Origin of the sequence: Campylobacter sp. CNRCH_2015_1657 (assembly GCF_025772685.1) — a bacterium.
Taxonomy (GTDB): domain Bacteria; phylum Campylobacterota; class Campylobacteria; order Campylobacterales; family Campylobacteraceae; genus Campylobacter_D; species Campylobacter_D lari_D.
This window is the reverse complement of sequence record NZ_JAKMSO010000004.1, coordinates 115343-157902: the sequence shown is the minus strand read 5'-3', so window position 1 is coordinate 157902 and position 42560 is coordinate 115343. Positions and strand designations below refer to the sequence as shown.

36 protein-coding genes (1 of these 36 cut by a window edge) are annotated in these 42560 nt (G+C 28.9%); 8 read left to right on the top strand and 28 right to left on the bottom strand.

Annotated features, from left to right (window positions below; genetic code table 11):
* From L8X27_RS04525 to L8X27_RS04475, 11 genes are all read right to left on the bottom strand, one after another.
* On the bottom strand, nucleotides 1–1593 hold a 1593-nt coding region (locus L8X27_RS04525), incomplete at its 3' end, for a ShlB/FhaC/HecB family hemolysin secretion/activation protein (protein WP_263681084.1).
* Between the two features lie 172 nt (nucleotides 1594–1765).
* The gene (locus tag L8X27_RS04520) at nucleotides 1766–4867 is read right to left on the bottom strand and encodes a filamentous hemagglutinin N-terminal domain-containing protein (protein ID WP_263671191.1); all 3102 of its coding nucleotides are present in this window, start codon (nucleotides 4865–4867) and stop codon (nucleotides 1766–1768) included.
* 24 nt (nucleotides 4868–4891) lie between these two features.
* Entirely contained in the window at nucleotides 4892–7216 is a 2325-nt protein-coding gene (locus L8X27_RS04515) for a hypothetical protein (protein WP_263671190.1), read from the bottom strand.
* A gap of 561 nt (nucleotides 7217–7777) precedes the next feature.
* Entirely contained in the window at nucleotides 7778–8275 is a 498-nt protein-coding gene (locus tag L8X27_RS04510; protein WP_263671189.1) for a TlpA family protein disulfide reductase, read from the bottom strand.
* Nucleotides 8236–8727 (bottom strand): TlpA family protein disulfide reductase, encoded by a 492-nt coding sequence (locus L8X27_RS04505; RefSeq protein WP_220566705.1) that lies wholly within the window; start codon nucleotides 8725–8727, stop codon nucleotides 8236–8238. The genes L8X27_RS04510 and L8X27_RS04505 overlap by 40 nt, the downstream gene beginning before the upstream one ends.
* Nucleotides 8717–9373, bottom strand: coding sequence for an ABC transporter ATP-binding protein (locus L8X27_RS04500; protein ID WP_012661870.1), 657 nt, complete (start codon nucleotides 9371–9373; stop codon nucleotides 8717–8719). The genes L8X27_RS04505 and L8X27_RS04500 overlap by 11 nt, the downstream gene beginning before the upstream one ends.
* Entirely contained in the window at nucleotides 9373–10488 is a 1116-nt protein-coding gene (locus tag L8X27_RS04495) for an ABC transporter permease (protein ID WP_263661191.1), read from the bottom strand. Before L8X27_RS04495 ends, L8X27_RS04500 begins: the two co-directional genes overlap by 1 nt.
* Nucleotides 10478–11770 (bottom strand): ABC transporter permease, encoded by a 1293-nt coding sequence (locus L8X27_RS04490; protein ID WP_133319910.1) that lies wholly within the window; start codon nucleotides 11768–11770, stop codon nucleotides 10478–10480. The genes L8X27_RS04495 and L8X27_RS04490 overlap by 11 nt, the downstream gene beginning before the upstream one ends.
* On the bottom strand, nucleotides 11760–13181 hold the full coding sequence (locus L8X27_RS04485) for a Fe-S-containing protein (RefSeq protein ID WP_263659663.1): 1422 nt from the start codon (nucleotides 13179–13181) through the stop codon (nucleotides 11760–11762). The genes L8X27_RS04490 and L8X27_RS04485 overlap by 11 nt, the downstream gene beginning before the upstream one ends.
* A gap of 77 nt (nucleotides 13182–13258) precedes the next feature.
* Nucleotides 13259–13780 carry a ferrirhodotorulic acid transporter, periplasmic binding protein gene (locus L8X27_RS04480; RefSeq protein ID WP_012661874.1) on the bottom strand — a complete coding sequence of 174 codons (522 nt, stop codon included), beginning with the start codon at nucleotides 13778–13780 and terminating at the stop codon, nucleotides 13259–13261.
* Entirely contained in the window at nucleotides 13777–15828 is a 2052-nt protein-coding gene (locus L8X27_RS04475; protein ID WP_263671187.1) for an FTR1 family iron permease, read from the bottom strand. Before L8X27_RS04475 ends, L8X27_RS04480 begins: the two co-directional genes overlap by 4 nt.
* Before the next feature lie 285 nt (nucleotides 15829–16113).
* Here L8X27_RS04475 and L8X27_RS04470 point away from each other — a divergent pair, with 285 nt between their 5' ends.
* On the top strand, nucleotides 16114–17490 hold the full coding sequence (locus tag L8X27_RS04470) for a cation:dicarboxylate symporter family transporter (protein WP_263671186.1): 1377 nt from the start codon (nucleotides 16114–16116) through the stop codon (nucleotides 17488–17490).
* On the opposite strand, the gene L8X27_RS04465 is transcribed toward L8X27_RS04470, so the two are convergent.
* Nucleotides 17487–18344, bottom strand: coding sequence for a D-amino acid aminotransferase (locus tag L8X27_RS04465; protein ID WP_263671185.1), 858 nt, complete (start codon nucleotides 18342–18344; stop codon nucleotides 17487–17489). The genes L8X27_RS04470 and L8X27_RS04465 overlap by 4 nt on opposite strands.
* 11 nt (nucleotides 18345–18355) lie before the next feature.
* Nucleotides 18356–19333: a glycosyl transferase family 90 gene (locus tag L8X27_RS04460; protein ID WP_263671184.1), complete on the bottom strand. Its 978-nt coding sequence runs from the start codon at nucleotides 19331–19333 to the stop codon at nucleotides 18356–18358.
* A gap of 132 nt (nucleotides 19334–19465) precedes the next feature.
* Between L8X27_RS04460 and L8X27_RS04455 the strand changes: the two genes are divergently transcribed.
* Nucleotides 19466–19957 carry a hypothetical protein gene (locus L8X27_RS04455; RefSeq protein WP_133319905.1) on the top strand — a complete coding sequence of 164 codons (492 nt, stop codon included), beginning with the start codon at nucleotides 19466–19468 and terminating at the stop codon, nucleotides 19955–19957.
* Here L8X27_RS04455 and L8X27_RS04450 read toward each other — a convergent pair.
* Nucleotides 19954–20877, bottom strand: a complete 924-nt coding sequence (locus L8X27_RS04450) for a hypothetical protein (protein ID WP_263671183.1) — start codon at nucleotides 20875–20877, stop codon at nucleotides 19954–19956. The genes L8X27_RS04455 and L8X27_RS04450 overlap by 4 nt on opposite strands.
* 3 nt (nucleotides 20878–20880) lie before the next feature.
* A complete protein-coding gene (gene rsmH, locus L8X27_RS04445) occupies nucleotides 20881–21798 on the bottom strand; it encodes a 16S rRNA (cytosine(1402)-N(4))-methyltransferase RsmH (protein WP_133319904.1) in 918 nt (305 codons plus the stop codon).
* Between the two features lie 60 nt (nucleotides 21799–21858).
* On the opposite strand from rsmH, the gene L8X27_RS04440 reads away from it, so the two are divergent.
* The 5 genes from L8X27_RS04440 to L8X27_RS04420 all read left to right on the top strand — a co-directional run bounded on the left by L8X27_RS04440 (nucleotide 21859) and on the right by L8X27_RS04420 (nucleotide 27877).
* Entirely contained in the window at nucleotides 21859–22437 is a 579-nt protein-coding gene (locus L8X27_RS04440) for a class II aldolase and adducin N-terminal domain-containing protein (RefSeq protein WP_263659740.1), read from the top strand.
* An 81-nt stretch (nucleotides 22438–22518) separates the two neighbouring features.
* On the top strand, nucleotides 22519–23997 hold the full coding sequence (locus tag L8X27_RS04435; RefSeq protein ID WP_263662650.1) for a peptidylprolyl isomerase: 1479 nt from the start codon (nucleotides 22519–22521) through the stop codon (nucleotides 23995–23997).
* Nucleotides 23994–25373 (top strand): cell division protein FtsA, encoded by a 1380-nt coding sequence (gene ftsA / locus L8X27_RS04430; RefSeq protein ID WP_220566695.1) that lies wholly within the window; start codon nucleotides 23994–23996, stop codon nucleotides 25371–25373. The genes L8X27_RS04435 and ftsA overlap by 4 nt, the downstream gene beginning before the upstream one ends.
* An 11-nt stretch (nucleotides 25374–25384) precedes the next feature.
* A complete protein-coding gene (gene ftsZ / locus L8X27_RS04425) occupies nucleotides 25385–26491 on the top strand; it encodes a cell division protein FtsZ (RefSeq protein WP_039626779.1) in 1107 nt (368 codons plus the stop codon).
* A gap of 21 nt (nucleotides 26492–26512) precedes the next feature.
* The gene (locus L8X27_RS04420; protein WP_263671182.1) at nucleotides 26513–27877 is read left to right on the top strand and encodes a nicotinate phosphoribosyltransferase; all 1365 of its coding nucleotides are present in this window, start codon (nucleotides 26513–26515) and stop codon (nucleotides 27875–27877) included.
* Here L8X27_RS04420 and ispG read toward each other — a convergent pair.
* The 6 genes from ispG to L8X27_RS04390 all read right to left on the bottom strand — a co-directional run bounded on the left by ispG (nucleotide 27874) and on the right by L8X27_RS04390 (nucleotide 33380).
* Entirely contained in the window at nucleotides 27874–28938 is a 1065-nt protein-coding gene (gene ispG / locus L8X27_RS04415; RefSeq protein ID WP_250322407.1) for a flavodoxin-dependent (E)-4-hydroxy-3-methylbut-2-enyl-diphosphate synthase, read from the bottom strand. The two genes, L8X27_RS04420 and ispG, sit on opposite strands and share 4 nt — an antisense overlap.
* 56 nt (nucleotides 28939–28994) lie before the next feature.
* Nucleotides 28995–30488, bottom strand: a complete 1494-nt coding sequence (locus L8X27_RS04410) for a C69 family dipeptidase (RefSeq protein WP_133319899.1) — start codon at nucleotides 30486–30488, stop codon at nucleotides 28995–28997.
* A gap of 120 nt (nucleotides 30489–30608) precedes the next feature.
* Nucleotides 30609–32453: a primosomal protein N' gene (locus tag L8X27_RS04405; RefSeq protein WP_263681083.1), complete on the bottom strand. Its 1845-nt coding sequence runs from the start codon at nucleotides 32451–32453 to the stop codon at nucleotides 30609–30611.
* Nucleotides 32450–32920, bottom strand: coding sequence for a type II secretion system protein (locus L8X27_RS04400; protein WP_133319897.1), 471 nt, complete (start codon nucleotides 32918–32920; stop codon nucleotides 32450–32452). The genes L8X27_RS04405 and L8X27_RS04400 overlap by 4 nt, the downstream gene beginning before the upstream one ends.
* Nucleotides 32921–33160: a hypothetical protein gene (locus tag L8X27_RS04395; RefSeq protein WP_133319896.1), complete on the bottom strand. Its 240-nt coding sequence runs from the start codon at nucleotides 33158–33160 to the stop codon at nucleotides 32921–32923.
* Nucleotides 33147–33380 carry a hypothetical protein gene (locus L8X27_RS04390; RefSeq protein WP_012661890.1) on the bottom strand — a complete coding sequence of 78 codons (234 nt, stop codon included), beginning with the start codon at nucleotides 33378–33380 and terminating at the stop codon, nucleotides 33147–33149. The genes L8X27_RS04395 and L8X27_RS04390 overlap by 14 nt, the downstream gene beginning before the upstream one ends.
* A 154-nt stretch (nucleotides 33381–33534) precedes the next feature.
* Here L8X27_RS04390 and uvrB point away from each other — a divergent pair, with 154 nt between their 5' ends.
* A complete protein-coding gene (gene uvrB, locus L8X27_RS04385) occupies nucleotides 33535–35508 on the top strand; it encodes an excinuclease ABC subunit UvrB (RefSeq protein ID WP_263681082.1) in 1974 nt (657 codons plus the stop codon).
* A gap of 16 nt (nucleotides 35509–35524) precedes the next feature.
* Here the strand turns inward: uvrB and efp are convergent, their stop codons facing one another.
* The 7 genes in view from efp to pheT are tightly spaced (at most 60 nt apart) and all read right to left on the bottom strand, a layout consistent with a single transcriptional unit that may run on beyond the window.
* Nucleotides 35525–36094, bottom strand: a complete 570-nt coding sequence (gene efp / locus L8X27_RS04380; RefSeq protein ID WP_039618934.1) for an elongation factor P — start codon at nucleotides 36092–36094, stop codon at nucleotides 35525–35527.
* Nucleotides 36095–36154: 60 nt separating this feature from the next.
* Nucleotides 36155–37735, bottom strand: a complete 1581-nt coding sequence (gene serA / locus L8X27_RS04375; protein WP_263681081.1) for a phosphoglycerate dehydrogenase — start codon at nucleotides 37733–37735, stop codon at nucleotides 36155–36157.
* Nucleotides 37732–38211, bottom strand: a complete 480-nt coding sequence (locus L8X27_RS04370) for a hypothetical protein (protein ID WP_133319893.1) — start codon at nucleotides 38209–38211, stop codon at nucleotides 37732–37734. Before L8X27_RS04370 ends, serA begins: the two co-directional genes overlap by 4 nt.
* A gap of 6 nt (nucleotides 38212–38217) precedes the next feature.
* The gene (locus L8X27_RS04365) at nucleotides 38218–39885 is read right to left on the bottom strand and encodes a 30S ribosomal protein S1 (protein ID WP_263671179.1); all 1668 of its coding nucleotides are present in this window, start codon (nucleotides 39883–39885) and stop codon (nucleotides 38218–38220) included.
* Between the two features lie 55 nt (nucleotides 39886–39940).
* Nucleotides 39941–40777, bottom strand: coding sequence for a 4-hydroxy-3-methylbut-2-enyl diphosphate reductase (locus tag L8X27_RS04360; protein WP_263671178.1), 837 nt, complete (start codon nucleotides 40775–40777; stop codon nucleotides 39941–39943).
* Nucleotides 40767–42053 (bottom strand): 3-phosphoshikimate 1-carboxyvinyltransferase, encoded by a 1287-nt coding sequence (gene aroA / locus L8X27_RS04355; RefSeq protein WP_263671177.1) that lies wholly within the window; start codon nucleotides 42051–42053, stop codon nucleotides 40767–40769. Before aroA ends, L8X27_RS04360 begins: the two co-directional genes overlap by 11 nt.
* Nucleotides 42050–42560, bottom strand: partial view of a phenylalanine--tRNA ligase subunit beta gene (gene pheT, locus L8X27_RS04350; RefSeq protein WP_263681080.1) — the end only. The gene runs 1820 nt beyond the window's last position; 511 of the gene's 2331 nt are visible here — the last part of the coding sequence; the start codon falls outside the window, past its right edge — the gene reads right to left on this strand; its stop codon occupies nucleotides 42050–42052. The genes aroA and pheT overlap by 4 nt, the downstream gene beginning before the upstream one ends.

The window sequence follows — 42560 nt, the reverse complement described above, 5'->3', positions numbered from 1 at the left end:
AAAGCCTTTGCCTCCACTTTTAGATGTACTTCCAAACATAGTAGTACCATCATCATTAACCTTACCTATGCTTATCTTAGCACTATAACTTAAGGTATTATTCTCAAAGCCTCTAAATAAACCCTCTAAACCCATACTACCTACATTAGAATGTTTATTAATACTATAATCTTCAAATATGTTTGAAAAAGGTTCATCTTTTAATATCTTATGATAAATACTAGAAGTAAAGTATAAAGATGAATTAGTATTAATCCATACAGGATAAGAAAAGTCTATACCGAAATTTCTAGAAGTACCGCTAAAGCCAACTTCTTTATAATCTCCACCTAAAGAATAAGATCCTTGAGATATGCTTGGAGTAATTTTTAAATTTCCTAAAAAGAAAGTATAACTAGCCCCATAGTTAATTTGTTTTTCATTGCTTGATTGTAAGTAAAAATTATAATAATCTCCCATATTAAGTATAGAATTAAATCCCATACTAATACCAGCTCTAATATCCCCTGCACTTTCAATACCATAATTATCAGCATATAATAATACATTAGCCTTAGTATCAGGAACTACTTCTATAACTACATCAGTTTCTCCTACATTCTCTCCTGCTTGTAAGCCTGCTAGGGTTTGAATGCCATACATTTCATTGACTTTATATACACTATCTTCTATTAATTTAGTAGAGATGATTTTACCTTTGATTCTTTCATTAAGCTTACTTTCAATAAAATGATCTTTTATAGTAGCTTTATTCTTTATTATATACTTACCTAATGTTCCTAAGGCTATGTTTATTTGCACACTATCTTCAAATTCTTGTTGGGGTACATAAGCTGTTGCAGCAGGATAGCCATTAACTTGGAAATAATAAGCAATAATATTAGATATATCTTGTAAATCTTGCAAACTAAATTTTCTAGTGCTAAACTCACTAATGAGTATTTGTAAATCTTCTTCTTTAATACCTAGCTTTTCAAAGCTAGTGTTTTCATTAGTGATGATGAATTTGTATTTGGTTATTACTTCTTTAGTAGTGGTAGTATTAGTTTGATTACTTGAGTTAGTAGAGTTATTATTAGAACTATTGTTTGTTTGATTATTTGGATTACTTGTATTATTGTTGGTATTGGTTTGATTGTTTAATTTGGTAGTGTTATTATTAAAACTATGATTGTTTGAAGCATTATTGGTATTAAAGCTATTATTAGTTGAATTAAAATTATTGTTTGTTTGATTATTTATACTAGAGTTAGTGTTAGCTTTGTTATTGTTTGTGTTAGTGTTAGTTTGGTTATTTGGGTTGGTAGTGTTATTATTAGTTTGATTGTTAGCTTCCTCATTAGTTTTATCTTCTTGATTTAGTTTTTCTTTTAATTCTTTCTTTTTTTCTTCAAAGTCTTTTTTAGCTTCTTGAGTTTTTTTATAATCATCTTTGGTTTTTAGATTTTCTTTGATAGCTTTGTTTTGAGGGAGATTTCTATCAGGAGATAATTCTATAACCTTTTCTATATCATTTTTAGCTATGATAATACTTCCATTATTAGCATAGACTAAAGAGCTAATTGCTATAGTGCTAAGTAAAAGTTTTTTCATACTTATTTTTTCCTTTTAATGACATATTTTAATTTTAAGTTTTTGTTTTTCAATATTTATATTGATTAGTTAAAATATTTTTAATATGAGTATATTCATTAATATACTCATTATATACACTAGGATAAATCCTAGTGTTTAGTGTTTAATTTTTATGTATCAAAGCTGTAGATTATAATCCCCCAACTATACAAGGATTCATGGTTTTATAATTATCACTGACTATGCAAGTTTTACTTTTTTGAATTAAAGAAGTTTCATCTATTTCTTCAGTTTCTTCTTCTTCATTTAAAGTTTCATTACCTATTAAGTTAAGCGAAGCTGTTTGTTTAAAGTCAGGTAAATTTCCACCTTGAGAATTGTCTATATCAGGAAGTTCAGGTTTAACCAAATCTATTTTAGTAATATCATCAAATTTAACAAAACTAAATTGTGTATAAGCTAAACCTTTATTTTCATCTGTAATATAATTAGCAATTTTTTCAACATTATTATTTAATTCACTGATATCATTTGACAAAGCATTATAGGCATTATAAGCATTAAGCCAGTTATCAAAAGCTTGAGTAAATTTAGGATCATTGTATTTTAATAAGCCTTTATTAACTAGATCTAATAATCTATTAAATTCGGCTTCTGCTTTAAAATAGTTTTGTTCTTTGTCTTTAAAGATTTGCTCTAATCTTTTGTATTCATTGTATTCAGCTATTAACTTGTCTTTATTCTCTTTTAAATAGCTAAATAATGCCTCATTGTTATCTAAAGTTATTTTGCTTTGAGCTTGTAAAAAATCAAATAAACTTTTAGCTTCGTTAGATATTTTATTTTTATTAAATGTTTCATTCTTAGTATAATAAGTCAGAAAATCTAAACTTTGCAAAATACCTCTAGCTTCATTCTCATCTTTTATATTAAAATATGTTTGAATAAAAGCTATTTTTTCACCTTCTGCGGTATTTTGATTAAACTTGCTATAAATTTCTAATAATTTTTCTAACATAGCAATATCTACCACATAACCTTTTTTGGTAATATCTTCTATGATTTGAGTAATTATTTCTTTATTAAGGTCATCTTGTTCTAAAGATACATCAGAATGATTAGGTTTTTTTATAGTGTTAGCTCTAGATAAAAAATCTTTATAAGCACTTTCTTGGGTAGAATTATTATAAGTGTGTATTTGAATTTTATCATCGGTATTACCCCAATAATCTTGATCAGCAGTTGCATTACCTAAATCATTTTCATGATGATAAATATGGATATTACTCAGATTAAAAAATGGTATAGACTCTTCTGGTGATCCAAATAAAATACCAACATTTCCACCTTTAATTTTTGTATTTTGGTTAAAAAACATATAAATATTTTTCAAGGAACTCATGTATAAGTGGCCAATACCTACAAAACCACCAGTATAAGAGCTTAAACTATCCATTTTATTATCAATATTGCAAATATTATTTAAAGCAATGTTCTCAAAATCAATATGACCATAAAAACCACCTACAAAACCACCTACAGAACTTGAACTTCCAATTGTAACATTATTTATGATATTATAAATATTGTTTAAGGCGATATTACTTAAGTAAGCATCTCCTAGAATTCCGCCCATAAAACCACCTACATGAGTATTGGTAATAATGCCTTCATTTGAAATATTTTCTATATTTTCTAGTTTAATATTGTTAAATTCAGCCTTTTTAGCATCAATTCCTGCAACAAACCCAACAAAACCTCCAGTATGGAAAGTAGCTTCTATATCAGATACCAATATGCTTTTAATAGATTTTATATTTCTTACAGTTACATTAGAAATATTTGCATATGCAATACTTCCAGCAAAACCACCTGTGGTGTTAAATCCTTCATACTTAGAATGAACATGCTCTATTGAGTTAATGTTTTCTAAAATAATATTATCTGCAGATCCAGCTTCTATTGCTCCTATAAATCCACCAACATGAGCTTCACCAGGGCTTTGTGTATCAACCTTTATTCCACCTCCCATGTAATCAATATGTATATTTTTAAAAGTTGCACCTCTACTATTACCAAATAATCCTGCATATACATGACTACCACCTGTAGCTAAAGTAAAATCCATATTAATATTTTTTAAAGAATGATTTTGTCCATCAAAAATTTTATTAAATCCGGTATAAGGGTCATCAAATGCTACAATCATATTAGTACATCCTAGTCTTTCTATACAATAGTTTGCATAATTTTGCCAATCTTTACCTTCTATTCCTTGCCCTTTGTTGCCATTAAAATCAATATTTCCTACCAATCTAAACTCATCTACGCTTCTTGTATCACCTAACCTTTCATTCCAGCCTTTTGCAAAGTGCCACCACTCTATAGCATTTTTCTTTTCATCTCCCATATTGCCCATAGTTAGAGCTTTTTTGAAATTAGAACTCCCTATATGAGTTTTGCCACTAGAATCTGTGTAGTTGATCACATTTATATTTGCATTGTTGCCAAAAATATATTTATCATTTGCAAAATTTATCATTTGTCTTTGAGTATAAATAGTATTAGCTGTTATATCTACTTTGCCACTTGCGATTTTAAAGTTTGCCATATCTTTATCTATATAAACTTCATTCCCCACCAAATGAATTTTATTGGCTGTATTACCACTTGGATTTTCTAAAGCATCACCACTAACATTATCATTATGTTTGCCATTGATATGGCCACCATCTATACTTACCTTATTCCCTATAAGCAATACATCATTAGCATTAATATTACCCATATTAACTACATTGCCTGCTTTTTGTGGTTTAAACACCGGTGAAAAAGTTAATCCATCATCAAATTTTTGCATCTTTGCAAACTTTTGTATATCCTCATCACTCATAGACGAAGTCGAAGCCACAAAGCGATTAGCATTAATAGTTCCTGTTTTAGTAATGATTACTCCATTAGGATTGATTAAAAAGACATTATTATTTCCAGCTTCTAATATACCAGCTATGGTAGATTTACTTGTCCCATGAGCAATGTTTAGGTAGTTTTTATTGCTTCCATTAAAATTTACACTTTCACCTTTGCCTATACTAAAGCCACCGCCCCATTGTATGACTGAGTTTGTTCCATGTCCATTAATATTTAAGGTATTGTCATTTGGTTTGTTTATAGTTCCACTAGTCCCATGAGTAAATTTACCTCCACTAGGTAAAGCCATTAGTGGAGAAAATAGCATTGATACAGTTATGCCTGAGAGTATGATGTGATTTGATAGTTTATGTGTTTTCATAATTAATCCTTTTGGTGCATTGTTTTAATTTAAATTCACTACTATGCTTTTTGCATCTTTACTTACACTTAGAGTGTATTTAGCTTTTTGAACTTTTGCTTTGATGTTTTTATGTAAGCTTTGATTGTTTTTAGTAATAGTTTCTAATAAGCTTTGTAAGTCTTTTTGATTTAAGTGTTTATTATTTGCATCTACAAAGCCTTTTTCACTTTGCATTAAAATAATGCTTTTATTTTTTACATTATTGTTAGTATATACATTAATAGAACTATCTTTAGAAAGATGAATCACTTCTTTAGCACTTAAATAAGCTTTAGTATCATCTTTTAAGATAAAGCTATAATGATCAAAGTTATTAATAGTATTTGCTTTTATATTTGTATTTAATACTAAATGATTATTAGTGCCATTTTTATGTGTTAGAACTTTTGATACAAAGTTATTATCTTTTTTAGTTTGTAAAAAGCTTCCTGCTAATACTTCTATATTGGTATTGTTAAAAATATTAGTATTACCACTTAAGTATAAAGTATTATTATAGCTTTTATCATTTTCACTATATACTCCAGAAGCGCTTATAAATATAGCTTTGTTGTTTTTATACTCATCTATATTTAAATTATTTATATGAGTATAATTATCATGAGTATTCTTAGCTATACCTGCACTAATTATTATTTCCCCTTCTCTTTTATCAGAAGCTGTACCTAGGGCTAAATTATCAAAGATAAAAGTATTATTAGCACTTTCATTTTTTGCATTAATAATATAAACATTAGAACTAGCTGCACTTGAATAATCTTTAATATTTAAAGTATTATCATTAGCATTTTCATTAGCTCTTAAAATGATTTTAGAACCTTTATCTATATTAGAAGCATTGGATAAAGATTGCACCATATTATATTTTATAGTGTTTTTTTCTAAATTATCAGCTTCCATAATAGCAGTGAGGTTTCTACCTGATTTTACATTATCTAAAACTATACTATTAGCATTAGCACTACTAGCATAATAATCTTTATTATCTAAACTAACCTTACTAACTCCATATAAGTATAAAGGCATAGCTATATTTGAGTTTTTAATAACAATATTGTTATTATTTGCTTTAGAACTTAGAGTTTGTGCTGCTGTGATTTGAATTTTATCTTGATGATTTTCAGTGGTAAGTCCTTTGGTTAAGTCTCCATTGATATTTATACTATTTCTACTAGCTCCTTTAGTAGCTACCCCACCATAAAGATTAAACTCATTTTTACCTGTAAAATTAGAATTGATTTCAAATGGCTTTTTAAGAGTAATATTAATATTATTATCATTAGCTATGCCATTATTAGTTATACCTGCATAAAAGTCTAAGAGTGCTTTTACTTCTACATTAGTATTTAATGCTAATAAGGTTTGTAAGTCTTTTATATCTATGGTGTTTTTATAAGCATTACCTTGTATGATTTTACCCCCATAAACTGCTCCTACTAAAATAGCATTGTATGCTAATGGAGTATTTTTAGTATCCACTCTTAAATCTAGTTTTAAATCATTAATAATTACACTATTATTGCTTACTTCATAGCTTTGATTGTTATTTACATCTACAAAAGCTCCACCTAAGTGAGTAGCAGCTGATGTTGAATAAGCTCCACTTGGACCATGGACTAATAAAGAAGCTCCATCTATAATAACCTTATTATTTTTAGCATTGCCATTATAAGTATAAGCTCCTACTACATGAGTCATTCTCTCATCAAAAATATTATCCCCTAAAGTGCTTTGTTTATAAGGAGTAGTATGAAAGTCTATCTTTACTCCCTTATTTAATATCACAGTATTATTATTAGTATTAGCATCAACCCCAAAAGCACCTAAGATATAAGGAGCACCATTTAAAGGTAAGGTATAGGTGTTTTCAACACCCATATTTACATAGGCATCTTTTAAGAAATTTAAAGTGTTATTGCTTGCTTCACCTTTTCTTGCTATGGCTGGAGTGATTAAAAAATTATATTTATTATCCAAACCACTAGCTTTAGGATTAATTACTTCTTTATCGGTAGGTTTTAAATAATATACTGAAGATAATTCCCCTGCTTTTAATACTAGGGTATTATTATTTGCTTTTGCATTAAAGGTATAGGCTGAAACTAAAAAAGGTATATAGCTGATTTGATTTAGGGTAGTATTAGCTGAGTTAGAACTATGAAAGCCATTAACTACAAAAATATCTTCTTTAATACTTGGAGTGAGTATGTCTTGTTTAAAATATAAATCATTCATTTTTTCATGAGCTTTGTTTTTAGGATTATCATATATTAAAGTAATATTTGAAAGGTTTTTATTGCTAGCCATTTGACCATAGAAGTTTTTACCACTTAAGAGTTTATATGTATCAAGATTATAATCATAAACATCATTATTATTATAATGGTGTTTTTTAATTACATAAGTATTAGAAGCTTTATCATAGTCTGCCTGGGTGGCAGCTTCTAAAGAGTTTAGTGAAAGTATAGTGAGTAGGGAAAGTTTTAATAGATTAAAGTTTTTATAGTTTTTTAAAGGGTTTAAAGTATTTGAGTTAAAACGAAAATTATCGTATCCCCCCCCCCGTGAGGTGATTTTTGGATAAAAATCTTAACATGTAAATCCTTTTTTTTGTATATATTTATAGATACTGCATCAATATTATCTTTATGTTTTTTTAGTATAAATTACAAACAACTTTTCAACAGCAAAGCAATATTAACACTATGTTTATAAATTTAAGCTTAATTATAAACAATAATAAAATATTAGTATAATAAGAAGATATTATAAAAGTTTTAATATACTAAAAATAGGGCTTTGAATAAAAATGTTATAAATTTTTTAAATTAATTTTTTACCAAAATACACTTTACAAGGCACCAAAATCTATTGTAAAAATTTAATTTTATTTTCTAAAACACTTTTTGGAGTAAGTCCGATGAATTTTTCATTTATCTTGCCTTTTTCATCATAAAAAACTATCACAGGCACACCATAAATTCCACCCACAGCTTTAGACAAAAATGAACTTGCTTTAGCTTCATACACAAGTGGTAAATTTAACTTTTTTTCCAAAAGAATTTTTTGGGCTTCTTCTTTTGATTTAGCTCCATTTAATACCGCTAAAATAGGAAAATTTCTTTCTTTATAAAGTTCATTTAGCATAGGAATTTGTGCATTACACGCACCACAATCTTGCGTGAAAAAAAATAAAGCATAAGCTTGATTTGCATTTTGTGTTTTTAAGGTTTTTTCAAAACCATCGTATTTAAAAGTATAGTTTTGACTTGAATTTAAGGTTTGAAATTCATTATTTGAGCATGCGCTAAAGAAAAAAACACTTATTAAAGCCAAGAAGCAATAGAAGCTTTTAGTTGTGACCATGGTTTTTCTCCTATGATTTTATCTTGCACAACTCCATCTTTAATGACAAAAGTTGTTGGTACTGCAAAAATGTTAAATCTTTGCCATGATATATCTAAATCATCTTGCAAAAATATAATATTTTTATAATCATATTTTGTAGCAAATTCTTCAAAATCTTTCCCCTTATCCACAGAATCAAGCGCTAAAATAGTGATTTTTTTAGGGTATTCGTTAGCTAGTTTTTCCAAGAGTGGTAAGTCTTTTAAACAAGATGCACAACCTTGCTCTACAAAGGTTAAAACAATGAGATTATCAAAATCAGCTAGTTTGATTTTCTCACCTTCTAAATTTTTAGCTGCGATTTCTGGTGCTTTTAAGCCTACTTTGCCGCCATTTTTATTGTTGTTTTCAAAACATGCACTTAAAAAAACTAAACATAAACAAGCTAAAATTATACTCTTAATTTTCACTTTTCATCACTCCATGGCTTAAAATGATAGTTCTATCAGCAAAAGTAGCTAAGTCTGGATTGTGAGTGATTAAAACTATGGTTTTACCATCTTGTTTTAATTTACAAAAAAGCTCTAGAATATTTTTTTCATTTGCCTCATCTAAATTTCCAGTTGGCTCATCTGCTAATAAAATTTCAGGATCATTCACTAAAGCTCTTGCTATACATAGCCTTTGTTGCTCCCCGCCACTTAATTGACTAGGTAAATGCGTAAGTCTGTGTGAAAGCCCTACTTTTTCTAGTGCCATTATAGCGTCTTTTTGTTCTATACTTGAGTGATAAAACTGAGCTAGCATAACATTTTCTAAGGCGTTTAAATAAGGTATTAAATGAAATTGTTGAAAAATCAAACCTATTTTTTCTCTTCTAATTACGCTTTTTTCTTCTTCACTTAAATTTCCAACTTCTTTATCATCTAAAAAATACTCCCCACTACTTTGAGTATCCATTAAAGAAAGTATATTTAAAAGTGTTGATTTACCTGAACCTGATGGGCCCATAATGGCTAGCCATTCGCCTTGCTTTACTTCTAGGTTGATATTTTGCAAAGCTTTAACTTCATTAAAATTACGATTTAAATTTGAAATTTTTATAATATTTTTCATCACTCACCCTTTAAATTTTCACAAACATTGATTTTTAAAGCTTTTTTTAGCGGTAAGATACTTGCAAAAAATGCAAATACTAAAGAAACAAGCACCGCAAAAAACACTGAAAGCAATCTAAAATCTATACTTGCATTAAAAATCAAATATCCAAAAATATTTGCTAAAAAATATCCGCAAAAAGCACCGAGCAAACTCGCACTCAAGCTTAAAATAAACACTTCAGCTCCAAAGAGCTTAATAACTTCTTTATGCTTAGCTCCTAGTGCAAGGTGCAAGGCTATTTCTTTTTTTCTTGAAAAAATCACTGCACTAAGAGTGGTATTTACGCTCAAAGAACTAATGAGCAAAATAGTTAAACTAATCAAAGCCATCAAAGCCTTGATCTTTTCTAAAATCACACCTTCACTAATGGATACTGAAGCTATGACTTTGGCTTCTACATTAGCCTTGCTAAGTTCTTTTGCTTTTTGATCTAAGCTTTCATAATCACCTAGTAAAATAGCTTGAGCATAATTTATCACTTCTTTAGCTGCTAACTCTTGAGCTTTTTTTAAAGAGATGATTAAAACCCCATCTTGCTCATCATTGCTTCTTAAAATAGCTTTGATTTTTACTTTGACTATTTTAGATATACTTGGGTTATAAATTTGCAATTCTTGTCCTATTTTAAGCTCTAATTGTTTAGCTAAATCAGCCCCCACAAAGGCACTATCTTCACTAAAATCGCTCAAAGAAAAGCTTCCTTTTAAAACCTCCATAAAAGGCTTGGTAAGCTTTAAATTTGCAAAATCAACCCCAACAACTACCGCACTTGAACTTTCAAGATTATAAAAACCATATAAAAATGGGGTTAAAGCCTTTGCTTTCAAGTTTTCTTTGGCTTGATTAAATTCATCCATGCTTAAAAACTCATCATCTTTTGGCGTGATGATAAAATTAGCTCCATAAGCTTTTAATTCTTTGGACAATTTTGTGTCAATATCAAAATAAATATTAAAAAACGAAGCACTTACCATAGCACCCATAAACACAGCTATAAAAATAATACAAACTCTTTTATAAGAAAAAATAAGAGATTTAAAAACCTCTTGCATAAAAAAATTATTTCCCATATAAAACCTCTGAAGTAGAAAGTTTAGAAATTCCTTTGATAGAAAACAAACATCCTAAAAATACTATAAGCACTGCAAAAAATAAACAAATTGGTAGGATAATCCAAGAAATTTCAATGGTATGTTCAAATATACTCAAAGCGATAATCTCTGACATACCTATACCAAAAGCAAAGCCCAAAACAGCCCCAACTAAAGCTACCACAACCCCTTCTAACGCAAAAATCATATAAATTTGCAAAGTGCTAGCACCTAAAGCTTTTAAAAGCCCTATTTCACTTTTTCTTCTAAAAATATCCGCACTCATTAAAGATGATATGGCTATGGAAGCTACGATTAAGCATATAATGCTAACTACTGCCATTAAAGATTGAATTTTAGATACTATCAAACTTTCTGCATCTGAAATCGCACTCACTACTTTTGTGCTTGCACCTTTAAAATCTTCTGCAATTTGATAGGCAATAGAACTTACATAAGCAGTGCAATACCACTGATCATACTCAAGCTGATCAAGACTATCTACATCGCGTCTTGCTTTTTGTGCTAAATCATTTTCAGGTATAGTCAAAGCTGAAACTTCTGCTTTTGAAAATAAACCTTCTTTTTTAGAAAGCTTTTGTGCTAAAAGCAAAGAAGTGATGATTTTATTTGAAAAAGCTTGAGTTAAATCCATAATACCAACAATTTTTACTTTAAAAATTTGATCATTTTGCACAAGGGTGATTTCATCATCTATTTTTAAATCGTACTTTTGTGCTAAATCTATTCCTAGCATTATTTCATCTAAACTATCATCTTTTGGGTAATTTCCTTTGATTTGACTATATTTGTATAATTCTTTAATACCTGCATAAAAATCATCATCATCTTGAATCTTTATAGCCTTATCAAAATAAGTTCCCACTAAAGAGATATTTTCATAATTTGCATTTGGAGTTTGAATTTTTACCTGAGTATCTAAAAATGGCGCAAAGGCATTGATATTATTTCTCCAAAAAATTTCTTTTATAGTATGGAGCTTGTTTTCTTCTAAAAAATTTTGATTTTTCAAAGGCTCATAAATTTTATTACCCACTTCTACACTCAAACTTGCACCTTTAGGTAAAACTAAAATGTTTGATCCATAACTTCTTAATTCTTTTGTAATTTCATTACCTATACCCAAAGTAAGATTTAACATAGTAGCCATAAGTAAAGTAGCTAAAAAAATCGTTAGTAAGGCTAGAGATTTTTGGATTTTATTTTGAAAAATAGAGTTTTTTACAATCTTAACTTGCATAGTCATTTCCTAATAAATTATGAATTCTATATTTTGAAGATTTATTCATATCGATGTATTTTAAAGGATCGTTTTTAAACTCTTCATAATTTTTTTCATTAGCAAAAAAATATGTTCTTCCTTTATAAACATAAGATCTTGGTGCTTTTAAGTTAATAAGCTCGGTATGATCAATAGGATCATAAACTTTCTTTTCTACTACTTGAGTGAAAAAATTTACTCCATCTAAAATTTCTGAAAAAGGTATAATAACCTTACCATTTTCAAATTTATATTTCATAGGGATAGGATTGCACCCACCTGCCTTACCTACACTTGGTAAGAAAATTCTAACATTACATGAAATACAAATTAACTCTCCACCTTTTTTAACATACCCCATATCTCCACATATACTACAAGCATCAAAAACTGCTACTGGAGAGTCTTTATCTTCTCTTTTGTTAATCAAGAAAAATCTTACCACTTTACCCTCATCGCTAATATAAGCAAAGCGATGTAAGTTATTATCTCTTAATATTGCCACATCAAAAACAAATTCATTATTTTCATTTGGCTCTACATAGGTTGGCTCGTCTATGGTGATTGGTCTTGAAGCATGCAAGTCATAAAAGAGAAAAATACAAAGACTTAAAATCATAGCACTAAAAATACTTGCACTAAAATTAGTTATAGTTGAATTTTTTGCTTGATTTTTTCTAAATTCTATATCAAAATCTTTTTTCTTGCTGTTTTCACTCACTCTTTGCTTTAGAGCTAAAACTATACAAATTCCTAGCAATAAAAACCATATATATGTATAAAATTTAGCATAATATACACTTTTTGCCACATAGCTTAAATATAAACTTTCTGTTTCTATCACACCTTCTCTCATAAGGTGCAATAAAATTTGTGCTAAAGCTTCATTTAGATAAAAAATCACGATAATGAGTAAAAATAAATTTAAAAATTTAAATTTAAATTCCCTTAGCCATCTTGTAAAAAGATAAACCCCAAAACACATCACAAAAGCAAGCAAAATAAGCCCAAAAGAACTAATCGCTAAAGAATCTAAAAAATTAGTGCTTAATATAGGAAAGTCGATAGAAATATGTAAATATTTTATACCAAAAGCAAAAGATAATAAAAAAAGCAATATTACTTGAATTTTTTCTTTTAAAAAATTATTTTTTATAAAAGAAAAAATGATAACACTTAAAAGCAATAAAACAAATAAAACATCATTAGAAAAATACAACAAATCATAACTTAGTGTTTTAGCGCTAATAAAAAAAGCAAAATAAGAAAAAACAAAACCCACAAAAGCAAGTTTAAACACTAAAGAATTTTTTAGATTATAAAAAAATAAAGCACTTAAAAGTGCGTAAGAAAAAAATACTCCAAAAAAATGTACAAAATAAATCGACATGGGCTCTTCTTTGATAGAATTTATTTATAAAATCAATAATTTTATAAATAAACCCTAGCAAAAAGCTAGGGAAAAAATCACTTAGGTTTTCCTGTGTATTTAAAGTTGTATTTAACTGAAAATGGCTCAAACCATTTACCAACACCCGTTTCTTTATCAACATGGCGTCCAAAACCTTGTTTTTCTGGGCTTTCTATTAAAAATACTAACTCGTAATTTCCAATACCTGTATCCATTTTTAAATTTGCACCATAGTGAGGACCATCATCTGCTACCATAGGCATAAGAGTTCCTGTTTTTACTTTACCATTATCAAGATTAGTTAGCTTATAAGCTATAGTTAAATAAGGAATCCAAAAACCTTCTGGAAAGCCATTTTTATTGCCCTTTAATGCATGAATATCTGCTTCAAGGTGAATATCTGCTAAACTTGCTGCAAGATCAATCCCTCTTGGCTCCATTTCGATTGGCTGTAAATAAACTGCTGCTATTTCCATACCATTTAATTCATAAGGATCGCCAATTGGCACCTCTGCTGCAAAAACTGAACTAGCTAAAATACTAGCTGCTGCACCCAAACTTAATAAAGTTTTTTTCATATTTTTTCCCTTTTATTTGAAATTTGCTTTGTTATAAAAATACCCATAATGAGTAAGATTAAAACCATAAACTGAGGTATGATGCTCTCATAGTAAGGATAAATTCCAAGCCATAAAATTCCTTCAAAATCAAAAGGAAGTAAGCTTGGTGTAATAACCTTGGCTTCTATGAGCTCACCAATGCCTTTGCCTGTAAAGACAAAGACCATATAAAAAATAATGTATGAAGTTATATAGAAAAATTGTTTTACTGGTATTTTTAAAGCACCAGCTTTTAATAAATAATAAAGTATTATAAGTATAATTAATCCACTAGCTAATCCTATAAATATAAAACTATAATCTGTGCTTGTTTTTGCATCAAATAATAAAGCTTGATAAAAAAGAATAGTTTCAGCACCTTCTCTGTATACAGCTAAAAACACACTAAACCATAAAGTTTTTGCTGAATTATTTGAGATAGCTTCAACTGCTTGAGTTTTTACATAATTTGCCCATTTTTTATTTTGCGCATTTGATAAAAGCCAAAAACCGACATAAAATAGTAATACAACAGCCACAAGCATAGTAATGCCCTCTAAAAATTCTCTACTTTGCCCTGCTTGTTCTTTAAAAATCCATGAAATAAAAAATGCAGTTACAAAACTTAAAAATACTCCACTCCAAAGTGCTGAATATACTATACTTAAACGCTTTTTATTGCCACTTTGAACTAAATATGAAACTATGGCTACAACAATGATTAAAGCCTCTAAACCTTCTCTTAAGATAATACCCAAAGCCCATATAAATAAAGACATAGGTGAAGATTCTTGAATTTTATCCAAAGAATTTTCAATTAATGTACCAAGCTCATCAAAATTCTGTTTTAATTCTTCTTTAGAAGCACTTGCTTTAATAAGTGCAACACCTTTTGAAAAATAACTTTCTATTTTTAATTTTAAAGCACTATCAATAGCACCAATTTTACTTTCCATACCACTTGCTTCAAAAATATCCAAATAAACATTTTGTAAAGCATCTATGCTATTTAAATTAAAACCATCATAATTTTGTAAAATATTATTAAGTGCAATTTTTATATCATCATATACTTTAGTATAGTTTTTAGTACTCATAACACTTTCATCAAAGCCTTTAACCTGAAGTAAAGCTAATTCTTCTTTGGGTAAAGCTAGGAATGCTTCATATAATAAATCTGATATGTCTGAAATTTCATCTCTTATAGCTTTTTCATCCAAAGTGTTATTGTTGATTTTTCTTATTATAGTTCTAAGTTTTGTTTGAATTTTTTTATCCATACCCGCTTTTGTGTATCTTGCTACTAAAACTTCTACCTTTGAATTTCTATAATCTTCGAATAATGCTGACTGGATTAAATCTTTAGCTTTTTGGTAATCTTTATTTACAAAAGCCAATGCTGCTTGATCAAGTTTTGAAATCATTGAATCCATTAAAAATTGCAATCTTGTATCCATAGCTGAAGCTTCTTGTAAGGCTAATAATGTTTCATCTTTTTGGATATTTTGCTCTTGAGTAGTTGAATTTTGAGTCAAATTTGACGATGTTTGTCCTTTAACATCCTCTCCAAGTAAAGATGCAAACATAGCTTCAGCTTGCGCTTGACGCTCTTTTTCTGCTTTTAAAGATGAGCTTTCAGCTGCTTTTTTATCATAATTTATATCACTAGCTTCAGCTTTTAATTGAAATCCTTTTTCTAATATAGGAACGACTTCATCTAAATCAAAATACAAGCTACTAATTAAAGCTTCTATCTTAGAAATATCTTCTTTATCTTTATACATTTTTCTTAAATTAATAAATTTACGCTCCATCACAATGACTTTTCTGCCGACATTACGACCAATAGAGCCTTCCATGGTTTCAAAATGCTGAAAATATGCATCTTCAGCATTTTTCTTAGCTTCTAAATTTTTATTATCTTTATATAACACCATGCTTTCATTCAAAATTTGCTTAATATTTTGACTTTCTTTTTGATAATCAATATCCCTAGCAAGTGTTAAAGAACAAAATAAAAAAATCATTAATAAACTTATTTTTTTAAACACTATTTTACTCCGAAATGATATTCATTTTTAAAATCATAGTCACAAGTATAGTACTAGCTTTCTTAAATTTAGATAAACATTATCATTATTTATTTCATAATAAATCATACAAAAATACTACAAAATGCTACTTTTATCTACAAAATAAGATAAAAAATTATTATTTTTAGCTTTTATATTTATTTTTTATTTATTTTAACAATAAAAATAAGTTTTTCTTTGCTAATATGTATCGTTTTTTAAAATTACAAGGAGTTTTTTATGCTAGTTATTGCTCATGAAAAACCAAGCAAGCTCAAAAAAATGTTAAAAAATTTAGGTTTTTGGGTGATTATAGGAATTATAGCTGGCATTTGCCTTGGCTTATTAGATAAGGAATTTGCATTAGCTAGTAAAATCGGTGTAGATTATTTTATACAAGCTTTAAAAATTCTCATAGGTCCTATTATATTTTTAACTATTGTTTTAGGTGTTATTAGTCTTGAAAGCTTAAAACAAGTTGGAAGCATAGGAGCTAAAGCTTTGCTTTATTTTGAAATAGTAAGCACTTTTGCTTTAGCTATTGGCATTTTTATGGCAAACATTATGGGACCTGGTAAAGGAATGAACCTTGATCCAAGCACTCTAGATCAAGAAAGTGTGGCTCAATTTGTTAATAAAAATATAGAAATAAGTGCGCAAAATGAAATTTTGCATATTTTAAAAGACGCTATACCTACTGATATCATAGCTGCTTTTAGCGAGGGAAAAACTTTGCAAATCTTAGTTATAGCCCTAGCTTGTGCTTTTATTATTTCACTTATGAGAATTGATGAGAGAAAAGCTATACAAAAAACCTTAGAAATTATGCAAAGTTTTGTTTTTAAAATCTTAGAAATCATTATGTATTTTTCTCCCATCGCCGCTTTTTCTGCGATGGCTTTTTTAGTGGCAAAATATGGACTTGATTCTTTATTAAATTTGGGTTATTTGCTTATTGTTATGTTGCTTGCTTCTTTGCTTTTTATCTTTGGAGTTTTAGGGCTTATTTGTTTTATTGCTAAAGTCAATATTTTTAAATTTATGCGTTTTATCTCAAGAGAAGTTTTAATAGTTTTTGCCACGAGTTCTAGCGAATCAGCATTAGCTCCGCTTATGAGAAAACTTGAAAAAGCAGGAATTTCAAAAGCCACTGTGGGCTTGGTATTACCAACTGGATATAGTTTTAATCTTGATTGTACTAATATTTATTTGGCTATGAGTTTAATTTTCCTTGCTCAAGCTTTTAATGTAGAACTTTCTTTAACTCATGAAATTAGCATTTTAATAGTGCTTATGATAGCCTCAAAAGGTGCTGTTGGTGTGACTGGATCAGGTTTTATTATACTAGGAAGTACACTTGCGGCTTTATCTAATATGCACATTGCAGAAGCTAACAATGGCTTAGGAGCAAGTTTGGGCGAGGTTTTACCTGTGGCTGCCATTTCTATACTTTTGGGCGTGGATAAATTTATGTCTGAAATTCGTGCTGTGGGAAATTTATGTGGTAATAGCGTAGCAGCTTTAATCGTAGCTATTTGGGATAAACAAATAGACTGGGAAAAGTTTCGCTACGCTCTAGATAATCCTAAAGAATTTACTAATGCGGGTTTTGATTAAAAAACCTCTTTTTGAATTTTTTCTACATATTTTTCTCTTAGTTTTTGGGTATAAAAGCCCACCTTACCATCATTAATTACCTTACTATCTGCTTTTATAACACCTAAAATCAAAAAAGTAGCTGCGGAAATAAACACCTCATCAGCCTCATACACTTCTTTCATACTAAAAGCTCTTTGATCTACTTTAAGATCAAGTTCTTTTGCAAATTTTAAGATATTTTTACGGCGAATTCCTGGTAAGATTTCATTAGAAAATGGCTTAGTGATTAAAGTTTTATCTTTTATAATAAAAGCTGAACTACTAGAAGCTTCCGTAACTAAAGCATTTTCTACCATAAAAGCTTCAAAAACCTTAGCTTTAACAGCTTCTTCTTTTGCAAGACATTGAGCTAATAAAGAAATTGATTTTATATCCCTTCTTTTCCACCTTAAATCAGCTGTTGAAATAACACTCACCCCATTTTTAGCAAACTCATGCTCAATCACCTTGCATTCAAAAGCAAAGGCCATAATAGTAGGTTTTAAACCTTTTAAAAGAGCAAAATTTCTACTAGCAACCCCTCTAGTAATTTGCATATAAAGCCCGCCTTCTTTGAGAGAATTTTTAATGATTAATTGTTTTAAAATATTTTCAAATTCTTCTTTTGTATAAGGAATTTGTAGATCAATTTGGGCTAAACTACGCTCAAAACGCTCCCAAAATTCTTCTTTATCAGCTATTTTTGCATTTACCACAGGAACTACTTCATAAATTCCATCTCCAAAGATAAAACCTCTATCAAAAATACTCACTTTAGCTTCGCTAGCTTTTATAAATTCATCATTTAAAAATACTATTTCCATCTCTTGCATAAACTCTCCTTTTAATCAAATAAATCAATAATATCTTTTGGTAAATCAAGCTGATTAGAATAATAAAAATACTTAGCTAAAACTAAAATTCCTATATAAAATTCTATCTTTTCATCTAAAAATTGCTCTATATAAGCATGAGCATTTTGTATGATTTCTTTTGCTCTATGTGGATTAGCTAAATAATAATCAAGCAAAGCTTCTACATTTTCATAATCATCATCAATCAAAGCAAAATGCTCATTTGGAACTAACTTTCCTTCCATAAACCAAGTTTCATAATGCATTTTTGGGGCTAAAACTAAAGAATTTGTTTTCATCGCCCACTTTAAGTTGCTTGCTACATCATTACCTTCCAATGAAAGTAAAAATTTAAACTGGGTTTGATAGGCTCTGCTAATTTTAAAATTTAAATTTTTAATCCATTTTTCAGCTTGAATTTTTCTACCGCCAACATGAGCAATATCGCAACGAGGATTATCAAAATATTTTTCAAAAAATTTAATACGATGAGGTTGATAAATTGCACCTCTAAAAAAGAGTGAGTCTTTTTTATCTTCAAATTGGTTTTTATCTTGTATAAAATCAAAATGTCTATTTTTGTCTAATTTTAAAATGATATTATTAAAGCCGTTTTTAACTGGTCTTGATTTAGCTATGCTTGGATATTTAAGATTATAACTAATATCTCCAAAACCTTTAATCCATAAAAAATCATCATTAAAATACTTACTAATCGCATAAGCATCATAAGCATAGGAAGTTTTTTTAAAGGGAAATTTTCCTATTTTTTCATAATTTTGAAAATTTTTTATATCAAAAAAATCATTTTGCAAATTGTAATAATTTAAGCGAGTAATAATATTATCTATATTTTTTGATTTTAAAAGCTCTTTGAAAATATTTTGTAATTGATTTTGATAAATTTTTCTAGGTATAAAACTTTTAGCTATGCCTTTTACATTCATCATAAATCTAGAATCTGCCATCTTTTTCTTTCTTTAATATGCAAAAATAATGTAAATTTTAACACAAGATTTCATTTACAAGACTTAAAATTTATCTTATTTAAAAACAAAAATGCTAAAATCACAAAAATCACATACTTACTAGGTAAAACAATGAAAATACAAGAATTTATTTTAAACTTTATTTTTAAAGTTTCAAATCAACCTGTTAATTTAAAAGATTTATTAGAAGCAAATGCCTTGTTAAATGAAGGTATGATGATAGATCCTGCGAAATTAAATTTTAAATTTAAGGTATTTAATTCTTATCTTATATATACCCTTTTTTGTATAGCCATTTTAGTTCCTATGCTTATCATCAGCCATTATTTTTTAACAATTATTGATTTTCATATTAGTATCTTAAGTGCTATTTTTGTTACCGCTTGTGTTTTTGTTGGCTATGATATTTTTAAAATTTATACTAGAAAAGTAATAAGCAAAAGATTATTGAAAAAAGCTTGGACTTTACATTTTCCATATTTTGCTTATGAAAAATATTCAAAAATAGCAGAAAATATTTATAATCAAGCTATTAAAGAAGAAATTCCAAAAAATCAACTTGAACAATATGTTTTGGAGAAAATCATTCAAACACAAGATTAATCTAAAAAGTCTAAAACTTGATTTTGAAAATACAATGCTTCAAGCTGTCTTTGAAGTTCTTTGTTTTCTTCATCTAAAACTAATTCTTGCGATCTTAAATCTGCTATTTCTCTACTTACATAATAAATTTGATTTCTAATATAAATTTGTGGGAAAAATATCAATAAAGCAAATGCTATCATCAAACCTGCATATAATAAATTTTTAGGGGTTAAATTTTTATTTTCCTCACTTACTATGCTATCTAAAAGTTCGTATTTATCTTCTTGATTATATTCTTGGTTTTCTTCAAGCCTTACCTTTTCTTCTAAAATTTTTTGCTCTTGCTTAGCTAATTTTTCTTTTTCTTTTAATTCTTCTTGAGCTTTTTTTATTTTTTCTTGTTCGATTTTTTTTTGCTCTTTTAATTCTTGTTTGAGTTTGACTTTTTCTTTTCTTTTTTCTTTTAAATCTTGAAATTTTGAAGCGACAAAGACATTACTTTGAGTAAGAATTTTAGATATTTGAATAGAATCTTTTTTTTCTTGTTGTATTTTTTCTACTTTTTTTACTTCCTGCAAAGTTTTAGCATTTTTAGATGGCTTAAGATTTTTATCATTTTTTTTATCAAATTTTTCTTTTTGCTTTTTGAAAAAATTGAGTTGTAATTTAAAAGGCTTTTTTTCTTCTAATTTAACATTTATCAAATCTTCTTTTAAATAAATAGCGGATTGCTTTTTAGGTTTTTCTTTATATTCTTCATCAAAGTCTGTAAATTTAGGTCTTTTTTTACGCTGTATTCTATTTTTTAATATGCGATCGCTTTCATTGAAATTGTGCTCATACTCTTCATAAGGTCTACCTTCTTTAATAGCCCTAGAATATTTCAACATTTTTTCGCGTATATTTTGTTTTTCTTTTAAAAAATCATCTTCAATCATTATTTACCTAAAATAAAAAATTCTCATTTTTGCACAACTTGATCTACTATTATAACTTATTTCTTCTTTGGAGGCACTTATAGCCTTTTTACTTAAAATTTTACCAAGACTATGTCCTTTACCGCATTCGCATTTTATAGCTCTTTCATCACAAATGCAGTCTTTTTCCCATCTTTTAAAAGTATTTTTTACTATTCTATCCTCTAAAGAATGAAAGCTAATAATAGCTAATTTACAATCTTTTAATTTTGCTTTTTCTATATTTTCAAGTAAGGATTTTAACTCACCAAGTTCATTATTTACTTCTATACGCAAAGCTTGAAATACGAGCAAAGCTAAAGATACATTGCGTCCTTTTAACTTAGCATTTCCTATAATTTGACTTAATTCTTTTGCACTTGTAATCTCTTTTTGACTTCTTGCATTGATAATTTTTTGAGCAAGCATTGAAGCAACCGGCGCTAGATCTCCATAGTCTTTAAAAATTCGTTCTAAAGCTTCCTTGTTGTAAGAATTTACTACTTCTTTAGCACTTAAAGGATTATTTTGATCCATTCTCATATCTAAAAAATCAGAATTTAGTGAAAAACCCCTATCATTTTTATCAAGCTGCAAAGAAGATACACCAATATCGGCTAAAATTCCTCTTATGTTTTGCGTTGAAATTTGAGTTAAAATATCTTTAAAACCTATATGATTAAAACTTATTCTATCTTGAAAATTTTTTAAAAACTCTTTGGAAAAACTTAAAGCCTCTAAATCTTTATCGCAAGCAATCAATCTTAATTTTTCATGAGCTTGCAATAATGCTTTAGAATGCCCTCCATAACCCAAAGTACAATCTAAAAAATCTCCGCTATCAAAATCATCAAAAGTATTTAAAACTTCTTGTAATAAAACAGGAATATGTGGACTTTGCAAAATATACCTTTTAATATTTTTTAGTATAATACCTTAGCTAAGTTTAAAACAAGGTTTTTAATGAATAAAGAAAATATTATTTCCCAAATTCAAATTCTATCCTCATCAATGTTTAAAAAAAATTTTTTTGGAATTTGCCATGGTTCTGTTTCAGCAAAACTTTCACAAGGCTCATTTATTATCAACAAAAGCAATGCTTTTTTGAATCAATTAGATGAAAAAAATTTAAGTATCTTAAAATTTGCAAAAGATTATAGCTGGGATGAAGCAAGCAGCGATAGTGAAATACATAAAAGCATATATGAAAATATACCTGAAGCTAAATTCGTATGTTTTGCTTATCCAGCTTATACCTTATCCATGAGTTTAAATCATGATTTCATAACACCTCAAGATTATTTTGGAGAAATTTTTTTAGAAGAAATTCGAGTTTACAATCCTAAAAGTTATGAGGATTGGGATGATAGATCGCAAACTGAAATTTATCGTTATATGTTAGAACAAAAACAAAATTTTGTCGTTGTGAAAGGATATGGAATATTTGCTTATGGAAGAACAAGCTATGAACTTGGAAAAATAATAGATTTAATCGAGAATTCTTGTAAAATTATCCATTTAGCAGAGACAAATTTATCATAAAATCATAAAATTAATTTTTTATTAATCACAAATTACCTATAATTTATGGTTTAATTTAATTAATTATGGATTGGGGTAAAAATGCTCACTTGGATGCAGCATCATAAAAAATATTTAGTTATTACTATTTGGATTAGTGTTATTGCTTTTGTTGGAGCAGGTTTTGTTGGCTGGGGAAGTTATGATTTTAACACCGATAGATCAAATTCTGTTGCAAAAGTAGGCGATGAAAAAATAAGCTATGATGAATTTAATCTAAAATATTCTCAATTATTTAACTACTACTCACAATTAAACAATGGCAATTATACACAAGAACAAGCACAAAAAGATGGCTTAGATACTCAAGCTATCAATGAACTTATACAAGAAAAACTTCTGCTTTCTTATGCTAAAACTTTAGGTTTAAATGTAAGCGAAGAAGAAATTGCTTATGATTTAGCGCATCAAAAAATCTTTCATAATGCTTCAGGTGTTTTTGATAAAGATTTATATTATAATTTACTTGCAAGAAACAACTATACGCCAAAAGCTTATGAAAAAATTATCCATGATGAATTATTACTTAAAAAAATCAATGCTATTTTAAATTTACAAATCAAACAAAATGAGCTTGATATGTTTGGTGCAAGTTTTTTAATGCAAGATAATTTAAAAATTCAAATAATAAAACTTGATAATAAAAATATTCCTATTGATGAAAAAGAACTAAAACAAACTTGGGAAAAAAACAAAAACCTATATAAAACACAAAAAAGCTATGAGCTTGCAACTTATTTTTTAGATCCTAATACAATCACAGTTGTTGATAAAGAAATTCAAGCTTACTATGAAGAAAATAAAAATGACTATAAAGATTTTGCAGGAAAAATTCTAAGCTTAGAACAAAGCAAAGATAAAGTTATAAAAGATTTAAAACTTTCCAAGCTTAAACTTAAAGCTAATGAAAGCTATGTTGCTTTGAGAAAAAACGAGCTTAGTTTTGACAAAAACATCACAATAAGCGATGCTGATATTTATTACCCTTTAGAAAACATACAAAAAGCTAAAGAAAATGATTTTATTAAGCCTTTTAAATTTGAAAATGGCTATATGATTGCAAAACTTATAAAAATAAATCCTATACAGACTATGACTTTTAAGCAAGCCAAAAATGAAGTGAGCAAACTTTACATCAGAGAAAAAACTAAAACTTTATTAGAAGAAAAAGCAAAGCTTGCCCTAGATAATTTCCAAGGCATAGATATAGGAACTTATAGTCGCGACTCAAGCAAAGGAGCAAAAGTAGGTGAAATGATAAACGATGCTGAATTTAGTGAGTTTTTAATGCATGTATTTGACTCAAATAAAGCTAAATCTTATGTTTTATTTGATGATAAAGCAATAGTTTATGAAATTACAAAGCAAACTCTAGAAAACAAAGATAAAGAAGAAATTTATAAATTTATCATAGAACAAAGTGCCAAACAAACTAAACAAGCTTTACTTAAGGAAGAATTATTAAAAAAACTTATAGAATTATATCCAATCCAACGCTATTATAAAGGAAATACAAATTGAATATTTTAGGAATTGATTTAGGCTCAATACAAACTTGTGCTATTTTGGCACAAAAAAGCGAAGAAGGACTTAAAATCATTGGTTTTGGAAAATCAAAATCAAATGGTATAAAAAAAGGAGCAATTACCAATATAGAGCTTGCTTCAAAATCTATAGAAGAGGCAGTAGCCGATGCACAAATGATGTCAGGTGTGCATTATGATAAAGTAATTGTATCTATTTCAGGTGCTTATGCAAAAAGTGTAGACAGTATAGGTGTAGTTAATATACCAAATCATGAAATAGGTATTAAAGAAATTCACAGAGCAGTAAGCACAGCAAAACATACCGCAAATATACCTAGTGGATATGAAATCATTCATGTATTACCTTATAATTTTAAAGTAAATGATCTTGAGCATGTAGAAGATCCTTTGGGAATGAGTGGAAATCGTCTTGAAGTTTCTACACATATTGTAATCTCACAAGAAGTGCATATTAAAAATCTAAAAAAAGCAGTTGAGCTTGCTGATCTTAGAGTAGATAATATCGTTCTTTCAGGATATGCTTCTTCTATCGCATGCTTTGATGATAGTGAAAAAGAATTAGGTGCTATTTTAATCGATATGGGTGGAGCGGTTTGCGATATGGTCATTCATGCGGGTAATTCTATACGATATAATGAATGCTTACAAATTGGTTCAGTAAATATCACTAATGATTTATCCATAGCTTTGCATACCCCACCAAAAGAAGCAGAAAAACTAAAATTAAATTATGCATCTTTAGCACAAAACGAAAACTCAATTATACAAATTCCATATATGGGTGATGAAAAAAGAAAAAATGAAGTTTCGGTAGAAGTTATATCTAATGTTATTTATGCAAGAATTGAAGAAACTATTATTATTTTGGCTAAAATGCTAAGTGATAATGCTTGTGCAAATCAAGCAGGAGCAGGCATAGTATTAACAGGTGGAATGACAAAATTTGCAGGACTTGACAAACTTGCTTCAGCTTATTTTGATAATAAAGCTGTTAGAATAGCGACCGCAAAAAAAGATACTATGGATGGCTTTAAAGAAATTTTTGAAGATGCAGAAAATAGCTGCGCTATAGGTCTTTGTTTATATGGTGGTGGACATTTTACTCCTTATGAATTAGATTCTAATGAAAAACTAAGATACAAAGGAGAGCCTGAATTTATCAACAAACAGATAAAACAAAATCTCACCATAGAAGAACATGAAGAAGAAAATAAAAATTTTGAAGAAATTTTTCAAGAACAGAGAGATTTTGAAGATGAAAAAACAGAATTAACAAAAGTTGAAACCAAAAAAGATAAAAAATCAAGTTTTATGCATAATTTTTGGAATAAATTAATAAACCAGTTCTAATAGGAGATACAATGAGCGAATATCTAGTAGAAGAAATGCAACACGCAAAAGGTGCAAAAATAAAAGTCATAGGCTGCGGTGGCGGTGGCGGTAATATGATAGATCATATGGTAAATATGGGCTTACATGATCTTGATCTTATCTCAGCAAATACTGATGCACAAGCTATAGCAAAATCTTTAGCAAAAACTAGAATTCAACTAGGTGAGAAAAAAACTAAAGGTTTAGGTGCTGGTATGCAACCAGAAATTGGAGCAGAAAGTGCAAGAGAAAGCTTTGAAGAAGTAAAAGCAGCTTTAAGTCAAAGTGATATAGTATTCATTTCAGCAGGACTTGGTGGTGGAACTGGTACAGGTGCAGCTCCTGTTGTAGCACAAGCTGCTAAAGAAGTAGGCGCATTAACTGTTTCGGTTGTAACTATGCCTTTTGCTTTTGAAGGAAAACAAAGAAAAAAATTAGCTGAAGCTGGCTTGGCTGAATTAAAAAAAGAAAGTGATTCTATCATTGTAATCCAAAATGAAAAACTTCTTAGTATACTTCCAAAAAAAGCAGGTATAAAAGAAGCATTTAAACTAGTTGATGATATCTTAGCTAGAGCTGTTAGAGGTATGGTGTCTATTCTTTTAGAAGATGGCGATATCAATGTTGACTTTGCAGATGTTAGAACTGTTATGAGCCATAGAGGTTTAGCTTTAATGGGTGTGGGTCATGGAGAAGGTGAAAATGCTATCATGGACGCATTATCAAGTGCTATAGAATCTCCATTATTAGATGGTATGACTATGAAAGGCGTTAAGGGCGTGATTATCCATTATAAAATTGGACCTGAATGCTCATTGATAGAAATTTCACAAGCTACTCAAAGCATTAGCGATATAGCAGATGAAAATGCAAAAGTAATCTTTGGTGCAACTACTGATGAAAGCATGGGCGATCGTGTTGAAGTAACTATCATTGCTACAGGTTTTGAAGATAAAGCTGAAATAGAAAGTGCTAAAGAACAAGAAGAAAGTAAAAAAAATAGCTATATGAATTTGCGCAAAGCTAGCGGTGGGTTTGATGAGGAAGTGATTTCTCAACTTGATGTTCCTGCTTTCTTGCGTCGTCAAATGGATTAATTTGTAAGTAAAAATCCTTATATGAATTCTTCATTATTATGTGATTTTTACGAACTAAGTATGGCTTATGCTTATTTTAAACAAAATATGCATAAGCAGATTGTTTATTTTGAAGTTTTTTTTAGAAAAGTTCCTGATAGTGCTTCTTATGCTATTTTTTGTGGATTAGAGCAAATCATAAATCATATTAATCATTTTTCTTTCTCTAAAGATGACATAGATTTTTTGAAAAATACTAAAAAATTTGATGATGATTTTTTAAACTACCTTTTAACCTTAAAATTTAGTGGAGATATACTAAGTGTTAAAGAAGGTGAATGTATTTTTGCTAATACACCTTTAATGATCATCAAAGCACCTATAATAGAAGCTTTATTATTAGAAACTTTCATACTTTTAACTCTAAATCATCAATGTCTAATTGCCACTAAAGCTAACAGAATTGCTCAAATTGCAAAAGAAAAATTACTCTTAGAATTTGGCTCTCGCAGAGCCCATGGAGAAAGCGCAGCTTTAAATGGTGCTAGAGCTGCTTTTATAGGTGGTTTTCATGCAAGTGCTTGTACTTTAGCTGGGAAAAAATTTAATATTCCTATTAGCGGAACTATGTCTCATGCTTGGGTACAAATGTTTGATGATGAGCTAAGTGCTTTTAGAGCATATTGTCAAATTTATAAAGATAATATAAGTCTTTTGATTGATACATATGATTATAAAAAAGGTATTGAAAATGCTATTTTAGTTTTTAATGAGTTAAATGCGCAAGATTCTATGCAAAATTATTCCATCCGTATTGATTCAGGAGATTTGCTGAAAATCTCTAAATATATTAGAAAAAAACTAGATCTTGCTAACTTAACAAAATGCAAAATCATAGCTAGTAATGCCTTAGATGAGTTCATCATAGAAAAATTACTAAAAAACAAAGCTCCGATCAATGCTTTTGGTATTGGAGAAAAGCTTATTACTTCAGCAAGCTCGCCTATTTTTGGAGCTGTTTATAAGCTTGTTGCATTAGAAAAAAACAATCAAATCATCCCTAAAATAAAAATCAGCGCGAGCTCAAGCAAAACAACCTTGCCACATTTTAAAAAACTCATAAGGTATTATAAAAACAATAAAGCAAGTTTTGATATTTTATATACACATAATGAGAGTATCAAAAATTATCAAGGTTATACATATAAAAATTTACATGAGCTTATTTTTAAAGATGGAAAATTAATCTATGGGCTTCCTAACTTGAAAAATATTCAAGAGTATCATAAAAAAAGTGTTGATAGTTTGGATTTTAAACTAAAAAAACTTCAAAATCCAAGTATTTATAAAGTAAAAATTTCTAAAAAATTACAAAATATGCAAAAAACTTACTTAGAAAAAAATTAATCTTTTTCTCTAAGTTTTACTTCATCTTCTACTTCAAGTAAAAATCTATCAACAAGCTCATCTTCTTTTAATTTTGCCACCACTTCACCATGTCTTATAACTAAACCTTGATTTTTTCCAAAAGCAATAGCCACATCAGCACCCTTAGCCTCACCCAAGGCATTTACAACACAACCCATAACACTTATATTTAATGGTTCTTTTATATGTTTAGTTTTTTCTTCTACTATCTTAATCGCTTTAATCAAATCGCTTTGAATTCTTCCACAAGTTGGGCATGAGATGATATTTACTCCACTCTTTTGCACTCCACTATCTTGCAAAATAGCCCTTGCTACCTTAATCTCTTCTTCAAGCTCCCCTGTCATAGAAACTCTCATTGTATCGCCTATACCTTTTAAAAGCAAATTTCCTAAGGCAATCGAACTTTTAACAGTACTATGAAATTTAGTTCCTGCTTCAGTAACCCCTAAATGAAACGGATAATCACAAAGTGGTCTTAGAGCTTCATAAGCTTTTATGGTATTTTGCACATCTGAAGTTTTCATAGAAATTTTAATGTCAAAAAAGTCTAAATCTTCTAGTAATTTTATATTATATAAAGCGCTCTCAAGCATAGCCTCTATATTATAACCATATTTATCGCTAAATTGCTTTTCTATAGAGCCATGATTTACCCCTATTCTAATAGGAATTTTTCTTTGTTTACAAGCTTGCACCACTTCTTTTATATTTTCTTTTGAGCCTATATTTCCCGGATTAATTCTCACCCCATCGATAAATTCAGCACAAAAAACTGCTAGCTTATGATTAAAATGTATATCCACTATTAAAGGCAAGGGACTTTTTGCTTTGATTTCTTTTAAAGCTCTTGCATCTGCCATGTCCAAACAAGCTAAACGCACTATATTTGCACCGGCAAAATAAAGCCTATTAAGTTGCTCTAAACAACCTTCAATATCTCTTGTTTTAGTAAAAAGCATGGATTGCACAGAAATAGGTGCATCACCACCTATTAAAACATCGCCTACTTTTATTTGTCTTGTTTTATATCTTGTCATTAAAATCACTCTAAAAATATTTTTAGAGTATTATAGCCCAAAAATGGGCTATATCATTAATCTTTTTTATTTTTATTAAGAGATTTATATTTTACATCTGTATCTCTTGTTAAAAGGGTAAAAATTTGATTTGTTAAATCTTGGGTAAGTTTTTTAGCTTCCTTTTGATTTTGTAATGAAAAATCAACTAAAATTTGCTTTGCTTTATTCTTATCTTTTTGATAAAGACTTAAATATTCTTTTTCCATAGCTTCTTGTTTTAAAGATGTGTCTTTTTCAAATTTAGCATAAGCATTTTTTACAATAGGTGCATACTTATTATAATCACTCATTACAAGAGTTTGTAACTTGCGATAAATCCAATAAATTGATTCATCATCAGCTTCATTTGTTCCTTGTTGATAACCTGCAATAAATTCATCATTACCAAAATAATAAGGCAAATACACACTCAAATCGGCCATTCCTATTGCGACATAATTTAACCTGCCTATCTCTTTAGGAAGCCACGGTCTAACTTGCATGATATGAGATTCATAAGTTCTAAACACACTCACAACACGATAAATATTTTCATCTTCATTGAAATTTGAGTATGGATCATATTTTGTTCTATCATAGTGCGATCTTAAAGCTTTTTTTAAATCATCCACACTAAGTTTTTGTTCAGGTTCTAAAAACACATTAAAATTAGCACCATTTTTTACATCTTGATTTAAAGATGGATTAAACATTTTTTGTATCCACCAAACTCTAGGATAATTATAAGTTAAATCTCTATCATCATTTCTTGTGTAAACTTTAAAAAAATCAAAATCCTTATCTACTTTAGGATTATACGCTTTATGAATGACGGCAAAATTTATTAAATTTTTAGAATGCAAGGTATTTTCATCGTTAAATTTTAATTGCTTCAACCTACCCTGGTTTGCGCTAACAAAATACGAATTATTAGGAATTTTTACAGCCATCCACTGATGTGCTGTAGCACTTTCTAAATACCAAATTTCTTTAGAATCCACAAAAGCTACTCCAAAACCCTCAGCAGCACCTTGTTTTTCTATAATATCGCCTAATAATAGAACACCTTCTTTTGCACTTTTAATTCTTGGAAGCAAAACATCTAAAATATCATCTTCACTAATACCATTTTTCTCATTATAAGGATCAAATTTTAAAAGCTCATCTTTTGCATAAATTGATTCAGTAGCACTTATCCCAACACCCTTTTCATTAAAACCAGTAGCACCATGTAATTTACTTTGCCAATTAGCTATAGTGCTATATTGAAAAGATTTAGCAGGTAAAGGGTAAGTAAAATCATTCATTCCTTGATGTGCTTTAGTACTATAAATACCTTTTTGGTTTTCAACTCTTGGATGGATTAAAAAAATCTGTGCTTTATCTGCTTTACTATCAGCACTTCTTGCAACCAACATAGAGCCATCTTTGCTTGCTTCATTTGGTACTAAAATAGTAGTACAAGCTAAAGCATTATTAAGCAAAGCACCAAAAAGTACACAGTTTGTAAGAAAACTAAACTTTTTCATTTTCTCTCCTTTAAATTTAAGAAATTAAAAAAGTATATTCTTATCAAAATAAATTTAAAATTAAAAATAAAATATTGTTTTTATTATAAAATAATAATTATTTATAAATAAATATATTTTTTAAGAAAAATCAACTGGATCTATATCGCAAGTAATATTTTTAAAATTTAAGGCAAAATGCTCAAATTTTACAAGTTCTTGATGAGTATTAGCACGCAATAATACATAAAAACGCCATTTCTTATTTAGCATTTCAATGCCACAAGCACCATGTCCTACTAATTGCACTTGTTTTAATTCTTGAACTTTATTAGCTATAAATTCACATAAATTTAAAGCTTTGTTTTTATCCTCATCTTCAACAATTAGCCTTAAAAGTCTTTTAAATGGAGGGTAAAGCTCACTTCTAGAATTTAATTCATCTTTTAAAAAGCTATCATAATCTTGTATATATTTTTCAAAAAAAGATCTATTCTTAGTTTGTAAAAACACCCTACCCTCGCCTTTACGACCTGCACGACCTGCTACTTGCATAGCAAGAGCCAAAGTCTCTTCCAAAGCTTTAAAATTAGGTCTGAATAAATACTCATCAAGACCTAAAATCACACTCAAATCCACATTGTGATAATCATGCCCTTTAGCAAGCATAGAAGTGCCTACTAAAATATCAATTTTTTCTTGGTTAAAATCTTTTAAAATCATATCAAGCTTTTTTACACTGCTAATCTCATCACTATCAAATCTTTTTATGATAGGATTAAACTCGGCTAATTCTTTTTCTAAAAGCTCACAAAGCTCTGCTGTGCCCATTTTTTTAGCTTCAAGCATAACTCCATTGCAGGTTGGACAAGTTTGATCAATTTCTTTAGTAAAATTGCAATAATGACATTTTAATGCATTTTTATTTTTATGTAAACTCAAAGCAATAGAACAAAAAGGACATTTAATGGTATTAGCGCATTCTTTGCATAAAATTTGTCTAAAATTTGCCCTTGTAGGTAAAAATACCACAGCTTGCTTTTTATTTCTTAAGCTAATTTTTAATTCTAAAAGCAATTTTGATGAAACACTAAGCTCGCTCTCATCATATAAAAACTGCTTTTTGCTTTCAAAAAAGGTTCCTTTAAGTCTAAAACAAGGATGTTTATAATAACTTACAACACTTGGAGTAGCCGAACCTAAAAGAACTTTTATATGCATTTTTTTTGCTACAAATAAAGCCAAATCTCTTGCATTGATTTTTGGATTATTAGAAGCTTTATAAGAATTATCATGCTCTTCATCAATAATAATCAAACCCAAATTCTTAAAAGGTAAAAACAAAGCCGATCTAGCTCCCACCACTAAAAGAGCTTTTGAATTTGTTAAATCTTGCAAGTATTCTTGCTTTTTTTTCTTAGTAATTTTAGAATGCCACAAGAAAAAATGCTCGCCAAAATACACTTTTAATCTTTTTTGCATTTGCGGAGTTAGAGCGATTTCTGGCATTAAAAGCAAAACTTGCTTTCCTTGCTCTAGATATTCTTTTATCAAGCTAATATAAATTTCAGTTTTACCACTTCCTGTATCGCCAAATAATAAACTAGTTTGTTTAGTTTTTATAAATTCCAAAGCCTCTTGCTGGTTTTTACTTAAACTAGGTGCTTTTTCTATATGAATTTTTTCATTTTTATACTCTTTAATGCTTTCAAACATACCCAAAACAAAAGCTATTTTACTAGCATAATAATAAGCAATAAATTGAGCAAGTTCGTATTGGTATTGCGTTAGTTTAAAATCTGTTTTTTCTTTTATAGCTTGGGTTTTAAAATCAGGCTTTGAACATTTTTGTAAAATTATAGCTTTGAGATTTTTTTTCCTTGCAAGATCAACTATCACTTCATCTAAAATTTCAATTTCTTCTTCACTTTCATAAATTAAGGTATCTAAATAATATCCTTTTATAGCAAGTTGATAAAAATTCAAAACCCATAATCCTTACAATTTAAACTCACACATTCTAAAAAAACTTTTTCACCATTATAAGAAAAATCTATGTAATTTTTAGCATTTATAAAAAATCTATATTGAGTATTTGCTATTTTCATCCATGATTTTTTACTTGAAACAATTGGCTTATCTAATACACTATATGTACAATGATTTGTTTTTTTGTAATTTTGCAAACTATCACAAAAAAATAATTTTTGATTTTCACTATTTATCAAAGCTTCATCTAAAATGGCTGGAAAATCCTTACTTTCTTTAAATAAAAACTGATTTTTGAGTAAGGCCAAAGAAGCATTGATGAGCTCTACCTCACTTTTTGCTTGGATAAGTTTAGCATCATTTTTTCCAAAAGAAAAATACGGATAAGCAATTGTGCTAAGAATAGCAATAATCATCATACAAAAAATAAGCTCTACTAAAGTAAAAGCTTTTTTTACTTGCATTTATTGTATTTCTTCATCGATAGTGTTTATAAGTTTGTTGAGTTCTTTTTTTAAGATATAGTTTTCGTAGCTAAGTTTTACAAAAGCATTAATGAAATTTGCAAGTTCTATCTTACCTGTGCCTCCAGAAATTAAAGCAATCTCATCTTCAAGATGATTTGCAAATTCATTACTGCATGTTACGACAAAGTCTTTTGCATAGACATTGATTGTAACTTTTCTTTGATTATTGTTTGCCAAGAACTGCCTCTATTTTTTTGATCACATCTTCACTTTCAATATTTTTATTTTTAAGCTCTTCTTCCAAACGCGCAATTTGATTGTTTTTAGCTTCATTTTGTGCTTTTACGCTCACTAATTCATTTCTTAAATTTTCATTTATTTCACATACTTCATTATATTTAGCCAAAAGCTCATTTACTTTATCTGTCATTGTGTTGATTATTCTTTCATCATACATAATTTTTTGCCTTTATTGATTTTATATTTTAGAGTATTTTAAACACATATTGTAACAAAAAAAAATTTAATTTTGCATAGCTTTTTGTTTTAAAATTTAAATTTTTAGAAAAAATTTTGTGTAAAATTAGTAAAAATACAAGTTAGGAAAAATTATGTTTGAACTTACTAGCGAATTTAAGCCAAGTCCTGATCAAAAGCAAGCTATTGATGGTATAGTAAAAAGCATTAAAGCAGACAATAAATACCAAACCTTGCTAGGTGTTACAGGTAGTGGAAAAACTTTCACTATGGCAAATATCATTAAAAACTTAAACATGCCTACTCTTATCATGAGCCACAATAAAAGCTTATGCGCGCAACTTTATAGTGAATTTAAAGGCTTTTTTGCAAATAATCATGTGGAGTATTTTATAAGCTATTATGATTATTATCAACCCGAGGCTTATATACCAAGAACCGATGTTTTTATAGAAAAAGACAGCTCTACTAATGAAGACTTAGAAAGATTAAGACTAAGCGCAAGTGCTTCGCTTTTAAGTTATGATGATGTTATTTGCATAGCTAGTGTTTCAGCAAATTATGGTTTGGGAAATCCAAGTGAGTATGTGGGTATGGTTTTGATTTTAGAGCTTAATATGCAAATAAATCAAAAAGAACTTTTAAAAAAACTTGTAGATATGGGTTATAAACGCAATGATAATTTCTTTGACAGAGCTGATTTTAGAGTCAATGGAGATATAGTAGATATATATCCAGCTTATTATGAGGATGAAGCTATTAGACTTGAATTTTTTGGCGATGAACTTGAGGCGATGTATCATTATAATATCTTAGAAAATAAAAAAGGTAAAGACTTAAAAAAATTTATACTTTATCCAACTAGTCAATTTAGCGTAGGTGAAGCTAGACTTAAAGAGGCTATAAAAGGTATAAAAGCTGAATTAAATAAACGCCTTGCTTATTTTGAAAATGAAAATAAACTCGTAGAAGCACAAAGACTAAAACAAAGGGTAGAATTTGACCTTGAAATGCTTCAAAGTACTGGCATGTGCAAAGGAGTTGAAAATTATGCCTTGCATTTAACAGGGCTTAAGAGCGGCGATACACCTTATACGCTTTTTGATTATTTTGCCATTAAAAATCAAGATTTTTTAGTCATTGTAGATGAATCTCATGTATCTTTACCACAATTTCGCGGAATGTTTGCAGGGGATAGAAGCAGAAAGCAAACTTTGGTTGATTATGGTTTTCGCTTGCCAAGTGCCTTAGATAATAGACCTTTGATGTTTGATGAATTTATTAATAAAAATTGTAAATTTTTATTTGTTTCAGCCACACCTGCACCTTTAGAACTAGAATTAAGCAAAGAAAATATTTTTTATCAAATCATGCGTCCAACAGGGCTTTTAGATCCTAAAATAGAAATCAAAGATAGTGAAAATCAAGTAGAAATTTTATATGATGAAGCTAAAAAAGTTATAGAGCGTAATGAAAGAGTTTTAATAACCGTTTTAACTAAAAAAATGGCTGAAGAGCTTAGTAAATACTACTTAGAACTTGGCTTAAAAGTAAAATACATGCACTCAGAAATTGATGCAATTGAGCGCAATGAAATCATCCGTGGCTTAAGAAGTGGCGCTTTTGATATTTTAATCGGGATTAATCTTTTAAGAGAAGGACTTGATTTACCTGAAGTTTCCCTTATAGCGATTATGGATGCAGACAAGGAAGGCTTTTTAAGAAGCACCACTGCACTCATTCAAACGATGGGACGCGCGGCTAGAAATGTCAATGGAAAAGTATTGCTTTTTGCTAAAAAAATCACAAAATCTATGCAAGAAGCTATCGATACTACCAATGAAAGAAGAACCCTACAAGAAGCTTATAATAAAAAGCACAACATCACACCAACCTCAGTAAAAAGAAACATAGAAGAAAGTTTAAAACATGAGCTTGAACAAGGAGAAATTTATCGTAAAGGCAAAGAACTTGAAAAAATGCCTGCGAAAGAACGCGCTAAAATAGTAAAAGAATTAAGAAAACAAATGCTAGAAGCAGCTAAAAATCTTGAGTTTGAGAAAGCGGCAATGCTTAGAGATGAAATTAATAAATTAAGAACTTTATAATCCCTTAAATAAGGGATTATTTATTTGCTCTTTCTATATACTCTCCACGCACAGTATCAACGCGGATTACTTCCCCTTCTAATACATGGAAAGGAATTTGTACTACCGCACCTGTTTCTAAAGTAGCTGGTTTTTTATTTGAGCCTTGAGTATCGCCTTTGAAATTCGGCGCTGTTTCAATAATTTTAAGTTCCATTACTTGAGGCACTTCCACACCAATTGCTTTTCCATTGTGAAATAAAACATCTACCATAGTTCCATCAAGCATCCATTTTTTAGCTTCACCCACATCTTCATCACTAATTGCAACTTGCTCATAAGTTTGAGTATCCATAAATTGACAATTTTCACCATCATCGTATAGATATTGCATTTGTTTTTCTTCTAAATTTGGAGATTCACATTTATCCCCTGCATGGAAAGTTTTTTCTAAAACCTTACCATCGATAAAAGATTTAATTTTAATACGAACAAAAGCAGGACCTTTTCCTGGTTTTACATGTTGATATTCTACGATTTTAAAAGGAATACCATCAATTTCTATTTTTAAACCTTTTTTTAAATCTCCCATTCCATAAGAAGCCATATATTTTCCTTAATTTTAAAATTAAAAAATAATTGTAACAATTAAGGCTTATAAAAAGCCTTAAATTTCTGCATATTCTGCAAAAATACAAGCATCAATAGCTCTTAATTCCTCAAGCAAAGCTTTTGAAATTTTTGTATCAAGCAAAATTACAGCCAAAGCTTTTCCAAAGCCATTTCTACCAAGTCTAAAATCAGCTATATTGACATTATTTTTGGCTAAAATTCCGCTAACATTAGCAATAACTCCTGGTATGTCATTATTGTTTAAAATTATCATTTTCCCTTTTGGTTTAAAATCTACATCAAAACCATTTAATTCTACTATTCTTTGTTCATTTTCACCAAAAATAGTTCCTGAGATAGAAAGGTTAGAATTATCTGTAATTACTTTTATAGTGATTTTATTACTATAACCACTACTTGGTAGAATACAAGAAGAAAGTTCTACGCCCTTATCTTTAGCTACAAAATGTGCGTTAATATAATTAATATTCTCACCTAAAATTCCTCTTAAAACACTCACTGTTGCAAAAGTTAGTAAAGACTCATTATACTCGCTAATTTGTCCTTCGCTCTCAAGTTTAATAGCCTTAATAGGAGTTTTATCAAGCTGAGCAGCCAAAAAGCCCATTTTGGAAATAAGCTCAATATAAGGTGCTACAAAACTTGGTAAATCTTCAGTTTTAATCGGTAAATTTAAAGCATTAGGATAAGAAATTCCTCTTGCAGCATTTAAAGCTTGCTCGCATGCTTGGATAGCGATATTTTCTTGACTTTCTAAAGTGTTTGCACCAAGATGAGAAGTAACAGAAACATTTTCAAAGTCTAAAAACGGATGATTAGTTGCTGGTTCTTTATTAAACACATCGATACCAAGCCAAGTTATTTTACCACTTTTTAACCCCTCGCACAATGCATCTTCATTATAAAGACCACCTCTGGCACAATTTATCAATCTTACCCCATCTTTCATTTTAGAAATTTCTTCAAAAGAAATCATATCTGTTGTTTCTTTTGTTTTTGGCGTATGTATGGTAATAAAATCACTTTGAGTTAAGATTACATCTAAAGAATTCACACACTCTATACCCAAATCAGTCATTTTAGAAGCTACCACATAAGGATCATAAGCTATAACTTTCATACCAAAAGCTTTTGCGCGTACAGCTACTCTTGAACCTATATTGCCAAAACCTATAACTCCTAAAGTTTTATTCATAAGTTCAACACCATACCACTTTTCTCTTTCCCATTTTCTTTGTATTTTTAAAAAATTATGAGCATTTACAAAAGATCTTGCAGAGCATAATAAATGATTCATAGTAAGCTCAACTGCTGCTATGGTATTAGCCGTTGGTACATTCATTACTATAATACCTTTTTTAGAGCATTCATCTATATCAACATTATCAACCCCAACGCCTGCTCTAACTAAAGCTTTTAAATTAGAACATGCATTGATAAATTTCAAATCCACATCCGTTGAACTTCTAGTAATAGCAACATCTACATCATTTAATTTTGTTAAAAGTTCATCTTTAGGTAAATGTGCTGCTTCGATAAGCTCAACATCATCAGCTCTTCTTAAAAGTTCTACGCCTTTGTCTAATATCGCATCACATACAATAATTTTTTTCATAACCAAACCTCCTTTAATTTTGCATTTATATTATAAATTTTTAATTTGTCGATCAGTGTATTTAATACTTTTTCATTATTTGTATCTAAATAAATTGCCACTTCATCTTTACTCTGTGTTAAAGTGTATTTGATAAAAAAAGAATGCAGAGTTTGCTTTAAACAAAACATAGAATAAACATCATTTTTATTTACATCGAGCATATAAAATTTTTGTTTTGGCTTTACTACAGAATCATCCATATTAAAACTCATATAAAATTCATTTGCTGCTGGAGAAAAATCATTGATTTTAATATTTGAAAGTTTATCTTGCCAAGTTTGTGGCAACTCTTTTTTTATTTCATCAAAAGAATATTTAACATTTTGTGAGATAGGTAAATTCCCAATATCTACATATCTCACCATAAAAATAAAAGCAATAAATAAAATTAGGCTTAAAAAACCTAAAATACCATAAAGGGTATATTTTTTCATTTTTTATTATAAAAGTTGATCTTTGATAATATCACCTAAAGTTACTTTGTCATTATCATTGATTTCATTTAACGCTTCTCTTTCTTTCATTCTTGCAAGGCTTTTTACGCTTAAACGAATTCTATTTTTCTTTTCATCAATGAAAACAATCAAAGCTTCTATTGTATCACCTACTTTTAAACTTGAAAAATCAATATTACCTAAATCCTCTTTATGAATAAGCGCATCAACGCCTTCTTCAAGCTCTACAAAAACTCCAAAATCTTTAATATCTCTAATTTTACCAGATATAACATCATTTACTTGGTGTTTTTGAGCATAAACTTGAACAGGACTTTTTTGTAATTCTTTAGTACTTAAAGAAATTTTTTGATTTTCTTTATCTAGTTTAATGATTTTAACTTCTACAACATCACCAACTTTATACATATCTTTACATTTATCACTTCTATTCCAAGAAGCATCTTCATTATGCAATAAACCTTCCAAATTAGCAATTTTTATAAAGGCGCCAAAATTAGTCACAGAAGTAACGCTGCCTTTTAGCACATCACCTACTTTATATGATTTTAAAAACTCATCAAAAGGTTTTGCTAATAAATTTTTTAAAGAAACTCTAAGTCTTCTTTCTTTAGCATTAATTTCAATCACTTCCACATCAAGCTCTTGACCTTCGTTAATATAGTCTTTTGGATTTTTAGCATTTTTATCCCAAGAAATTTCACTTATATGTAAAAATCCTTCTATATCATTTCCTAAATCTACAAAAGCACCATATGGTTCTATATTTGAAACCGTAACTTTAATAGTATCGCCAACTTCTAAACCATCTTTAATTTCATCCCAAGGATCAGGCATGGCAAGTTTTATAGATAAAGAAAGATGTTTTTTATCTTTATCATATTTAATCACTTTTACAGGAACTTTATCACCTTCATTATACAACAAACTAGGATTTACTGGTCCTTTATAAGAAATTTCGCTATAATGAACTAAACCATCAACACCACCTACATCAACAAACATACCGTAAGTAGTGATTTTTTTAACAACACCTTCTATAATTTCTTCTTGATTTAATACATTTGAAATAATTTCTTTGCGTTTTTTTCTTTCCTCATCTACTATTTTTTTTCTAGAAACTACTATACTCTGAGCTTCTTTATCTATTTTTATAATTTTAACTTTAAAAGTTTTATTGATAATATTGTTTGAATCTTTAAAACTGCTTTGTGATTTTGGTAGGAAAAACTCCACTCCATCTTCATCCACAGCTACAAAGCCACCTCTATTTTTACCAATGATTTTTACATCAAATATACTTTCATCATCTTTATAATTGTTAATAAATTCTTTAACTTTTTGTTTTCTTAAAGCTTTTTTATGAGAAAGTAAAGATCTGCCACCGCGAGAACCTACTATAGCAACTTCTAATGTATCACCTTCTTTGAAGATAAATTCGCCTTTTTCGTTTTGAATTTCTTCTATTGCTAAAATACCTTCTGATTTTTGTCCTACATTTACAAATACCTCATCGCCTTTAATCGCGACAATTATACCCTGTGTAGTTGCCTCCTCATCAGACTTAAAAGATTCTTCAAGCATTTGCTCAAAATCTTCTTCTATGATAATATCCTCTAGTCTGTTTTGAACTTTTTTGTTCACCTCGCTCATTGTGGTCCTTTGTTTTAAATTTTAATTGTTGATTATAGTATTGTTTTCTTTAAACTTAGTTAATTTTGGCGTATTCTTTGATTTTTTCCAAAACCAAATCAATCACCCAATCAGGTGTAGAAGCACCCGCACTAATGCCACATTTTTCTTTACTGCTAAACCATTCTTTCTGAATTTCTTTTTCATTTTCGATTAAATAACTATCTTCACAATAGTTTTTTGCTATCAAAAAAAGCTGTTTAGTATTGGCTGAGTTCTTCCCTCCAACTATTATCATTACATCACTTTTTTTAGCAAGTTCATTGATTGCTTCTTGATTTTTAAAAGTCGCATCACATATTGTATTAAAAACACGCACTTCCTTAACTCTAAGCATTAAAAAATTCACAATCTCCATAAATTTTTCTATCTTTTTTGTAGTTTGTGATACTACTGCAATTTTAGAAGGCAATTTAATATCAAGCAATTCTTTTTCATCAAGCACTACATAAGCTTTAGTACTTACATAACTTCTAACCCCTTTTACTTCAGGATGATTTTCATCCCCAAAAATAACAACTTCATAACCTTCATTGCTCATTTGTTCACAAATTTTTTGAGGTTTAGTCACAAAAGGACATGTAGCATCAAAAATTTCTATATCTTTTTGCTTTAATTTTTCTAAATCTTGCTTTGTAATACCATGGGTTCTAATGATGGCTTTTTTTTCTGTGCTTAATTCATTGATATCATTTAATGTTTTAACATTATAATTTTTCCAAAGTCTTGTGATTTCTTCATTATTATGAATTAAAGGTCCTATAGTAGCTGCATCTTTAATCTGCTCGGCTTTTTTAATAGCTCTTTTTACTCCAAAACAAAATCCATAACTTTTTGCTAATTCAATCTCCAATCTTAGCTCCTATTTGCTTTAAAATCTCAATAAAATTTGGAAAAGAAGTTTTGATGCATTCACTATCATCTACTTCCATTCCACATCTTAAACCTAAAATTAAAAAACTCATCGCAATTCTATGATCTCCAAAGCTTTCTATTTTAGCATTTTTAACTTCGCCGCCTTCTACTTCAAAGCCATCTTCAAATTCTTTTACTTTTATGCCACATTTTTGCAAATTTAATACAATTGATTTGATTCTATCACTTTCTTTTACGCGCAATTCTTTAGCATTTTTTATAATGCTTTTTCCTTTTGCACAAGCAAAAGCTATAGCCAAAGCTGGAATTTCATCAATCAACCATGCGATATTTTCACTCACATTTACCGCCTTTAAAGGCGTACTTTCAACACAAATTTCTCCAATACTTTCAAAATCTTCATTAGTAATATTATAAGTGATCTTTGCACCCATTTTTTCTAAAATTTTAAAGGCTTCAATGCGTGTTTTATTTAACAAAACATTTTTTAAGACTACTTTTGAATGAGGTAAAATACAAGCAGCTAAGGCAAAGTAAAAGGCTGATGATGGATCATTTGGTACACATACTTCAAATGCTTTTAATTTTTCTTTTAAAGGATTGATTTTGATAAAAGTTTTATCCTCATTTAAATACTCAATGCAAGCTCCCATTTTATTAAGCATAATCTCACTATGATCTCTTGAAAGCTCAACTTCTTTAAAATAACTTTCTTTTTTGGCAAATAAAGCTGCTAAAATTAAAGCTGATTTTACTTGAGCTGAAGCAATATTACTACTAAAGTCAAAACCATCTAACTTAGCCCCTTGTATGCAAATAGGCGCTAAATTTGCATTAGCTCTTCCAAAAATCTTAGCTCCTAAACTCATCAAAGGCCCACTCACTCGCTTCATTGGCCTAGCATTTAAATAACAATCTCCACTAAGAACAAAAAATTCATCTTCAATAGCACTTAAAAAACCTATTAAAAGTCTCATAGCTGTACCTGAATTTCCACAATCTAAAACGCAATTTGGAGATTTTATATATTTTGGAGCTTTAATATAAATTAATCCATCAATTTCTTCAACTTCAGCTCCTAAAGCTTGAATGATTGCTAAAGTATGTAAAGTGTCTTGTGCTTTTAGATAATTTTTAATCTTACAAGTTCCTTGAGTAAGCAAAGAAAAAATAGCAAAGCGATGAGATATAGACTTATCAGAAGCTATATCTTCAAGCTCTACTTTAAAAGAATCAATAGGACCTATCTTCATCGAAGTTTTAAACCATGCTCATCATCTAAAGCTTTGATAATTTTATCAATATACTCAAGGATAATATTATCTTCTAAGGTTTTTTCAAAATCTCTAAATACCAAATTAATAGTCAAGCTATAAAAATCGCCTAAATTCTCATCTGTATATAAATCTACCACTCTAAAGCTTTCTAATCTTTCGATATTTAATTTAGCAATAGTGTGTTTGATTTTTTCATATTCAAAACCCTTAGGTATAACTATACTTAAATCCCTGCTCATAGATGGAAATTTAGAATATGCTTTAGCGGTTTTAAAGTCTTGTTTTAAGCCTTCCAAATCAAGCTCACAAATATAAGTTTTAACCAAATCCCTTTCATTTTCTATACTTAAATGCACTCTACCTACAAAACCTATACGCTTGCCGTTTTTATATACATTTGCTTGTTCATATGGACTTAAAAATGCATATTCTGATTTTTGTAAACTAAACTCACCTATAATGCTTTTTAATTCTGCTAAAAAG

What these genes read in the sequence shown, in the direction of transcription:
- L8X27_RS04495 (WP_263661191.1), bottom strand. Translation starts at nt 10,488, where the DNA reads ATGGGAAATAATTTTTTTATGCAAGAGGTTTTTAAATCTCTTATTTTT.
- L8X27_RS04435 (WP_263662650.1), top strand. Translation starts at nt 22,519, where the DNA reads ATGCTCACTTGGATGCAGCATCATAAAAAATATTTAGTTATTACTATT.
- aroA (WP_263671177.1), bottom strand. Translation starts at nt 42,053, where the DNA reads ATGAAGATAGGTCCTATTGATTCTTTTAAAGTAGAGCTTGAAGATATA.
- L8X27_RS04460 (WP_263671184.1), bottom strand. Translation starts at nt 19,333, where the DNA reads ATGGCAGATTCTAGATTTATGATGAATGTAAAAGGCATAGCTAAAAGT.
- L8X27_RS04400 (WP_133319897.1), bottom strand. Translation starts at nt 32,920, where the DNA reads ATGCAAGTAAAAAAAGCTTTTACTTTAGTAGAGCTTATTTTTTGTATG.
- L8X27_RS04480 (WP_012661874.1), bottom strand. Translation starts at nt 13,780, where the DNA reads ATGAAAAAAACTTTATTAAGTTTGGGTGCAGCAGCTAGTATTTTAGCT.
- L8X27_RS04470 (WP_263671186.1), top strand. Translation starts at nt 16,114, where the DNA reads ATGCTAGTTATTGCTCATGAAAAACCAAGCAAGCTCAAAAAAATGTTA.
- L8X27_RS04520 (WP_263671191.1), bottom strand. Translation starts at nt 4,867, where the DNA reads ATGAAAACACATAAACTATCAAATCACATCATACTCTCAGGCATAACT.
- L8X27_RS04500 (WP_012661870.1), bottom strand. Translation starts at nt 9,373, where the DNA reads ATGAAAAATATTATAAAAATTTCAAATTTAAATCGTAATTTTAATGAA.
- L8X27_RS04440 (WP_263659740.1), top strand. Translation starts at nt 21,859, where the DNA reads ATGAATAAAGAAAATATTATTTCCCAAATTCAAATTCTATCCTCATCA.
- L8X27_RS04390 (WP_012661890.1), bottom strand. Translation starts at nt 33,380, where the DNA reads ATGTATGATGAAAGAATAATCAACACAATGACAGATAAAGTAAATGAG.
- L8X27_RS04465 (WP_263671185.1), bottom strand. Translation starts at nt 18,344, where the DNA reads ATGCAAGAGATGGAAATAGTATTTTTAAATGATGAATTTATAAAAGCT.
- L8X27_RS04370 (WP_133319893.1), bottom strand. Translation starts at nt 38,211, where the DNA reads ATGAAAAAATATACCCTTTATGGTATTTTAGGTTTTTTAAGCCTAATT.
- ispG (WP_250322407.1), bottom strand. Translation starts at nt 28,938, where the DNA reads ATGACAAGATATAAAACAAGACAAATAAAAGTAGGCGATGTTTTAATA.
- L8X27_RS04450 (WP_263671183.1), bottom strand. Translation starts at nt 20,877, where the DNA reads ATGATTGAAGATGATTTTTTAAAAGAAAAACAAAATATACGCGAAAAA.
- L8X27_RS04485 (WP_263659663.1), bottom strand. Translation starts at nt 13,181, where the DNA reads ATGTCGATTTATTTTGTACATTTTTTTGGAGTATTTTTTTCTTACGCA.
- L8X27_RS04515 (WP_263671190.1), bottom strand. Translation starts at nt 7,216, where the DNA reads ATGGCTAGCAATAAAAACCTTTCAAATATTACTTTAATATATGATAAT.
- serA (WP_263681081.1), bottom strand. Translation starts at nt 37,735, where the DNA reads ATGAAAAAAATTATTGTATGTGATGCGATATTAGACAAAGGCGTAGAA.
- ftsZ (WP_039626779.1), top strand. Translation starts at nt 25,385, where the DNA reads ATGAGCGAATATCTAGTAGAAGAAATGCAACACGCAAAAGGTGCAAAA.
- L8X27_RS04455 (WP_133319905.1), top strand. Translation starts at nt 19,466, where the DNA reads ATGAAAATACAAGAATTTATTTTAAACTTTATTTTTAAAGTTTCAAAT.
- L8X27_RS04410 (WP_133319899.1), bottom strand. Translation starts at nt 30,488, where the DNA reads ATGAAAAAGTTTAGTTTTCTTACAAACTGTGTACTTTTTGGTGCTTTG.
- uvrB (WP_263681082.1), top strand. Translation starts at nt 33,535, where the DNA reads ATGTTTGAACTTACTAGCGAATTTAAGCCAAGTCCTGATCAAAAGCAA.
- L8X27_RS04420 (WP_263671182.1), top strand. Translation starts at nt 26,513, where the DNA reads ATGAATTCTTCATTATTATGTGATTTTTACGAACTAAGTATGGCTTAT.
- L8X27_RS04365 (WP_263671179.1), bottom strand. Translation starts at nt 39,885, where the DNA reads ATGAGCGAGGTGAACAAAAAAGTTCAAAACAGACTAGAGGATATTATC.
- L8X27_RS04490 (WP_133319910.1), bottom strand. Translation starts at nt 11,770, where the DNA reads ATGCAAGTTAAGATTGTAAAAAACTCTATTTTTCAAAATAAAATCCAA.
- L8X27_RS04510 (WP_263671189.1), bottom strand. Translation starts at nt 8,275, where the DNA reads ATGGTCACAACTAAAAGCTTCTATTGCTTCTTGGCTTTAATAAGTGTT.
- L8X27_RS04475 (WP_263671187.1), bottom strand. Translation starts at nt 15,828, where the DNA reads ATGATTTTTTTATTTTGTTCTTTAACACTTGCTAGGGATATTGATTAT.
- efp (WP_039618934.1), bottom strand. Translation starts at nt 36,094, where the DNA reads ATGGCTTCTTATGGAATGGGAGATTTAAAAAAAGGTTTAAAAATAGAA.